The organism is Variovorax sp. GW531-E2 (assembly GCF_059423125.1).
The window spans coordinates 1-56909 of record NZ_JBWKXQ010000037.1; the positions used below are offsets into that span (position 1 = coordinate 1).

The 56909-nt window shown below is 67.6% G+C and carries 48 protein-coding genes (1 of these 48 running past the window's edge); 17 read left to right on the forward strand and 31 right to left on the reverse strand.

Annotation, left to right across the window (positions count from 1 at the left end):
• Nucleotides 1–23 precede the first annotated feature (23 nt).
• The 14 genes from AC07XP_RS20495 to AC07XP_RS20560 form a co-directional block, all read right to left on the reverse strand.
• Nucleotides 24–1877 carry an acyl-CoA dehydrogenase gene (locus AC07XP_RS20495; RefSeq protein WP_495265701.1) on the reverse strand — a complete coding sequence of 618 codons (1854 nt, stop codon included), beginning with the start codon at nt 1875–1877 and terminating at the stop codon, nt 24–26.
• An 18-nt stretch (nt 1878–1895) separates the two neighbouring features.
• Nucleotides 1896–2375 (reverse strand): PaaI family thioesterase, encoded by a 480-nt coding sequence (locus AC07XP_RS20500; RefSeq protein WP_095948561.1) that lies wholly within the window; start codon nt 2373–2375, stop codon nt 1896–1898.
• 2 nt (nt 2376–2377) lie between these two features.
• Complete coding sequence (locus AC07XP_RS20505) at nt 2378–3553, reverse strand: acetyl-CoA C-acyltransferase (RefSeq protein ID WP_495265702.1); 1176 nt, start codon at nt 3551–3553, stop codon at nt 2378–2380.
• A 49-nt stretch (nt 3554–3602) separates the two neighbouring features.
• Entirely contained in the window at nt 3603–5078 is a 1476-nt protein-coding gene (locus tag AC07XP_RS20510; RefSeq protein WP_492677070.1) for a M20 family peptidase, read from the reverse strand.
• Nucleotides 5079–5107: 29 nt separating this feature from the next.
• The gene (locus tag AC07XP_RS20515) at nt 5108–7210 is read right to left on the reverse strand and encodes a 3-hydroxyacyl-CoA dehydrogenase NAD-binding domain-containing protein (protein WP_495265703.1); all 2103 of its coding nucleotides are present in this window, start codon (nt 7208–7210) and stop codon (nt 5108–5110) included.
• 237 nt (nt 7211–7447) lie between these two features.
• Nucleotides 7448–8143, reverse strand: coding sequence for an ABC transporter ATP-binding protein (locus AC07XP_RS20520; protein WP_495265704.1), 696 nt, complete (start codon nt 8141–8143; stop codon nt 7448–7450).
• Nucleotide 8144: 1 nt separating this feature from the next.
• A complete protein-coding gene (locus AC07XP_RS20525) occupies nt 8145–8921 on the reverse strand; it encodes an ABC transporter ATP-binding protein (RefSeq protein WP_062471315.1) in 777 nt (258 codons plus the stop codon).
• A complete protein-coding gene (locus AC07XP_RS20530; protein ID WP_062471312.1) occupies nt 8922–10247 on the reverse strand; it encodes a branched-chain amino acid ABC transporter permease in 1326 nt (441 codons plus the stop codon).
• Nucleotides 10248–10251: 4 nt separating this feature from the next.
• Complete coding sequence (locus AC07XP_RS20535; protein ID WP_095745331.1) at nt 10252–11205, reverse strand: branched-chain amino acid ABC transporter permease; 954 nt, start codon at nt 11203–11205, stop codon at nt 10252–10254.
• Between the two features lie 83 nt (nt 11206–11288).
• On the reverse strand, nt 11289–12530 hold the full coding sequence (locus tag AC07XP_RS20540; RefSeq protein WP_062471306.1) for a branched-chain amino acid ABC transporter substrate-binding protein: 1242 nt from the start codon (nt 12528–12530) through the stop codon (nt 11289–11291).
• Between the two features lie 201 nt (nt 12531–12731).
• Nucleotides 12732–13961 carry a branched-chain amino acid ABC transporter substrate-binding protein gene (locus AC07XP_RS20545; RefSeq protein ID WP_062471303.1) on the reverse strand — a complete coding sequence of 410 codons (1230 nt, stop codon included), beginning with the start codon at nt 13959–13961 and terminating at the stop codon, nt 12732–12734.
• A 140-nt stretch (nt 13962–14101) separates the two neighbouring features.
• Nucleotides 14102–15745, reverse strand: a complete 1644-nt coding sequence (locus AC07XP_RS20550; RefSeq protein ID WP_070060678.1) for a 3-(methylthio)propionyl-CoA ligase — start codon at nt 15743–15745, stop codon at nt 14102–14104.
• A gap of 114 nt (nt 15746–15859) precedes the next feature.
• A complete protein-coding gene (locus AC07XP_RS20555; protein WP_495265705.1) occupies nt 15860–17734 on the reverse strand; it encodes a CocE/NonD family hydrolase in 1875 nt (624 codons plus the stop codon).
• A 91-nt stretch (nt 17735–17825) separates the two neighbouring features.
• On the reverse strand, nt 17826–19658 hold the full coding sequence (locus AC07XP_RS20560) for a carboxylesterase/lipase family protein (protein ID WP_495265706.1): 1833 nt from the start codon (nt 19656–19658) through the stop codon (nt 17826–17828).
• 149 nt (nt 19659–19807) lie between these two features.
• On the opposite strand from AC07XP_RS20560, the gene AC07XP_RS20565 reads away from it, so the two are divergent.
• The 6 genes from AC07XP_RS20565 (at nt 19808) to AC07XP_RS20590 (ending at nt 24590) form a co-directional block, all read left to right on the forward strand.
• Nucleotides 19808–20899, forward strand: coding sequence for an AraC family transcriptional regulator (locus tag AC07XP_RS20565; RefSeq protein WP_095747609.1), 1092 nt, complete (start codon nt 19808–19810; stop codon nt 20897–20899).
• Nucleotides 20900–20972: 73 nt separating this feature from the next.
• Entirely contained in the window at nt 20973–22454 is a 1482-nt protein-coding gene (locus tag AC07XP_RS20570) for a protein adenylyltransferase SelO (RefSeq protein ID WP_495265707.1), read from the forward strand.
• Entirely contained in the window at nt 22451–22864 is a 414-nt protein-coding gene (gene msrB, locus AC07XP_RS20575) for a peptide-methionine (R)-S-oxide reductase MsrB (RefSeq protein WP_070060682.1), read from the forward strand. Before AC07XP_RS20570 ends, msrB begins: the two co-directional genes overlap by 4 nt.
• Complete coding sequence (locus AC07XP_RS20580; RefSeq protein WP_062471286.1) at nt 22861–23400, forward strand: septation protein A; 540 nt, start codon at nt 22861–22863, stop codon at nt 23398–23400. Before msrB ends, AC07XP_RS20580 begins: the two co-directional genes overlap by 4 nt.
• Nucleotides 23397–23675: a BolA family protein gene (locus tag AC07XP_RS20585; protein ID WP_056580792.1), complete on the forward strand. Its 279-nt coding sequence runs from the start codon at nt 23397–23399 to the stop codon at nt 23673–23675. The genes AC07XP_RS20580 and AC07XP_RS20585 overlap by 4 nt, the downstream gene beginning before the upstream one ends.
• 129 nt (nt 23676–23804) lie before the next feature.
• Entirely contained in the window at nt 23805–24590 is a 786-nt protein-coding gene (locus AC07XP_RS20590) for a peptidylprolyl isomerase (protein WP_062471282.1), read from the forward strand.
• Nucleotides 24591–24639: 49 nt separating this feature from the next.
• Here the strand turns inward: AC07XP_RS20590 and AC07XP_RS20595 are convergent, their stop codons facing one another.
• Genes AC07XP_RS20595 through AC07XP_RS20605 form a run of 3 tightly spaced genes read right to left on the reverse strand, consistent with a single transcriptional unit; the run spans nt 24640 to nt 27725 of the window.
• Nucleotides 24640–25626, reverse strand: a complete 987-nt coding sequence (locus AC07XP_RS20595; protein ID WP_495265708.1) for a Bug family tripartite tricarboxylate transporter substrate binding protein — start codon at nt 25624–25626, stop codon at nt 24640–24642.
• Nucleotides 25627–25663: 37 nt separating this feature from the next.
• The gene (locus tag AC07XP_RS20600) at nt 25664–27022 is read right to left on the reverse strand and encodes an amidase (protein ID WP_495265709.1); all 1359 of its coding nucleotides are present in this window, start codon (nt 27020–27022) and stop codon (nt 25664–25666) included.
• A 16-nt stretch (nt 27023–27038) separates the two neighbouring features.
• Nucleotides 27039–27725 carry a DUF2848 domain-containing protein gene (locus tag AC07XP_RS20605; RefSeq protein ID WP_495265710.1) on the reverse strand — a complete coding sequence of 229 codons (687 nt, stop codon included), beginning with the start codon at nt 27723–27725 and terminating at the stop codon, nt 27039–27041.
• A 123-nt stretch (nt 27726–27848) separates the two neighbouring features.
• Here AC07XP_RS20605 and AC07XP_RS20610 point away from each other — a divergent pair, with 123 nt between their 5' ends.
• Nucleotides 27849–28532, forward strand: coding sequence for a GntR family transcriptional regulator (locus AC07XP_RS20610; RefSeq protein WP_095745340.1), 684 nt, complete (start codon nt 27849–27851; stop codon nt 28530–28532).
• 107 nt (nt 28533–28639) lie between these two features.
• On the opposite strand, the gene purL is transcribed toward AC07XP_RS20610, so the two are convergent.
• Entirely contained in the window at nt 28640–32608 is a 3969-nt protein-coding gene (gene purL / locus AC07XP_RS20615) for a phosphoribosylformylglycinamidine synthase (RefSeq protein WP_495265711.1), read from the reverse strand.
• 157 nt (nt 32609–32765) lie between these two features.
• Between purL and map the strand changes: the two genes are divergently transcribed.
• Both map and AC07XP_RS20625 read left to right on the forward strand, forming a co-directional pair.
• Nucleotides 32766–33590 (forward strand): type I methionyl aminopeptidase, encoded by an 825-nt coding sequence (gene map, locus AC07XP_RS20620; RefSeq protein ID WP_099789155.1) that lies wholly within the window; start codon nt 32766–32768, stop codon nt 33588–33590.
• Between the two features lie 22 nt (nt 33591–33612).
• Nucleotides 33613–36222 carry a [protein-PII] uridylyltransferase gene (locus AC07XP_RS20625; protein ID WP_495265712.1) on the forward strand — a complete coding sequence of 870 codons (2610 nt, stop codon included), beginning with the start codon at nt 33613–33615 and terminating at the stop codon, nt 36220–36222.
• Nucleotides 36223–36246: 24 nt separating this feature from the next.
• Here AC07XP_RS20625 and AC07XP_RS20630 read toward each other — a convergent pair whose 3' ends face one another.
• Together AC07XP_RS20630 and AC07XP_RS20635 are read right to left on the reverse strand one after the other, a co-directional pair.
• On the reverse strand, nt 36247–36591 hold the full coding sequence (locus tag AC07XP_RS20630; RefSeq protein WP_056580768.1) for a hypothetical protein: 345 nt from the start codon (nt 36589–36591) through the stop codon (nt 36247–36249).
• Between the two features lie 53 nt (nt 36592–36644).
• Complete coding sequence (locus AC07XP_RS20635) at nt 36645–37277, reverse strand: LuxR C-terminal-related transcriptional regulator (RefSeq protein ID WP_167395026.1); 633 nt, start codon at nt 37275–37277, stop codon at nt 36645–36647.
• Nucleotides 37278–37475: 198 nt separating this feature from the next.
• Between AC07XP_RS20635 and AC07XP_RS20640 the strand changes: the two genes are divergently transcribed.
• The 3 genes from AC07XP_RS20640 (at nt 37476) to AC07XP_RS20650 (ending at nt 39927) form a co-directional block, all read left to right on the forward strand.
• Nucleotides 37476–37718 carry a helix-turn-helix domain-containing protein gene (locus AC07XP_RS20640; protein WP_062471259.1) on the forward strand — a complete coding sequence of 81 codons (243 nt, stop codon included), beginning with the start codon at nt 37476–37478 and terminating at the stop codon, nt 37716–37718.
• A gap of 123 nt (nt 37719–37841) precedes the next feature.
• Entirely contained in the window at nt 37842–39497 is a 1656-nt protein-coding gene (gene pgm / locus AC07XP_RS20645) for a phosphoglucomutase (alpha-D-glucose-1,6-bisphosphate-dependent) (protein ID WP_495265713.1), read from the forward strand.
• 16 nt (nt 39498–39513) lie between these two features.
• The gene (locus AC07XP_RS20650) at nt 39514–39927 is read left to right on the forward strand and encodes a PPC domain-containing DNA-binding protein (protein ID WP_495265714.1); all 414 of its coding nucleotides are present in this window, start codon (nt 39514–39516) and stop codon (nt 39925–39927) included.
• On the opposite strand, the gene AC07XP_RS20655 is transcribed toward AC07XP_RS20650, so the two are convergent.
• From AC07XP_RS20655 to AC07XP_RS20665, 3 genes are read right to left on the reverse strand one after another with little or no spacing between them, the layout of a single operon-like run.
• Complete coding sequence (locus tag AC07XP_RS20655; RefSeq protein ID WP_492677050.1) at nt 39882–40940, reverse strand: amino acid ABC transporter permease; 1059 nt, start codon at nt 40938–40940, stop codon at nt 39882–39884. The two genes, AC07XP_RS20650 and AC07XP_RS20655, sit on opposite strands and share 46 nt — an antisense overlap.
• Complete coding sequence (locus AC07XP_RS20660; RefSeq protein ID WP_495265715.1) at nt 40937–41935, reverse strand: amino acid ABC transporter permease; 999 nt, start codon at nt 41933–41935, stop codon at nt 40937–40939. Before AC07XP_RS20660 ends, AC07XP_RS20655 begins: the two co-directional genes overlap by 4 nt.
• Complete coding sequence (locus AC07XP_RS20665) at nt 41932–42975, reverse strand: amino acid ABC transporter substrate-binding protein (RefSeq protein WP_495265726.1); 1044 nt, start codon at nt 42973–42975, stop codon at nt 41932–41934. Before AC07XP_RS20665 ends, AC07XP_RS20660 begins: the two co-directional genes overlap by 4 nt.
• Nucleotides 42976–43154: 179 nt before the next feature.
• Between AC07XP_RS20665 and AC07XP_RS20670 the strand changes: the two genes are divergently transcribed.
• Complete coding sequence (locus tag AC07XP_RS20670; RefSeq protein WP_062471245.1) at nt 43155–43544, forward strand: DoxX family protein; 390 nt, start codon at nt 43155–43157, stop codon at nt 43542–43544.
• A gap of 20 nt (nt 43545–43564) precedes the next feature.
• On the opposite strand, the gene def is transcribed toward AC07XP_RS20670, so the two are convergent.
• From def to smc, 5 genes are all read right to left on the reverse strand, one after another.
• Nucleotides 43565–44104, reverse strand: coding sequence for a peptide deformylase (gene def, locus AC07XP_RS20675; protein WP_495265716.1), 540 nt, complete (start codon nt 44102–44104; stop codon nt 43565–43567).
• Between the two features lie 46 nt (nt 44105–44150).
• On the reverse strand, nt 44151–44573 hold the full coding sequence (locus tag AC07XP_RS20680; RefSeq protein ID WP_223301316.1) for a hypothetical protein: 423 nt from the start codon (nt 44571–44573) through the stop codon (nt 44151–44153).
• Nucleotides 44574–44692: 119 nt separating this feature from the next.
• A complete protein-coding gene (ligA, locus tag AC07XP_RS20685; protein ID WP_495265717.1) occupies nt 44693–46789 on the reverse strand; it encodes an NAD-dependent DNA ligase LigA in 2097 nt (698 codons plus the stop codon).
• Between the two features lie 26 nt (nt 46790–46815).
• Complete coding sequence (locus AC07XP_RS20690) at nt 46816–47922, reverse strand: cell division protein ZipA C-terminal FtsZ-binding domain-containing protein (RefSeq protein ID WP_062471237.1); 1107 nt, start codon at nt 47920–47922, stop codon at nt 46816–46818.
• Between the two features lie 13 nt (nt 47923–47935).
• A complete protein-coding gene (gene smc / locus AC07XP_RS20695; RefSeq protein ID WP_495265718.1) occupies nt 47936–51451 on the reverse strand; it encodes a chromosome segregation protein SMC in 3516 nt (1171 codons plus the stop codon).
• Between the two features lie 113 nt (nt 51452–51564).
• On the opposite strand from smc, the gene AC07XP_RS20700 reads away from it, so the two are divergent.
• The 4 genes from AC07XP_RS20700 to AC07XP_RS20715 all read left to right on the forward strand — a co-directional run bounded on the left by AC07XP_RS20700 (nt 51565) and on the right by AC07XP_RS20715 (nt 54778).
• Nucleotides 51565–52335 (forward strand): hypothetical protein, encoded by a 771-nt coding sequence (locus AC07XP_RS20700; RefSeq protein WP_159276935.1) that lies wholly within the window; start codon nt 51565–51567, stop codon nt 52333–52335.
• A gap of 55 nt (nt 52336–52390) precedes the next feature.
• Nucleotides 52391–52711 (forward strand): helix-turn-helix domain-containing protein, encoded by a 321-nt coding sequence (locus AC07XP_RS20705; protein WP_070060699.1) that lies wholly within the window; start codon nt 52391–52393, stop codon nt 52709–52711.
• Complete coding sequence (locus tag AC07XP_RS20710) at nt 52708–54006, forward strand: type II toxin-antitoxin system HipA family toxin (RefSeq protein WP_495265719.1); 1299 nt, start codon at nt 52708–52710, stop codon at nt 54004–54006. Before AC07XP_RS20705 ends, AC07XP_RS20710 begins: the two co-directional genes overlap by 4 nt.
• A 79-nt stretch (nt 54007–54085) precedes the next feature.
• Complete coding sequence (locus AC07XP_RS20715; RefSeq protein WP_062471226.1) at nt 54086–54778, forward strand: P-loop NTPase family protein; 693 nt, start codon at nt 54086–54088, stop codon at nt 54776–54778.
• Between the two features lie 264 nt (nt 54779–55042).
• Here AC07XP_RS20715 and fabG read toward each other — a convergent pair whose 3' ends face one another.
• The 3 genes in view from fabG to AC07XP_RS20730 are tightly spaced (each overlapping or abutting the next) and all read right to left on the reverse strand, a layout consistent with a single transcriptional unit that may run on beyond the window.
• Nucleotides 55043–55774, reverse strand: coding sequence for a 3-oxoacyl-ACP reductase FabG (gene fabG / locus AC07XP_RS20720; RefSeq protein ID WP_062471225.1), 732 nt, complete (start codon nt 55772–55774; stop codon nt 55043–55045).
• Complete coding sequence (locus tag AC07XP_RS20725; protein WP_492696325.1) at nt 55771–56244, reverse strand: hotdog family protein; 474 nt, start codon at nt 56242–56244, stop codon at nt 55771–55773. The genes fabG and AC07XP_RS20725 overlap by 4 nt, the downstream gene beginning before the upstream one ends.
• Nucleotides 56241–56909, reverse strand: the 3' portion of a protein-coding gene (locus tag AC07XP_RS20730) for a class I SAM-dependent methyltransferase (RefSeq protein WP_495265720.1). The gene runs 102 nt beyond the window's last position; only the last 669 of its 771 coding nucleotides appear in the window; its start codon lies beyond the right edge, outside the window; its stop codon occupies nt 56241–56243. The genes AC07XP_RS20725 and AC07XP_RS20730 overlap by 4 nt, the downstream gene beginning before the upstream one ends.

Below are 56909 nucleotides of genomic sequence, written 5' to 3' on the forward strand. Positions count from 1 at the left end.
GTTCGGGGCGGCGTTGGCCATTGTCAGAAAGCGTCCTCGGGCAAAGCGGTACAGGTCGGGTCACGGGTTTCGACCACCTGGAGCCAGGCACCGATTTTCGGCAGCTCGTAGTGGAAGAAATAGTCCGTGGCGCCGATCTTGCCAGCTGTTACCGCCCTCGCCTTCTGTGCGTCGATTTCCAGCGCCCGCAGCGCCACGTCGAGCCAGAGCCAGGCCAGCACCGTGTGGCCGAAGGCCTGCATGTAGGGCACGGCGTTGGCCAGCGCGTCGGCCGGGTCGCCGGTGGACCAGGCGGCCTCCGTGGCGCTGCCGATGTGCTGCAGCGCGGCGCCCAGCGCCTTGGCGTGCGGCGCCAGCGCGGGCACCCTGGCGGCGCGGCCGATGGTCTCGGTGACGCGCCCGGCCAGCAGCTGCAGGCCGCGGCCCTTTTCCATCAGCACCTTGCGGCCCAGCAGGTCGGCCGCCTGGATGCCGTGCGTGCCCTCGTGGATCATGTTCAGGCGGTTGTCGCGCCAGTACTGCTCCACCGGGAAATCGCGCGTGTAGCCGTAGCCGCCGTGCACCTGGATCGCCAGCGAATTGGCCTCCAGGCACCACTCGCTGGGCCAGCTCTTGGCGATGGGCGTGAGCACCTCCAGCAGCAGGCGGGCGTCGTCGGCCTGCGCGGCGTCGCCGGTTTTTTGCGTGTCGACCAGGCGGGCGCAGTACAGCTCCAGCGCCAGCGCGCCCTCGCAGTACGCCTTCTGGGCAAGCAGCATGCGGCGCACGTCGGCGTGCTCGATGATGCGCACCTGCGGCGCGGTCGAGTCCTTGGCCACGGCGGCGCCGGCGGCTTCGGGCTTCTTCACCAGCCGGCCCTGCGGGCGGCTCTTGGCGTAGTCGAGCGAGGCGTAGTAGCCGGCCATGCCGAGCATGGTGGCGGCGGTGCCGACGCCGATGCGGGCCTCGTTCATCATGTGGAACATGCAGTGCAGGCCCTTGCCGGGCGCGCCGACCAGGTAGCCCACCGCGCCGGCCTTGCCGCCGACCGGGTACTTGCCCTCGCCGAAGTTCAGCAGCGTGTTGGTGGTGCCGCGCCAGCCGAGCTTGTGGTTCAGGCCGGCCAGTGCCACGTCGTTGCGCTCGCCCGTGAGTTCGCCCTGCGTGTCCACCATGCGCTTGGGCACGATGAACAGCGAAATACCGCGCGTGCCCGGAATGAGCTTGCCGTTCTCGTCGGGGATCTTGGCCAGCACGATGTGCACGATGTTCTCGGTCAACTCGTGGTCGCCGGCCGAGATCCACATCTTGTTGCCCGTGAGCCGGTAGCGCGGGCCCAGCGGGTCGTTTTGAAAGTCGGCGCCGTCGGGCACGGCGCGCGTGGCCACGTCGCTCAGCGACGAGCCGGCCTGGGGCTCCGACAGGCACATGGTGCCCGCCCAGCGGCCCGAAAATTCGTTCTTGGCAAACACCTCTTTCTGCTTCTCGGTGCCGTGCACCATGAGCAGGTTGGCGTTGCCGCTGGTGAGCATGTTCGAGCCGATGCTCACCGAGGCCATCGCGAAGAAGCTGTTGGCCGCGGCCTGCACCGTGTAGGGCAGCTGCATGCCGCCGATGTCGTAGTCCTGTGCGGCACTCAGCATGCCGGACTCGACGAAGGCCTTGTGCGCGTCGTGCGTGGCCTGCGGCAGGATGACCTTCTCGCCGTCGAAATGCGGCTCCTGCGTGTCGACGGTGCGGTTGAACGGCGCGTACTTTTCGCGCGCGATGCGCTCGCAGGTGTCGAGCACGGCGTCGAAGGTCTCGCGCGAGTGGTCGGCAAAACGCTCGCTCTGGTTGAGCTTCTCGGCGTCGAGCCAGTCGTAGAGCAGAAAGTCGAGGGTGGGACGCAGGCTCATGGTGATGTCTTCTTCAGGCTACGACTTCGCGGGCGACGAAGTCTTCTTCGGGGAATCGGGCAGCTTGGCGATGGTGCCCTGCGCCAGCGCGCAGAGCTTCTCGGTGCCGTCGTCGGCCACCGCCACCACCTCGCAGGTGCACACGGCCTGCGAGCTGCCGGTGTGCACGGCCCGGGCGCGCGCAATCAGCCGCTGGCCGATGGCGGGCCGCACGTAGTTGATCTTGAATTCGGAGGTCACGACCGGCACGCGCAAGGCACTGCCGCCGGCAAAGGTCAGCGCGTTGTCGGCCATGTAGCTCACGATGCCGCCATGGGCGAAACCGTGCTGCTGCTTCAGCTGCGCGCCGAGCGGCAGCTGCAGCTCGGCATGGCCCGGCGCGAGTGCATGCAGCTCGGCGCCGATCAGCACGCTGAAGGGCTGCGCGGCCAGCACGCTGCGGCCGTAGGCCAGGACGGCTTCGGGCGAGACCTCCTGGTCATTGCCCAAGCCGGACATGGTTACAGGACCTCGAACACGCCCGCAGCGCCCATGCCGCCGCCGATGCACATCGTGACCACGACCTTCTTGGCGCCGCGGCGCTTGCCTTCGATGAGCGCATGGCCCGTCAGGCGCTGGCCGCTCACGCCGTAAGGGTGGCCCACGGCGATGGCGCCGCCGTTGACATTCAGGCGGTCGCCCGGAATGCCCAGCTTGTCGCGGCAGTAGATGACCTGCACGGCGAAGGCTTCGTTCAGCTCCCACAGATCGATGTCGTTGACCGTGAGGCCCAGGCGCTTGAGCACCTTGGGGATGGCGAAGACCGGGCCGATGCCCATTTCGTCGGGTTCGCAGCCGGCCACGGCGAAGCCGAGGAAACGGCCGATGGGCGCCAGGCCCTTCTGCTGCGCGTACTTCTCGTCGACCAGCACGCAGGCGCCGCCGCCGTCGGAGAACTGGCTGGCGTTGCCGGCCGAGATCAGGCCGCCGGGCATGGCCGAGCGGATGCCGCTGATGCCTTCCTTGGTGGTGCCGGGGCGGATGCCTTCGTCGTTCTCGATCGTGACTTCCTTGGTGCGCAGGCCCATCACGGGGTCGGCCACGCCGGCCAGCACGGTGATGGGGGCGATCTCAGCCTTGAAGAGGCCGGCTTCGAGCGCGGCGGTGGCGCGCTGCTGGCTCTGTGCGCCGTACTCGTCCATGGCGTCGCGGCCGATGTTGTAGCGCTTGGCGACCTGCTCGGCGGTCTGCAGCATGTTCCAGTAGATCTCGGGCTTGTGCTTCACGAGCCAGGGGTCGGCCAGCATGTGCGTGTTGGCTTCGTTCTGCACGCACGAGATGCTCTCGACGCCGCCGGCCACGTACACGTCGCCCTCGCCCGCGATGATGCGCTGGGCGGCGGTGGCGATGGTCTGCAGGCCAGACGAGCAGAAGCGGTTGATGGTCATGCCCGAGGTGGTGACCGGCAGGCCGGCGCGCAGGGCGATCTGGCGCGCGATGTTGGAACCGGTGGCGCCTTCAGGCGTGGCGCAACCCATGATGACGTCGTCGACCGAGGCCGGGTCGATGCCGGCGCGCTGCACCGCGTGCTGCACGGCATGGCCGCCCAGCGTGGCGCCGTGCGTCATGTTGAAGGCACCCTTCCAGCTCTTCGCGAGCGGCGTGCGGGCGGTGGAAACGATGACGGCGCTGGTCATGGTGAGGTCCTTTGAAGATGGAAGGGAAAAGAGGGAGAAGACGGGGTCGTCATTGCGCCGGAGCAGCGTTGGTGTTGCTCAGGAGCTGGTGATAGAAGCCGATCATCTCGCCGTAGTTCGAGATGGCCAGGCGTTCGTTGTTGCCATGAAAGCGCGCCAGGTCTTCGCTCTTCACGCGGAACGGCGAGAAGCGAAAGACGGCGTCGCTCACGAGGCTGAAGTGGCGCGAATCGGTGGCGGCGGTCATGAGGCCGGGTGCCACCACGGCATCGGGGAAGCTCTGACGCACCGCCTGCTGGATCGCGCGGTAGCCGGTGCTGTCGGTGGGCGACACCGGCGACGGCTCCGAGTTGCCGGGGTACTGCTTGATCTTGATGTCGTCGTTGGCCAGCGTCTTGCGCAAGTGCGCCTCGACGCTCGCGATGCTGTCGCCCGGCAGGATGCGGAAGTTGACGGCCGCCTCGGCGCGGCCGGGCAGCACGTTGTCCTTGTTGCCGGCGCGCACGATGGTCAGCGCCGTGGTCGTGCGCAGCATGGCGTTGCTGCTCGGGCTCTTCTCGAGCTGGCCGCGCACCAGCGACTCGGTGAGCCACAGGTTGGACAGCATCACGCGGTTGACGCCGCTCATTTCGGGCGCGAGCGCGCCGAACATCTGGCCCGCCACGCCCTGGATGCCGCCGGGCATCGGGTTGGCTTCGAGCCGGGCCAATGCGGCGCTCATGCTGCCGATGGCGCTGTGTTGCGGCGGCATCGACGAATGGCCGGGGGCGGTGTCCAGCGACAGGAAGAAGGTGCCGTAGCCCTTCTCGGCCAGGCCGATGAGCGCCGCGGGCTTGCTTAGGCCGGGCAGCACGCCGTCGAGCACCAGCAGGCCTTCGTCGAGCACCCAGTCCAGGCGCACGTTGCGCGACTTGAGCAGCTCGGCGATGGGCAGCGCACCGCGCAGGCCGCTGACTTCTTCGTCGTCACCCATCACAAGGTAGACGGTCTGCTTCGGCTTGAAGCCGGCGCCGATGAGCAGCTCGATGGCTTCCATCTGCGCGAAAAGATTGCTCTTGTTGTCGAGCGTGCCGCGGCCCCAGACGAAACCGTCCTTGATCTCGCCGGCGAAGGGGTCGACCGTCCAGGCTTTTTCAGTGCCGGGGGCGATGGGCACCATGTCCTGGTGCGCCATCAGTGCGATGGGCTTGGCGGACGGGTCGGTGCCGGCCCATGTGTAGAGCAGTGCCTTGTTGCCCACGACTTCCTTCTTCAGGGTGGCGTGGACCTTGGGGTACTGCTGTTCGAGGTAAGCGTGGAGCTTGTCGAACTCGGCCGCGTTGGCGGCCGAGTCGTCCATGCTCGACACCGTGCGGAACGTGATCGCCGTAGACAGCCGTTTGGCGGCTGCCTGCAGATCGATGTCCAGCTTGGGTGCGGGCGCCACCGCGAGTTGCTGCGATGGCGTGGTCCAGGTCTTGACCGCCACGGCCGCCACCAGTGCCAGGAGCACCAGCAGCAGCCCGAGGAAGATGCGTTTCAACATGGGCGGTCTTGATCCTGGGTTCAGTCGTCTCAGCTGAAGGACTTGCCTTCGGCCACCAGCTTCTGGATCAGCGGTGCGGGCTGCCAGAACTCGGCGTCGTCGCGCGGGTTCTGCGCAAAGCGCTTCATCGTCTCGGCCACGTTGTACAGGCCGACCTGCGAGGCGTAGTGCATCGGGCCACCGCGGTAGATCGGGAAGCCGTAGCCGGTGAGGTACACCATGTCGATGTCGCCCGACTTGGAAGCAATGCCGTCTTCCAGGATGTGCGCGCCTTCGTTGACGAGGGCGAACACCAGGCGCTGCACGATTTCCGTGTCGGAGATCTTGCGCGGCGTGATGCCCAGTTCCTTGCGGTGGTCCTCGATCATCTTGTTGACGAGTTCCGACGGAATGGCGTCGCGCTTGCCGGCCTGGTAGTCGTACCACCCTGCCCCGGTCTTCTGGCCGAAGCGGCCCAGCTCGCACAGCTTGTCGGCCGTGCGGCTGTACTTCATGTCGGCGCGCTCGACGGCGCGACGCTTGCGGATCGCCCAGCCGATGTCGTTGCCGGCCAGGTCGCCCATGCGGAACGGGCCCATGGCAAAGCCGAACTTCTCGATGGCCTTGTCGACCTGCTGCGGCGTGGCGCCTTCGTCCAGCAGGAAGCCGGCCTGGCGGCTGTACTGTTCGATCATGCGGTTGCCGATGAAGCCGTCGCACACGCCCGACACGACGGAGGTCTTCTTGATCTTCTTGCCGATGGCCATCACGGTGGCCAGCACGTCCTTGGACGTGGCCTTGCCGCGCACCACTTCGAGCAGCTTCATCACATTGGCCGGGCTGAAGAAGTGCATGCCGACCACGTCCTGCGGACGGTCGGTGAACGAGGCGATCTTGTCGACGTCGAGCGTCGAGGTGTTGGAGGCCAGGATGGCGCCCTTCTTGGCGACGCGATCGAGTTCCTTGAAGACCTTTTCCTTGACGCCGATTTCTTCGAACACCGCTTCGATGATGAGGTCGGCGTCCTTCAGGTCGTCGTAGCTCAGCGTGGTGCTCAGAAGCGCCATGCGCTGCTCGTACTTGTCCTGCTTGAGCTTGCCCTTCTTGACCTGGGCTTCGTAGTTCTTCTTGATGGTGGCAATGCCGCGGTCGAGCGCCTCTTGCTTCATCTCGAGGATCTTCACGGGGATGCCCGCGTTCAGGAAGTTCATCGAGATGCCGCCGCCCATGGTGCCGGCGCCGATCACGCCCACGGCCTTGATGTCGCGCTTGGGCGTGTCTTCGGGCACGTCGGGAATCTTGCTCGCGGCGCGCTCGGCCATGAACAGGTGGCGCAGGGCCAGCGATTCGGGCGTGAACATCAGCGCGGTGAAGAGACGACGCTCTTCGGCCATGCCGTCGTCGAACTTCATCTTGGTCGCGGCCTGCACGGCGTCGACGCACTTCAGCGGCGCGGGGTAGTTCTTCGACATGCCGCCGACCATGTTCTTGGCGAACTGGAAGTAGGCATCGCCTTGCGGGTGCTTGCACGGCAGGTTGCGCACGAGCGGCAGCTCGCCGCCCTTGGCAGCAACCGACTTGGCGAACTCGACGGCTTCGTCGAACACCGACTCGGCCGAGGCGGCCAGCTTGTCGAACAGCTTCTGGCCCGGCAGGCTGGCGAGCAGCTCGCTCTTCACGGGCTCGCCGCTGACGATCATGTTCAGGGCGGTTTCCACGCCGAGCACGCGCGGCAGGCGCTGCGTGCCACCGGCGCCCGGCAGCAGGCCGAGCTTGACTTCAGGCAGTGCCACGCTGGTGCCGGGTGCGGCCACGCGGTAGTGGCAGCCCAGGGCCAGCTCCAGGCCGCCGCCCATGCACACGGAGTGGATGGCTGCGACGATGGGCTTGGGCGAGGCTTCGAGCGAGAGGATCACGCTCAGCAGGTTGGGCTCTTGCAGCGCCTTGGGCGTGCCGAATTCCTTGATGTCCGCACCGCCCGAGAACGCCTTGCCGGCGCCGGTGATGACGATGGCCTTGACGGCGCTGTCGGCATTGGCCTTGGACAGGCCGTCGGTGATGCCGATGCGTGTCGAGAAGCCGAGACCGTTGACCGGCGGGTTGGTCAGGGTGATCACGGCGACATCGCCGAGCACTTTGTATTCAGCCGTCATGCTGCGTTCCTTGGTGTGTGAAGAAAAAGAAGAAAAAGCACGAGTGTTCTTTTTCGAGGATTCTAGGCGTTTTGCGTGGCCGAACAATGGCACGCAGTCGCTGTCGGGACAAGGGCCTCAAGAGAGAGCCGGACTTTCCAGGAACACCGCGGAACCGGCTTTGCCGGGCCGCAGGTGTTGCCCCCTGCAAGGGGGTTGGCGCGCGCGACACGAAGTGCGCGAAGCCTGGGGGTTTGCTTAAACCTCCAGCCACTCCCTGCGGGTATTGCCGTCTGCGCGCAGGCTGTCAGGCGTCCCGTCGAACACGATGCTGCCGTGGCCCATGACGAGCGCGCGGTCGGAAATCTGCATCGCGATGGTGAGCTTCTGCTCGATGAGGAGCACCGAGATGCCCTTGTCCTTCAGCGTGCGCAGGTACTGCCCCACCAGCTCGACGATCTTGGGCGCGAGGCCCTCGGTGGGCTCGTCGATGATGATCAGGTCGGGGTCGCCCATGAGCGTGCGGCACAGCGTGAGCATCTGCTGCTCGCCGCCCGAGAGCACGCCGGCCTCGGTGTGCTGGCGCTCCTTCAGGCGCGGGAACATGCCGTACATGTCGTCGAAGGACCAGCGGCTGCCCTTGCCCGAGCCCTTCTGCCCCAGCAGCAGGTTCTGGTGCACCGTGAGCTTGGGGAAGATGTCGCGGTTCTCGGGCACGTAGCCGATGCCCATGTGCGCGATCTCGTAGGCCTTGCGACGCAGGATGTCGCCGCCCTTCCACTGCAGCGTGCCCTCGGCATGCACCAGGCCCATGATGGCCTTGGCCGTGGTCGAACGGCCCGAGCCGTTGCGACCCAGCAGGGCCACGATCTCGCCCGGGCGGACGTCGAAGGAAACGCCATGCAGCACATGGCTCTTGCCGTAGTAGGCGTGGATGTCGTGAAGCTTCAGCATGTCAGTGTCCCGCCCCTTGCGCGTCGGCAACCGACGAACCCAGATACGCCTCCTGCACGCGTGCATTGGCGCGCACGGCAGCCGGCGTGTCGAAGGCGATGACTTCGCCGTAGACCACCACGGCGATCTTGTCGGCCAGCCCGAAGACCACGCCCATGTCGTGCTCCACCGTCAACAGCGTCTTGCCGACGGTGACGTGCTTGATGAGCGAGATGAAGTGCGAGGTCTCGGTCTTGCTCATGCCGGCCGTGGGCTCGTCCAGCAGGATGACGCCAGCGCCGCCAGCAATCGTCACGCCGATCTCGAGCGCGCGCTGCTCGGCATAGGTGAGGTTCACCGCATGCACGTCGCGCTTGCGCTCCAGGCCGATCTGCTTGATGAGCTCTTCGGTGCGCGCGTTGGCGTCGTCCAGGTTCGAGAGAAAGCGCAGGAACGTGTACTTGTAGCCCAGGCTCCACAGCACGCCGCAGCGCAGGTTCTCGAAGACGCTGAGCTTCGGGAAGATGTTGGTGATCTGGAAGCTGCGCGACAGCCCCAGGCGGTTGATTTCATAGGGCTTCTTGCCGTCGATGCGCTGCCCGTTGAGCAGCACCTCGCCGCTGGTGGGCGTGAGCCGCCCGCTGATCAGGTTGAACAGCGTCGACTTGCCCGCGCCGTTCGGCCCGATCACGGCGATGCGTTCGCCGGCCTTCACCGCCAAGTCCACGCCGCGGATGATTTCGGTCTTGCCGAAATTCTTGCGCAGCGCCTTCAGTTCCAATGCGTATTGCGCGCTCATTTACGCCGCCTCCCGACGTTTGATTTCTGCTTCGATCTCTTCCTGCGCCTGGCCCCAGACCCGCACGAAGCGGCGCCGTGCCACCTCGAGCAGGCCCAGGCCCACGGCCAGGATCGCGATGGCGCCCAGCCAGCTGGTCACGCCCGCCGTGTTCAGCATGGTGCCGAAGAACTTCAGGTCCGGGCCCATCGCCGCGTTGAGCTGGATGTGATAGATCATCTCGATCAGCGCGGCAGCGCCCACCACCACTGGCACCAGGGCCACGGCAAGCGCGGCGTACAGGCCCCAGAAGCGGTTGAACTTGCCGAACTTGGCCACGCGCAGGTTCATCATGACCAGGCTGGCGATGCCGCCGGGGGCGAACATCACCATGAACACGAACACCAGGCCGAAGTACAGCTGCCAGGCCTTCGACAGTTCGGACAGCAGGATCGAGGCGAACACCAGCAGCACCGCGCCGATGATCGGGCCGAAGAAGAACACCGCGCCGCCCAGGAAGGTGAACAGCAGGTAGCCGCCCGAGCGGATGGCGTTCAGGCTGTCGGCCGCGTTCACGATCTCGAAGTTGATCGAGGCCAGGCCGCCGCCGATGCCGGCGAAGAAGCCCGCGATGATGAACGCGAAGTAGCGCACGCGCTGCGTGTTGTAGCCGATGAACTCCACGCGCTCCGGGTTGTCGCGCACCGCGTTCAGCATGCGGCCCAGCGGCGTGCCGGTGAAGGCATACATCAGGGCGGTGCACACGAAGCAGTACGCGGCGATCAGGTAGTACACCTGGATCTGCGGACCGAAGGTGAAGCCGAAGAAGCTCGGGCCGTACACGCGGTCGGTGGTGATGCCGCCCTCGCCGCCGAAGAAGCTGGGGAACATCAGCGCCATCGAGGCCACGAGCTCGCCGATGCCCATGGTGATCATGGCGAAGGTGGTGCCCGACTTCTTGGTGGTCACGAAGCCCAGCAGGATGGCGAAGAACATCCCCGCCAGCCCGCCGACAAGCGGAATGAGCACCAGCGGAATCGTCGGGCCGCCCTTGGTCGCCATGTTCATCGCATGGATGGCGATGAACGAGCCCAGGCCGGTGTACACGGCATGGCCGAAGCTCAGCATGCCGCCCTGCCCCAGCAGGATGTTGTAGCTCAGGCAGATGATGATCAGGTAGCCCATCTGCGAGAGCATCGTCAGCGCCAGGCTGCTCTTGAACAGCATCGGCGAGATGATCAGCACCAGGGCGAACAGCGCCCAGACCAGGTAGCGCCCGATGTTCCAGGGCTTGAAGCGGTAGTACCGCGTCGGGGTCGTCGGTGAAGTGGTGGTTGCGGTGGTCATGGTGTCAGTCCTCCCGGGTGCCCAGAAGACCCTTCGGGCGGAAGATGAGGATCAGCACGAGGAACAGGTACGGCAGGATCGGTGCGACCTGCGAGATGGTGAGCTTGAGCAGCTCGTAGCCGAAGGTCTGGTCGCTCACGGCCACGCCCAGGGCCTGCAGCGCGGTGGCCAGCGAGTGGTCCAGCGCCACGGCGAAGGTCTGGATGATGCCGATCAGCAGCGACGCCAGGAAGGCGCCGGCCAGCGAACCCATGCCGCCGACCACCACCACCACGAAGATGATGGTGCCGACCGAGCCGGCCATGGCCGGCTCGGTGACGTAAGTGTTGCCGCCGATCACGCCCGCCAGGCCGGCCAGCGCGGCACCGCCGCCAAACACCAGCATGAACACGCGCGGCACGTTGTGGCCCAGCGCCTCGACCATGTCGGGGTGCTTCAGCGCCGCCTGGATCACCAGGCCGATGCGCGTGCGCGTGAGCAGCAGCCACACGGACACCAGCATCAGCATCGCCACCAGCATGATGAACGAGCGCGACTTGGGAAACTGCGTGCCGTACAGCGAGAACAGCGGACCCTGCAGCGCCTCGGGCAGGCCGTAGGGCACCGTGGAGCGGCCCCAGACCAGCTGGACCAGCTCGAGGATGAGGTACGAAAGACCGAAGGTCACCAACAGCTCGGGCACGTGGCCGAACTTGTGGACCCGGCGCAGGCTGTAGCGCTCGAAGGCCGCACCCAGTGCCCCCACCAGCAGCGGCGAGAGAAAGAGCGCGGGCCAGAAGCCGACGATGCCTGACAGGGTGTAGGCGAAATAGGCGCCCAGCATGTAGAAGCTGGCGTGTGCAAAGTTGAGCACACCCATCATGCTGAAGATCAGCGTAAGGCCAGAGCTCAGCATGAACAACAGCAGGCCGTAGCTGACGCCGTTGAGCAGTGAGATGACGAAGAATTCGACGTTCATCGGTCTTCCGTGTCGGTTGAAAAAGAAAGAGGCCCGAGTGTTGAAGTCGGGCCTCGACCGGTCAGGGGGCGATCAGCGGGCGATCAGGAGGCGCCGCCGGGTCGCTTCATCTGGCACGAGGTGGGCGTGCTCGAGACGTAGGGCTCGTAGTACTTGACCGGTGCCAGCGTGTAGCCGGTGTTTTCCGGGCTGTACGGGCTCTTCGCGTCGGCCTTCTGCCAGCGCGTGATCCACAGGCCCTGCTGCAGCTGGTGGTCGGACTTGCGCATCTCGACGTCGCCGTTGAAGCTCTTGAACTTCATGCCTTCCATGGCGGCCGCCACCTTGACGGGGTCGGTCGACTTGGTGCGCACGAAGGCTTCGGCGAGCATCGCGTACACGGTGTACGGCGAGGTCGTGTACAGGTCTTCGTTGAAGCGCTTCTTGAACTCGTTCATCATCGGCGCGATCGGGCCCGGCGCGTTGTAGTGGCTGTAGCCCACCATGTAGACCTTGCCGTCCGAGGCCGCGCCCATGGCGGTCGGCGTGCCGTTGGTCACGGCGTAGTAGGTGTAGAACTTGACGTTCAGGCCTGCGTCGTTGGCCGACTTGATGAGCAGCGCGAGGTCGGAACCCCAGTTGCCGGTGATGACGGTGTCGGCGCCCGAGGCCTTGATCTTGGCGATGTAGGGCGCGAAGTCGCGCACCTGGGCCAGCGGATGAAGGTCGTCGCCGACGATCTGCACGTCGGGGCGCTTGGTCTTGAGGTTGTCCTTGGCGTACTTCGCGACCTGCTGGCCGTGCGAGTAGTTCTGGTTGATCAGGTACACCTTCTTGATGTCGGCCTGATCCTTCATGAAGGTGGTCAGGGCTTCCATCTTCATGGAGGTGTCGGCGTCGAGGCGGAAGTGCCAGTAGCTGCACTTGCTGTTGGTCAGGTCGGGATCAACGGCCGCGTAGTTGAAGTACACGACTTCCTTGCCCGGGTTGCGGGCGTTGTGCTTTTCGAGCGCGTCCATGATGGCCAGCGCCGGGCCGGAGCCGTTGCCCTGCACCACGTAGCGCGCGCCCTGGTCCATGGCCGAGCGCAGCGCGGCGGTGGTTTCCTGCGGGCTGAGCTTGTTGTCGATGCCGATGACCTCGAACTTCACGCCGGCCACGTTCTTCTTGTTGAATTCTTCGGCCAGGAACTGGAAGGTCTTGAGCTGGTTGGTACCGACGGCCGCCATCAGGCCCGACAGCGGGTCCAGCCACGCGATCTTGACGGTCTCACCCTTCTGGGCAAGGGCACCGGTGGCACTTGCCGCGAGCACGGCGGCGGTAGCGATCTTCAGAGCGAACTTCAATCTATATCTCCTAGTCAAACCGATATCAAAAACGCTGCACAAGCGTACAAGTCTTTGCCACCCCACCCCTCAGGGAATGCCCGTAAGGAAGGGGCTGCAAAGGCACGTATCTATCGCGCAGGCGACAGTGCATTTCCTTCTTTTGCTACCCGGCGGTAGGTATCTTCTACCGATGGGTAGGAAATGCGTTCACAAAGACGCCTAGGGGCGCTTCATCTGGCAGGTCGTGGGCGTGCTCGCCACATACGACTCGTAATACTTCACGGGGACGTTGGTGTAGCCGGTGTTCTCGGCGTCGTAGGGGTACTTGGCGCTGGCCTTCTCCCAGCGCGAGATGTACAGGCCCTGCTGCAGCTGGTGGTCGGCCTTGCGCATCTCGACCTCGCCGTTGAAGCTCTTGATCTTCATGCCTTCGAGCGCCGCGGCCACCTTGACGGGGTCGGTCGACTTGGTCTGCACGAAAGCGGCATCGAGCAATGCGAAGGTGTGATAGATCGAGGACTGCGTCAGGTCGTCGTTCATCTTCTTCTTGTAGCCGGTCAGCAGCCGCTGGATTTCGCCGCCCATGTTGTAGTGGGCATAGGCCACGGTGTAGACCTTGCCGGCCGAGGTGGCGCCCATGGCCGTGGGCGTGCCGGCGCCCGGTGCGTAGTACGTGAGGAACTTGACGTCCAGCCCCGAGTCGTTCGCTGCCTTGATGAGCAGCGAGAGGTCGGAACCCCAGTTGCCGGTGATGACCGTGTCGGCGCCCGAGGCCTTGATCTTGGCGATGTAGGGCGAGAAATCGCGCACCTGCGCGAGCGGGTGCAGGTCGTCGCCCACGATCTGGATGTCGGGGCGCTTGGTCTTGAGGTTGTCCTTGGCGAACTTGGACACCTGCTGGCCGTGGGAGTAGTTCTGGCCCAGGATGTAGACCTTCTTGATATCGGCCTGGTCCTTCATCCAGGTGGTCAGCGCTTCCATCTTCATGGAGGTGTCGGCATCGAGGCGGAAGTGCCAGTAGCTGCACTTGCTGTTGGTGAGGTCGGGATCGACCGCCGCGTAGTTCAGGTACAGCAGTTCCTTGCCGGGGTTGCGCGCGTTGTTCTTCTCGACGGCGTCGATGATCGCGAGCGCCGGGCCCGAGCCGTTGCCCTGGGTGATGTAGCGCGCGCCCTGGTCCTGCGCCGAGCGCAGCGCCGCGGTGGTCTCCTGCGGGCTCAGCTTGTTGTCGATCGCGATGATCTCGAACTTCACGCCCGACGCATTCTTCTTGTTGAACTCGTCAGCCAGGTACTGGGTCGTCTTGAGCTGGTTGGTGCCCACGGCCGCCATCAGACCCGACAGCGGGTCCAGCCAGGCGATCTTGACGGTTTCGCCCTTCTGGGCGAACGACGCTGAAACACTCACCAACATGGCGCAGGCGGCCACTGACTTGATACCGAAGTGCATGAAGAGTCTCCTGGTTGAAAGGCGGGACGCCAGCGTACAAGCGCCCTTTTCTTCGCCGCACAGGGAATGCCCGGAAGGAAAGCCGCCGGGGCGGCCTTCCTATCGCGTGCGCGACAGTGCGGGTGGGCTTTGGCCGTGCTTCAGAGGCCCGGCAGCTTGTAGTCCTTGAGCAGTTCGCGAAGCTTGGTCTTGAGGATCTTGCCGGTGGCGCCGATCGGGATGGCCTCCACGAACACCACGTCGTCGGGGATCTGCCACTTGGCGGTCTTGCCCTCGTAGAACTTCAGCAGCTCCTCGCGGGTGACTTCGGCGCCGGGCTTCTTCACGACGGCGATGATCGGGCGCTCGTCCCACTTGGGGTGGAACACGCCGATGCACGCCGCCATGGCGATGGCCGGGTGCGCGACGGCGATGTTCTCGATGTCGATGGAGCTGATCCACTCGCCGCCGGACTTGATCACGTCCTTGCTGCGGTCGGTGATCTGCAGGTAGCCCTCGGCATCGATGGTGGCCACGTCGCCGGTGGGAAACCAGCCCCGGCCTGCGGCGTCGGCGACCAGCGGGTTGCCGCCCTCGCCCTTGTAGTACTCCTTGACGACCCAGGGGCCCTTGACCAACAGGTCGCCGTAGGCCTTGCCGTCCCAGGGCAGCTCGTCGCCGTTGCCGTCGACGATCTTCATGTCGACGCCGAAGATGGCGCGGCCCTGCTTCATGCGGATCTGCAGCTGCGCATCGGCGGGCAGCGACAGGTGCTTGTTCTTCAGCGTGCACAGCGTGCCCAGCGGGCTCATCTCGGTCATGCCCCAGGCATGCAGCACCTCGACGTTGTAGTTCTCCTGGAACGCCGTGATCATGGCCGGCGGGCAGGCCGAGCCGCCGATGACGGTGCGGTTCAGCTTGCTGAACTTCAGGCCGTTGGTCTGCATGTGGCCCAGCATCATCTGCCACACGGTGGGCACGCCGGCCGCGAAGGTCACGCCTTCGGACTCGATGAGCTCGTACACCGACTTGCCGTCCAGCGACGGGCCCGGGAACACGAGCTTGCAGCCCACCAGCGCGGCCGAGTACGGAATGCCCCAGGCGTTGACGTGGAACATCGGCACCACCGGCAGCACCGAGTCTTGCGCCGAAATGCGCATGACATCGGGCAGCGCGGCAGCGTAGGCATGCAGCATGGTCGAGCGGTGGCTGTACAGCGCGGCCTTCGGGTTGCCCGTGGTGCCGCTCGTGTAGCACATGCTCGAGGCCGAGTTCTCGTCGAAGGTGGGCCAATCGTAGGTGGTGGACTGCGTGCCGATCCAGGCCTCATAGCTCACGAGGTTGGGCACGCCGCTGTCGGCCGGCAGCTTGTCGGCATCACACAGTGCAACCCATTTCCGGATCGTGGGACAACGCGCATGCACCGCCTGCACCAGCGGCAGGAAGCTCAGGTCGAAGCACAGGATCTGGTCTTCGGCATGGTTGGCGATCCACGCGATCTGGTCGGGGTGCAGGCGCGGGTTGATGGTGTGCAGCACGCGGCCGCTGCCGCTCACGCCGTAGTACAGCTCCAGGTGGCGGTAGCCGTTCCAGGCCAGGGTGGCGATGCGGTCGCTGAACAGCAGTTGCTCGCCATCCAGCGCATTGGCCACCTGCCTGGCGCGCGATGCGATGTCGCTCCAGGTGCAGCGGTGGATATCGCCCTCGACACGGCGCGAGACGATCTCGCCGTCACCGTTGTGGCGCTCGACGAACTCGATCAGCGACGAGATCAAAAGCGGTTGGTCTTGCATCAAACCCAGCATCTACGGACTCCTATGTGAAATGACTTCAAAAAGCGTTGCGAACGAGAGATTCACGCAAGCTTCGGCCACTTGCACAATGACACAAACCCGCACTGCATGATTGAACGAAGCGGCTCAAGTGGGCGCCTTCGGACCAGTGCCCGCAGGCACCGTCACCACGTTGGTGCGGCACGGCTGGCGCAGCGTCTTGCCGCACTCGGGCAGCGCGGCCGCATGCGGGTAGGCGACGTATCCCAGCACGATGCTCGACGCGTTCGCGCCCTGGTGCCACAGCGTGTTGGTCGAAGGCCTCGTGTCGTTGCCGAACAGCCAGAAGCCGGTCTGCGACGGCGAGTCCACCGTCACGCGGATGCTGGAGCCGGCGCGAAAGACATGGGCGAACTTCTGGATCTCGATGCGCACCAGGTTGGGCTGGCCGGCCTGCAGCGGCGCTTCCTTCGGCTGGGTGAAGTCGCCGAAGGGGCGCAGCTCGGTGGAGCGGCTGGCGTCGAGCGCCCGCTTGGAGGCGCGCAGCCAGCCGCGCTGCACGAACATTTCCTTGCCGTCGGGCCGCACTTCCGACACCGTGACCTGCAGGTCGGTGCTGTCGGCGGTGGCGCTCAGGTACAGGTCGGCCGAGCCTTCCCCGTAGAAGCTCAGGTCCTCGGGCAAGGCGGCGGTGGTGAAGGTGAGCTGGCCGTCCTTCTCGGCATCGGCCACGGCCTGCCAGCCTTCGGCGGCCGGGTTGTTCACCACCGGGCTCTTCGCCGGATACCGGTAGTCGGACGAGGCCGCGCCGGCGGTCGGCTTCGCGTCGCCGAGCCCGCCGCCCGGCTGCATCCACAAGCGCATCGGCTTGACCTTGACCGGCAGGCGGTCGAACTCGGCCACGCCCGTCTGCTTCAGCTTGGCAGCGCCGTTGATCGCCTTCTGGTCGGTCTGCTGCATTTCCTGCAGCAGGCGCACGTGCGGCTCCTTCTCGAAACCGTTGTCCTCGCCCTTCACGAAATGGGCGAGAAAGCGCTTCAGCGTGCCATCGATGTAGTCGGAGGTGACGTTGGTGTGGTGGTCGCCGTTGGAGCTGACGAGCCACATCTTCTCGGGCGCCATGGTGTCTTCGTAGTAGCCCGAGCGCGGGCCGATCTGCTCGTCCTGCCACGACTGGGTGCCCAGCGCGGGAATGTCGATCTTGCCGGTCTCGTAGAACGCACTGCGCTTCACGTAGAGGCCGTCGGCGTACGGGTTCTCGAGCCACTTGGTCAGGTCGAGATCGGGGCGCTTGAGCTTCTCGATGTTGTCGGCCACGGTCTTGGCGCACTCCGTGTCGCCGTCGAGCTTGGCGGCCAGCGCGGCCGCGCGGGTCCAGGTGGCCGGGAAGCCGCCCCACCACTGCGCGGGAAAACCGACGTTCTTGATGCCGCCCGGGTAGCCCACGTCGCGGTACGGATCGGTCACGTTCTTGCTGGGCGTGATCGCCAGCAGGCCTTTGGGCCGGTGCGCCGCCACCCACAGCTGGTTGTAGCCCGAGTACGAGTAGCCGATCATGCCGATCTTGCCGTTCGACCACGGCTGCTTGCCGGCCCATTCGAGGGCGAAGGCACCGGCCGCGCCGGTGCTGGCGTCGAAGACCTGGTCGTCGCCCGTCGAGCAGCCGGTGCCCGGCACGTTCAGGCCCATCACCGCATAGCCCTCGGCCAGCCAGCGCTGGCCGATGTTCGGGGCCGAGCCCGAGCTGTAGCCGTCGTACTCGACCAGCAGCGGATAGGTGGCGTTGCCTCCGCTGGGCAACAGCAGCGAATAGCGCATCCGGTTGCCGTCGGGCAGCGTGATGTAGCCCCACTTGCGGACCGGGCCCGTCTCGGGCGTGACCGGCGGCTGCGCGGGTGGCGTTTCGGCGGCGGGCGGAAAGAAGCTGAACCCGCTGCTGCCCGACGAACCGCCGCCGCAGGCCGCGAGGCCCGCCGCGATGGCAAGCAGCGACGCGGCAAGGCGCCATCGGCGGGGGTGCATGGAAATCCTCATGGTGTTGTCTCTGTGATCGTTCTGGTGGATGGCACGCGTTGCCCAGGCGCGTCTCGGGGCAGGACGGCGATCCCCTGTATCAGGGCGCCGCGGTGATCTTCGTGGCGGTGGGCGTGGCGTCGAGCAGCAACTGCGAGGGCCACGTTCCCCAGGTGGCACCGAGTTCGGGCGTGTTCGGATCGCCGTTGCGCATGAAGGCCCCGACGCTGGCCATGACGGCCTTCGACAGCGCCACGCGCCCCTTCTCGTTGGCCTTGCCGCCCATCACGTTGCTCAGCAGCGAACCCTCGAAGTTGCCGAACACGAACGGCAGGTCGAAGGCGTGCGATGCGCCGTACACGTCGTTCCACGGCGCGGCCTCCTGCGACCAGTCGAGGCGGTAGTGCCAGATGTTCGACTGGCGCGTCTTCATGGTGTTGAGCAGGTTGTCGCGGTTGGCCTCGAAGAGCCCCTTCGTGATGAGCGCGGTGGCCGCGTTGTAGCCGGTGCCGGCCTTGTCTACCGGAAGGTAGAACGGGTCGATGATGTGGTCCACCGTGAGCGTGGGCGCGGCATCGGGGTTGAAGTCGAACATCATCGAGAAGCGCGCGTCGTCCTTGACGATCCAGCCCGCCTTCGGGAAGCCGATGGTGCCCAGCAGCGACGCGAAGAGCTTGCCTTCGTCCCGCGTGTTGCCCGCGAGCATGGGCACCTTGACGTACTTGTCGGCTGCGATGGCGCCGATCGGGTCCGCCGGCAACACCGTGCCATCGGGAATGGGTGCCACGCTGCCCAGACCGGCTGCCGCGACCTGGGTCAGCAGCGCCCCACCCGCCTGCTCACGCATGTACTCGGCGATCTGCGTCGGCGTGCGCGTGCCGATGTAGACCTTGGCCGCCGCCGCATCGGCCACGGTGCCGTCGGCGACGAGCAACTTTTCGAGGATCGCCTGGCCCTGTGCCAGCGAGGCCGATGCCGGCTGCAACGAAGGCAGCGTGCCCGGCGGCAGGTTGGTCGCGAGCGAAATGCCGCCACTCATCTCGAAGGCCTTGTGGAACAGGCCCTTGGCCATCGGCGAAGTCATCACCGACAGCAGGTTGGTCGCGCCGGCCGATTCGCCCGACAGCGTGACGTTGCCCGGGTCGCCGCCGAAGTTGGCGACGTTGCCTTGAATGAAGCGCAGCGCCGCCATGTTGTCCAGCAGCGCGAAGTTGCCCGAGTCGTCGCCCGCGCTGCCGCCCGGCCGCAGCTGCGGCATGTTCAGGAAGCCCAGGATGCCCAGGCGGTAGCTGGCGGTGATGACCACCGCATTGGTGGCCTTGGCCAGCGCCGCGCCGTCGTACAGCGGATCGGCCGTGTAACCCGAAATGTTGCTACCGCCATGGATGAACAGCAGCACCGGCAGGTTCTTCTCGGTGGTGGCCGGACGCCAGATGTTGACGAACAGGCAGTCTTCGCTGCCGACCGGCTTGCCCAGGTTGGTGCCGATGGTGGCGTCGTAGGTGTTGCTGGTGCCGGGGCTGAAGATCCGGCCGATCTGCAGGCAGGCGTTGCCGAAGGTCTTGGCCGGGCGGATGCCGGTCCAGGCTTCGGGCTCGACCGGTGCGCGCCAGCGCAGTGCGCCCACCGGCGGCTGGGCGAACGGAACACCCTTCCAGGACCAGGTGCCATTCCTGGCGCTCTCGTCCGTGCCCTCGACCTTGCCGGCCGTGGTCTGGCGCACCATCGGGCCGTCGGCGGCGGGTGCCGGAGCGGGCGCGGGTGCCGGAGCCGGTGCAGGCGGCAACACGGGAAAGGCGGTCGCCCCGGACGAACCGCCACCGCAGGCTGCAAGCGCCGCCGCGGCGGCCAGCGTGGCCACGGTGGCGATGGCGCGCGCCATCGCCGTCTGTCCTGCCGCACCCTGGTCTTGTGCTGTTGTCGTTGTCTTCATGTTTTGTCTCCACACCGGGTTAATCGGAATTCCTGGCTTGGCGCGCGGCACCCATACTCCGGGCCGCCGTGCACTGGAAAAATTCTAGGAACCGGCCCCGTTTTCACCGCTATCGCAAGCGAGCCAATCGAATGACTTCAGAAGCCCCCCTGCCGCGCCATTCGCGCCGGCCGTCGCGCCGCCCCGGCTGTCCGCAGCCCGAGCTGCGCACCAGCTCGGCCGCATGGCTGGAGGGGGTGCTGTCGATGTTCGAGGCCGAGGGGCTGAACGTGCCCACGCTGCTGCGCGATGCCGGCTTCGACCCCGACTCGCTGCACCGCCAGAACGCGCGCATCCCGGTCGACGAGATCTCCGTGCTGTGGCAGGTGGCCGTAGCGCACGCCGGGCGCCCAACGCTGGGCCTGGACCGCGACCTGGCCGCCACGCACAGCAAGCTGGGCACCGTGGGCCACGCCATGGCCTGCAGCCCCACCCTGGGCGCGGCGCTCACGCGGCTCACGCGCTACATGGCCGTGATCTCCGACGCCACCGCGTTCTCGCTGCAGTCCGACGCGCGCGGCTGCTGGATGGTCATGGAGCACACCGGTGGCAGCCTGCCGATCCCGCGCCAGCGCGTCGAGTACGCCCTGCTGACCGTGCTCATGCAGTGCCAGTGGCTCACGCGGCGCGAGCTGCAGCCGCTGGCCATGGAGTTCGTCTACCCGCCGCCGGCCAACGACCGGCTGCACCGCGAGGCCTTCGGCTGCGAGATCCGCTTCAACGCGCCCGCCAACCGCGTGCTGCTGTCGTCGGCCGACATGACCATGCCGCTGCCCACCCACCACCCGGCGCTGGGCGAGATGCAGGAGCACCTGCTCGACGACCAGCTCAACCTGCTGGGCCAGACCACCACCGCCAGCCTGGTGTGCGCCGAGATCGCGCGCCGGCTGCAGCACGGCGAGCCGCGCCGCCAGGACGTGGCCTCGGGCCTCGGGCTGGCCGACCGCACGCTGCAGCGCCGCTTGCAGGAAGAGTCGGTGTCGTTCCAGGCGCTGCTCGACCGCACGCGCCGCGAACTCGCCAGGCAGTACCTGGCCGAACAGCGCCACACGCTCGCGGACGTGGCCGACCGGCTGGGCTTCGTGGACGTCAGCAACTTCTTTCGCGCCTGCAAGCGCTGGTTCGGCCTGCCGCCGGCCCAGTACCGCGCCAGCCTCGCGCTCGACGGCGCCGGGGCGCTGCGCGGCGCGCTGCTGAACTGAGCGGAGCCGCCCGCCCCACGCGCCCGATGGCCTCAACGGCCTGGGGTTTCGCGCGCTGCCGGACAATCCGGGCATGAGCTTGTTAGCCGAAGACACCCCGGTCGCCGACCTGGGCCTGCGCTGGAAGCCCGGCTTCTCGACGCTGGGCCCCGCCTTTTTCACCGAACTGCGCCCCACGCCGCTGCCCGATCCGTACTGGGTCGGCCACAGCGACGCCGTGGCGCGCGAGCTGGGCCTGCCGCCCGGCTGGCGCGACTCGGACACCACGCTCGCCGCGCTCACCGGCAGCCTGCCGGTCGTCGGCACGCGGCCTTTCGCCACGGTCTACAGCGGCCACCAGTTCGGCGTCTGGGCCGGGCAGCTGGGCGACGGGCGCGCGATCCTGCTCGGCGAGACCGAGGGCGGGCTCGAAGTGCAGCTCAAGGGCGCGGGGCGCACGCCCTACTCGCGCGGCGGCGACGGCCGCGCCGTGCTGCGTTCGAGCATCCGCGAGTTCCTGTGCAGCGAGGCCATGCACGGCCTGGGCATTCCGACCACGCGCGCGCTGTGCGTGACCGGCTCCGACGCGCCCATCTATCGCGAGACCCCCGAAAGCGCCGCCGTCGTGACCCGCGTGGCGCCCAGCTTCATCCGCTTCGGCCACTTCGAGCACTTCGCCGCCAACCAGCGCGAAGACGAGCTGCGCGCGCTGGCCGACTACGTCATCGACCGCTACTACCCCGAATGCCGCGCCACCGCGCGCTTCAACGGCAATGCCTACGCCGCCTTCCTCGAGGCCGTGAGCGAACGCACCGCCGCCCTGCTCGCCCAGTGGCAGGCCGTGGGCTTCTGCCACGGGGTGATGAACACCGACAACATGAGCATCCTCGGGCTCACCATCGACTACGGCCCGTTCCAGTTCCTCGACGGCTTCGACCCGCGCCACATCTGCAACCACAGCGACACCCAGGGCCGCTACGCCTTCAACCAGCAACCCAACGTCGCCTACTGGAACCTGTTCTGCCTGGCGCAGGCACTCTTGCCGCTGATCGGCGACCAGGAAATCGCCGTGGCCGCGCTGGAGTCGTACAAGACCGTGTTCCCCAACGCCTTCGAAGACCGCATGCGCGCCAAGCTGGGCCTCACGACGCCCGCCGAGGGCGACCGGGCGCTGATCGAGGGCGTGCTCAAGCTGATGGCGGCCGAGAAGGTCGACCACACCATCTTCTGGCGCCGCCTGTCGAATCACATGGCCGACGGCAACGTGGAGCCGGTGCGCGACCTGTTCCTCGACCGGGCCGGCTTCGATGCCTGGATGCTCTCTTTTTCGGAGCGCCATGCACAATCGCAGCGCGCCGAAGCGGCAAAATTGATGCTGCAGTCGAACCCCAAGTTCGTGCTGCGGAACCACCTGGGCCAACAGGCCATCGAAGCCAGTCAGCAAAAGGACCATGCGGGTGTGGCAACCTTGCTGACGCTGCTCCAAACCCCATGTGAAGAACACCCCGGTGCCGACGACTACGCCGGCTTCCCGCCCGACTGGGCCTCCACGATCGAAATCAGCTGCTCCTCATGACCACGCCCGTACAGAAAACCGACGCCGAATGGAAAGCCCTGCTCGCTGAGAAGGGTGCCGAACCCGCCGCCTTCGAGGTGACGCGCCACGCCGCCACCGAACGCCCCTTCACCGGCAAGTACGAAGCCCACTGGGACGACGGCACCTACCACTGCATCTGCTGCGGCGCCAAGCTGTTCGAAGCGGCCACCAAGTTCGACGCCGGCTGCGGCTGGCCCAGCTTCTCCGAAGAAGCCGTGCCGGGCGCCATCCGCAACATCGTCGACCGTTCGCACGGCATGGTGCGCACCGAGAACGTGTGCGCCAATTGCGGCGCCCACCTGGGCCACGTGTTCCCCGACGGCCCCACCGAAACCGGCCTGCGCTACTGCATGAACTCGGCCTCGCTCGACTTCCAGAAGAAGAAATGAAACTGCTCCTCGACTTCTTTCCGATCCTGCTGTTCTTCGGCGCCTACAAGTTCGCCGACATCTACACCGCCACCGGCGTGCTGATGGCCGCCACCGTGGTGCAGATGGCCGTCATCTACGCGATGGAACGCAAGCTGCAGGCAATGCAGAAGGCCACACTGGTGCTCATCCTGCTGTTCGGCACGCTCACGCTGGTGCTGCACGACGACCGCTTCATCAAGTGGAAGCCGACGGTGCTGTACGGCGCCATGGCCGTCGCGCTGGCGGTGGCGCTGTGGGCGCTGAAGAAGAACTTCCTGAAGATGCTGCTGGGCGCACAGCTCGAGCTGCCCGAGCGCATCTGGGGCCGGCTCAACGTGGCGTGGATCGGCTATTGCCTCTTCATGGCGCTCATCAACGGCTACGTGGCGGCCTACTTCACGACCGAGGCCTGGGTCAACTTCAAGCTCTGGGGCTACGTGTTCCCGATCGTCTTCCTGGTGGCGCAGGGCCTGTACATCGCGCCGCACCTCAAGGAAGACAAGCCGACCGCATGACCACCACCACCATCCCCCTGCCCACCGTGGCCGCACTCGAGGCGGCGCTGCGCGCATCGCTTTCGCCCACGCAGCTCGAAGTGATCGACGAAAGCGCCGCCCACGCGGGCCATGCGGGCGCCAACGCCGAGGGCTACGGCACGCATTTCCGGGTGCGCATCGCCTCCCCGCTGTTCGACGGAAAGCCCCGCGTGGCGCGGCATCGGCTTGTGTATGATGCCCTCCAAGTTTTTATCGCACAGGGTCTGCACGCCATCGCCATCGAGGTGCTCTGAGTCGTCCAATCGGTTGCTTGCCGCGTTCGCCGCGGCCGCCCACCCTCTCCTTCTTTTCTCCTGATTCCTGCTTTCTTTCCCGCGCCTTTTCCTACACGCGCATTTCCTCTCCAGCCTGATATTCATTTCATGAAAAAACACATCTTGCAGGCCGTTGCGGCCGCAGCGCTGATCGGTGCACTCCCCCTGTCGGCCCTGGCGCAGAACGCAGCCATCGTCAACGGCAAGCCGGTGCCCAAGGCCCGCATGGACGTCCTGGCCCAGCAGCTGGCTGCCGCGGGCCGCCCGGTGACGCCCGAGATGCAAAGTCAGCTGCGCGAGGAAATCGTGGCGCGCGAAGTGTTCATGCAGGAAGCGCAAAAGCAAGGCCTGGACGCCACCGAGGACTACAAGAACCAACTCGAACTCGCCCGCCAGGCCATCCTGATCCGCGCGCTGTTCGAGAACTACCGCAAGACCAACGCGGTGTCCGACGCCGACGTGAAGGCCGAGTACGACAAGTTCGTGGCAGCCAACGGCGGCAAGGAATTCAAGGCCCGCCACATCCTGGTCGAGACCGAAGACCAGGCCAAGAAGATCATGGCCGACCTGAAGAAGGGCGCCAAGTTCGAAGACATCGCCAAGAAGCAGAGCAAGGACCCGGGATCGGGCGCCAACGGCGGCGACCTCGACTGGGCCAACCCCGCCAGCTTCGTGCCCGAGTTCTCGGAAGCGATGATCAAGCTCAAGAAGGGCGAGACCACCCCTGCCCCGGTCAAGACCCAGTTCGGCTACCACATCATCCGCGTCGACGACATCCGCCAGGCCCAACTGCCGAAGCTGGAAGAAGTGAAGCCGCAGATCACGCAGCAGCTGCAGCAGCAGCGCCTGCAGAAGTACCAGGAAGACCTGCGCGCGAAGGCCAAGGTCGAGTAAGCCTGCGGCCCATCGCCCAAGAAAAAGCCCCGCAATCGCGGGGCTTTTTTCATTGCGGCGTGATGTTGAAGTCTTTCACGAAGCGGGCGTAGTCGTTCGACTCCTTGCGCACGAAACTTGTGAAGTCCGCCGTCGAGCCGCCGATGACTTCCAGGCTGAGGTCGGTGAACTGCTTTTGCGTGTCGGCGTTCTTGAGCAGCGCCTGCACCTGCTCGTTGAGCTTGGCGATGACCGGTGCCGGGGTTCCGGCCGGCGCCACCAGGCCGACCCAGCCCATGAAGCGGTAGCCCGGCACGCCGGACTCGGCCACCGTCGGCACGTCGGGCAAGGTCGACACGCGCTTGTCGCCCGTGACCGCCAGCGCCTTCAGCTTGCCGCTCTTGGCGTAGGGCACGGCGGTCGGCGAGGTCTCGAACATCATGTCGATCTGGCCGCCGACCAGGTCGGACAGCGCGGGCGCCCCGCCCTTGTAGGCCACGTTGAGCAGATCGGTGCCGGTCATCTGCATGAAGCGGCGTGCGGCCACGTCCTGCGGGCCGCCCACGCCCGAGGTGCCGACGCTGAGCTTGCCGGGGTTGGCCTTGGCATAGGCCACCAGCTCGCCGACGTTCTTGAACGTCCACTTGGGATTCATGATGAGCACGTTGGGCTGGTCGGCCACGCGGATCACGGGTGCCAGGTCCTTGATCGGGTCATAGGGCAGCTTTGCGAACATGTGCCCGTTAGAGGCCAGGCCGGTGTGCACCATCAACAGCGTGTAGCCGTCCTTCGGGGCCTTGGCGACGTAGTCCATGCCGATGTTGCCGCTGGCGCCGGGACGGTTGTCCACCAGCACGGGCTGGCCCAACGCCGTCGAGAGCTTCTGGCCGACCAGGCGCGCCGTCATGTCGATGCTGCCGCCCGGCGGGAACGGCACGACCATGCGGATCGGCTTGGACGGATAGGCATCTTGCGCATGGGCGGCGGGCACGATGCACGCCAGGCCGGCGGCAAGACAGACAAGCGAGGCGAGCGGGAAACGGAAGCGCTGGGTCATGAGGTTCTCCGGAGTTTCTTGAGGGTTGGCAGACGGGTCAATCGGCGGTGGCGCGCAGGGTGCGTTCGATGTCGGCGGCCCACGCGAGCAGCGCGGCGTCGCGCATCGGCAGGCCAGCAAGGCTCAGGCCCACGGGCGCTTCGCCGGCCGCGTGGCAGGGCAAGGAGATGGCGCAGCCGTCCATGAAGTTGACGATGGAGGGGTTGCGCAGCATCGCGGCGTTGACGGCGACGTACTGCGCCTCGTCGGCGTCGAGCGCCTCGATGCGCGGCGCCACCAGCGGCACGGTCGGCATGAGCCAGCCATCGAATTCGCCCAGGCGCGCGGCCACGCGAAGTTGCCAGTCGGCCCGCTGTGCCTGCAGCGCGAGGTAGGCGCGCGCCGTGAAGTCCTTGCCGCGCAGGATGCGGCTGAGCACGCGCGGGTCGTAGCCGCTGCCGCTGCGTTCGATCAGCTCGGCATGCCACGCCCATGACTCGGCCGCGCTGAAGCCGCCTGCGGCGTTGATGGCTGCGAGCTCGTCGAACTCGGGCACCGCCAGCTCGACCAGCTGCGCGCCAGCGGCCGAGAGGCGCTGCAGCGCGCGTTGGAAGGTTGCCGCGACGTGCGCGTCCATGCCGTCTTGCACCAGCGTGGTCGGCACCGCGAAGCGGGCCTGGCGCAGGTGCTGCGTTCGGGGCGCCTCTGACACGCCGGACAGCACCGCATCCATAGCCACGCAGCCGGCCACGTCGAGCGCCATCACGCCGACCGCATCGAGGCTGTGCGACAGCGGCACGAGCCCGGTGCCGGGCATGCGGCGCGCCGTCGGCTTGAAGCCGGTGATGCCGCACAGCGCCGCCGGAATGCGCGCCGAGCCGCCGGTGTCGCTGCCGACGCTCGCGACGCACATGCCGTCGGCCACCGCCACGGCTGCGCCCGAGGACGAGCCGCCGGGAATGCGTCGCTCGCCGCGCTGCCACGGATTGGCCGGCGTCCCGTAGTGCGGGTTGAGGCCGAGGCCGGAGTACGCGAACTCGGTCATGTTCGTCTTGCCGACCAGCACTGCGCCCGCCGCCAGCAGGCGCCGCACGGCCTCGGCGTCGTGCGCGGCGGGTGGCGCGTCGCGCAGCACGACGGAGCCGGCGGTCGTCGTTTCACCGGCCACGTCGAACAGGTCCTTGACGGAGACCGGCAGGCCTTCGAGTGGAGAACGCACGACGCCGGCTTCGCGCAGGCTGTCGGAGGCGCGCGCGAGGTGCCGGGCACGGTCTGCCAGCACGCGCGTGAAGGTGCGCGCGCCTTCGCCGGCGGGATCGGCGATGCGTTGCAGCGCCGAGGCGGTCAGCGCGGCGGAGGTGGTGCGGCCTGTGGCCAGTTCGGCGCGGGCGGCTTCGAGGGAGATCACGGCGGGCATGTGCGGTCCTCGTGCGTCAGGCGACGATCGGCAGCGAGACCGCGCGGTACTCGTGCGTGATGCGGCGGCCCGTGTGTTCGTCCACCAGCTCCATGCGAAAGCGCGCGGCCGAGCGGATGCCGCCAATGGCGCCGACCGTGCCGCAGGTCATCGCGAAGCCGTCTGCCGGTTCGCCGTCGGCCGCGGCGCAGCGCGCCAGCAGATCGGCCGGCGAGCGCAGCGCGGCCAGCGTGCCCTCCTGGTAGAGGCGCCATTCACCACCCTCCTCGATCCACGAACGCAGCACCAGCGTGTCCCAGCGCTCCTGCACGTCGGCCAGCCGCCAGGCGCTGCGCGCCACGGGCTTGACGCAGATCTGCTTGGACAGCGCCACGCTGTGCGCTTCCAGCGCGCGGTCGGTGTGGTCCGAGCCGATCGAGACGAAGAATTCGCCTCCATGCAGGAACAGCAGCGGCTCGACCTCGCCCGAGGTGTCGGCCCCCACCACCTGCACGACATCGGCCTGGCTCAGCTGCTGGGTGGCCACCCGGTAGAACAGCGGCACGGTGCTGGGCGCGGGCACGCCCAGCTCGGCGAGTTCCTCGATGTGGTGCTCGATGGCGGCGGTGTCGCGCCCGGTCCAGCCGGCGATCACGAGGTGCCGGGCCTCGAAACTCAGCGTTTGCGGGGTATTCCCCTCGGGAAGTTCGAAAGACAGTTTCATGGGTGGCAGCTCGATTGAAGTTTCAGTGAAATTTCACAACGATATTACAGTGAGTCCACAAAAACTTCAAAGGGATTTCCCGCAGGTACCATCGGGGAACTCCACCATGACCCTCCCGCCCCGATGAACGCAGCCACGCCCGCCCGCAAAGCCCCCGTCCGGCGGCCCGAAGCAGCCATCTCCCTCAACGAAACCGCTTACCTGCGCCTGAAGGAAGCCCTGGTGACCCTGGCCTACAAGCCCGGGGAATACCTCAACACCGCCCAGGTGATGGAGCGGCTGGGCGTGGGCCGCACGCCGGTGAACCAGGCGCTGCACCGCCTGTCGGCCGAGGGCCTGGTCCGCATCATTCCGCGCAAGGGCGCGATGGCGTCACCGCTGTCGATCAATGACGCGCTGGAGCTCATCGAGGTCCGGCTGGTGAACGAGGTGCTGTGCATGCGCCTGGCCGCAGCGGCCATCACCGAGGCCGAGCTGGCCGAGCTGCAGGCCATCGCCGAGCAGTTCGAAGCCGCGGCGCAGCGGCGCGATGCGATGTCGGTGATGAACCTGGACCGCCTCTTCCACGAAAAGATCGCGGCGGCGGCGCGCAACGCGATGCTGCAGGACATCCTGAGCGTGCTGCATGCGCGCTCGCAGCGCTTCTGGGCGATCTCACTGGCGGCCGAGGGGCACTTGGCGGAGGTGATCGAGGAGCACCGCACCATCGTCGCCACGCTGCAGCGGCACGACGCTGATGCAGCGGCCGAAGCGGCGAAGACGCATGTGCTGTCGTTCAAGGCGTCGATGCTGAACAGCCAGCGCTGATCGGACGCCTCAGGCGCGCCCAATGAAAAATGCCCTCCAGGCCAAAGCCTGGAGGGCATTTCTTGTTGACTGAGGTCAAGCCGCCTGCACAGCCTGACGATGTCCGATCAACCCACCCACTTGCGCGCGTTGCGCCAGATCTGCATCCACGGGCTCAGCTCGCTCTTGTCGCCCGAAGTCCAGCTCATCTGGATGTTGCGGAACACGCGCTCCGGGTGCGGCATCACGGCGGTGAAGCGGCCGTCCGGCGTGGTGACCGAGGTCAGGCCGCCTGCGCTGCCGTTCGGGTTGAACGGGTACTGCTCGGTCGGCTGGCCGTGGTTGTCCACGAAGCGCATCGCGCCGATGGCCTTGGCGGCGTCGCCGCGGTGCTTGAAGTTGGCATAGCCCTCGCCGTGCGCCACCGCGATCGGCAGGCGGCTGCCGGCCATGCCCGCGAAGAAAATGCTGGGCGACTCGAGCACCTCGACCATCGACAGGCGCGCCTCGAAACGCTCGCTCTGGTTGGTGGTGAAGCGCGGCCAGGCTTCGGCGCCCGGGATGATGTCGGCCAGCTCGGCGAACATCTGGCAGCCGTTGCACACGCCCAGGCCGAAGGTGTCGGCGCGGCCGAAGAAGGTCTTGAACTGCTCGGCCAGCTTCGGGTTGAAGGTGATGCTGCGCGCCCAGCCGATGCCGGCACCCAGCGTGTCGCCGTAGCTGAAGCCGCCGCAGGCGACCACGCCCTTGAACGCGGCCAGGTCCGCCCTGCCCGTCTGCAGGTCGGTCATGTGGACGTCGAAGGCCTCGAAGCCGGCTTCGGTGAAGGCATAGGCCATCTCGACGTGCGAGTTGACGCCCTGCTCGCGCAGGATCGCGACCTTGGGGCGCGACTGCAGGATGGCCGGTGCCACCGGGGCGTTCGGCAGGAACACATGCATGCCCGGGTCGTTCGGCACGCCGGCCGCAGCGTGCTCGGCGTCGGCGCAGGCCGGGTTGTCGCGCTCACGGGCGATCTTCCAGCTGACCGAATCCCACACCTGGTGCAGGTCGTGCAGCGAGGCGCTGAACACCGACTTGGCATCGCGCCAGACTTCGAGCTTGCCCTTGCCGGCGTCCATGGCCGAGCTGGTCGGTCGCGTCTTGCCGACGAAGTGGCTGTGCGTGCTCAGGCCGTGGGCGCGCAGCACCTGCATGACGTCGTTGCGCTCGGCGGTGCGCACCTGCAGCACCATGCCCAGCTCTTCGTTGAACAGCGCCTTGAGCGTGAGCTCTTCGCGGCGCGCGCTGACCTGCTGCGCCCAGTTCTTGGCGTCGCCGGTTTCCATGCGGCTGTCGGAAATGCCGTCGCCTTCGGTGACCAGCATGTCGACGTTCAGCGCCACGCCGACGTGGCCGGCAAAGGCCATTTCGCAGGCGGTGGCGAACAGGCCGCCGTCGCTGCGGTCGTGCATCGCGAGGATCTTGCCGTCGGCGCGCAGCGCGTTCACGGCATTGACCAGCGCGACCAGCTGTGCCGGGTCGTCGAGGTCGGGCACGGTGTCGCCGCTCTGGCCGAGCGTCTGCGACAGGATGCTGCCCGCCATGCGGTGCTGGCCACGGCCGAGGTCGATGAGCACGAGCGTGGTGTCGTCTTCGGTGGTGTCGAGCTGCGGCGTGAGCGTCCCGCGCACGTCGGCCAGCGAGGCGAAGGCGGTGACGATCAGGCTCACGGGCGAGGTGACCTTCTTGGCTTCGCCATCGTCCTTCCACTGCGTGCGCATCGACAGCGAATCCTTGCCGACCGGAATCGACACGCCCAGCGCCGGGCACAGCTCCAGGCCCACGGCCTTGACGGTCTCGTACAGCGCGGCGTCTTCGCCGGGTTCGCCGCAAGCGGCCATCCAGTTGGCCGACAGCTTGACGCGCGACAGCTCGATCGGCGCGGCCAGCAGGTTGGTGATGGCTTCGGCCACGGCCATGCGGCCTGAGGCCGGCGCGTCGAGCGCGGCCAGCGGCGTGCGCTCGCCCATGCTCATGGCTTCGCCGGCAAAGCCCTTGTAGTCGGCCAGCGTCACGGCGCAATCGGCCACGGGCACCTGCCACGGGCCGACCATCTGGTCGCGATGCGTCAGGCCGCCCACGCTGCGGTCGCCGATGGTGATGAGGAAGCGCTTCGAAGCCACGGTCGGGTGCGCGAGCACGTCGATGGCGGCCTTCTGCAGGTCGACGCCCGTGAGGTCGAGGGGCTTGAAGGTGCGCGCCACGGTCTTCACGTCACGGTGCATCTTGGGCGGCTTGCCCAGCAGCACGTCCATCGGCATGTCGACCGGCTGCACGGCCGCGCCTTCATCGGCCACCAGCAGCTGGCGCTCTTCGGTCGCCACGCCGACCACCGAGAACGGGCAGCGCTCGCGCTCGCAGAAGGCCTTGAACTGCTCGAGCGATTCCGGCGCGATGGCCAGCACGTAGCGCTCCTGGCTTTCGTTGCACCAGATTTCCTTGGGCGCCATGCCCGACTCTTCGAGCGGTACCGCGCGCAGGTCAAAGCGCGCGCCGCGGCCGGCGTCGTTGGTCAACTCGGGGAAGGCGTTGCTCAGGCCGCCGGCGCCCACGTCGTGGATCGCCAGGATCGGGTTGGCCGCGCCCTGCTGCCAGCAGTGGTTGATGACCTCCTGCGCACGGCGTTCGATTTCGGGGTTGCCGCGCTGCACCGAGTCGAAGTCGAGCTCGGCCGCATTCGCGCCGGTGGCCATCGAACTGGCAGCGCTGCCGCCCATGCCGATGCGCATGCCCGGGCCGCCGAGCTGGATCAGCAGCGAGCCGGCCGGGAACTGGATCTTCTTGGTCTGCGTGGCGTCGATGCTGCCCAGGCCGCCCGCGATCATGATGGGCTTGTGGTAGCCGCGCTGCACGGTGTCCAGGTCGCTCGTCACCGCCTGCTCGTATTCGCGGAAGTAGCCCAGCAGGTTGGGACGGCCGAATTCGTTGTTGAACGCGGCGCCGCCCAGCGGGCCCTCGGTCATGATCTGCAGCGGGCTGGCGATGTGCTCGGGCTTGCCGTAGTGGCCGTCTTCGGGCCAGAGCTTGGAGACCGTGAAGCCGGTCAGGCCGGCCTTGGGCTTGGAGCCGCGGCCGGTGGCGCCTTCGTCGCGGATCTCGCCGCCGGCACCGGTCGAGGCGCCGGGGAACGGGGAAATCGCGGTCGGGTGGTTGTGCGTCTCGACCTTCATCAGCACATGGCTCAGGGCGCTATCTTTTTGATAGCTCTGCGAGCCGTTCGCCGGAATGAAGCGCTCGATGGTCGCGCCTTCCATCACCGAGGCGTTGTCCGCATAGGCGATCACCGTGTGCTGCGGGTTCTGCTTCTCGGTGTGGCGGATCATCGAGAACAGGCTCTGGGGCTGGGCCACGCCGTCGATGGTGAAATTGGCGTTGAAGATCTTGTGGCGGCAGTGCTCGCTGTTGGCCTGCGCGAACATCATCAGTTCGACGTCGCTGGGGTTGCGGCCCAAGCGGGTGAAGGCTTCGACGAGGTAATCGATTTCGTCTTCCGCCAGCGCCAGGCCGAAGCCGGTATTGGCTGCCACCAGGGCGTCGCGCCCGCCCGTTTGCACGTCGACCTGCGCCATCGGCTGGGCCGGCAGCTCGCTGAACAGGCTGGCCGCCTGTTCGACGGCGGCGAGCACCGATTCGGTCATGCGGTCGTGCAGCGGGCCGGCCACGGCGGCGAGCGCGTCGCCTTCGAGCACGGGGGTCTTGCCGATCAGCGGCGCCTTCAGCTTCAGGTGGTACTGGGTGACGCGCTCCACACGGCGCAGCGCCAGGCCGCAGTTGTGGGCGATGTCGGTGGCCTTGGAGGCCCAGGGCGACACGGTGCCCAGGCGGGGCGTGACGACCACCGAGGCGCTCGCCTTGGCCGCCGGGGCCTCGAAGGGCTCGCCGTAGGTCAGGAGCGCGGTAAAGCGCTCGCGGTCGGCGTCGCCCAGCGACGCATCGGTGACCACCAGGTGCACGAAACGGGCCGAAATGCCCTCGATGCGCGGCTCGATGGCCTGCAGCTTCGGCAGCAGTTGCCGCGCACGGAAGTCGCTGAGTGCGCTGCCGCCCTCGAACATGGTTACGACAGGAAGGGCTTGAGGTGCGGGCTGCGTCACGGTCGATTGGGGGCCTCGGGGGCCGCGTTGGGAATCAGGAATCTGGGCGGATGGCCGCTGACTGGGGTCATCCGCGTTAACCCGGAATTTTAGCTTGCCGAATGGGATAATTCGGGGCATGAGCATTACCTACAAAGACGCCGCAGGCATCGAAGCCATGCGGGTCGCCTGCCGCCTCGGGTCCGAGGTGCTGGACTACCTCACGCCCTTCATCAAGCCCGGCATCACGACCAACGACGTGGATCGGCTGGCCGCCGAGTACATGGTCAAGCAGGGCACCACCTCGGCCACGGTGGGCTACATGGGCGCCAGCAGCGTTCCGTTCCCGAAGTCGCTGTGCACCTCGGTGAACCACGTGGTGTGCCACGGCATCCCCAATGACAAGCCCCTGAAGAAGGGCGACATCATGAACGTCGACGTCACCGTCATCAAGGACGGCTGGTTCGGCGACAACAGCCGCATGTTCGTGATCGGCGACGCCTCCATTGCCGCCAAGCGCCTGTGCAGCGTCACCTTCGAAGCCATGTGGCACGGCATCCTGCAGGTGCGCCCCGGCGCCCACCTGGGCGACGTGGGCCATGCGATCCAGAAGTTCGCCGAGGGCCAGGGCTTTTCGATCGTGCGCGAGTTCTGCGGCCACGGCGTGGGCCAGCGCTTCCACGAAGAGCCCCAGGTGCTGCACTACGGCCGCCCGGGCACCATGGAAGAGCTCAAGCCCGGCATGATCTTCACCATCGAGCCGATGATCAACGCCGGCAAGCGCGACGTGAAGGAAGACTTCAAGGGCGGCCAGTACGACGGCTGGACCATCGTCACGCGCGACCACTCGCTGTCGGCCCAGTGGGAGCACACGGTGCTCGTCACCGAGACCGGCTACGAGGTGCTGACGCTCTCCGAAGGCAGCCCGCCGCTGCCGGCCTTCGTCACCTCCACCAAAACCTGACGCGCCCCAGCGCGCCCCCGCCGTGATCGAAGCAGCCAAGATCGACGTGGCGACGCTGCGCGAAGCCTATCGCGCAAAAAAGCTCGCCCTTTTCGACACCCTGCGCTTCGCACGCGCGCCCACCCGCAGCGTCCACACGGTGCTGCGCCAGCTCTCGGCGCTGGCCGACCAGACGCTCACGGCGCTGTGGAACGAAGCCGGCTTCGGCGACGCCTTCGCGCTGGTCGCGGTGGGCGGCTACGGACGCGGCGAGCTGTTTCCGTACTCCGACGTCGACGTGCTGCTGCTGCTGCCGCCCGAGGGCCAGGACAGCAGCGTCGAGCCGGCCCGCATCGAGGCCTTCATCGGCCAGTGCTGGGACGCCGGCCTCGAGATCGGCTCCAGCGTGCGCACGCTCGAGGAGTGCCTGGACGAGGCCGCCAAGGACATCACGGTCCAGACCTCGCTGCTCGAATCGCGCCTGATCACGGGCGACAAGAAGCTCTTTGCGGCCTTCCGCCGCCGCTTCACCCAGGCGATCGACCCGCAGGCCTTCTTCGTGGCCAAGTCGCAGGAAATGCGGCACCGCCACCAGAAGTTCGACAACACGCCCTACGCGCTCGAACCCAACTGCAAGGAATCGCCCGGTGGCCTGCGCGACCTGCAGACCATCCTCTGGATGAGCAAGGCCGCCGGCTTCGGCAGCCGCTGGGACGACCTGGCCAAGAACGGCCTGGCCACGCCCTTCGAGGCGCAGCAGATCAAGCGCAACGAGGCCCTGCTCTCACTCATCCGCGCCCGCCTGCACGTGATTGCCAACCGGCGCGAAGACCGGCTGGTGTTCGACCTGCAGACCGCCGTGGCCGCGAGCTTCGGCTACGAGAGCGAGTCGCAACGCAAGTCGAGCGAGGCGCTGATGCGTCGCTACTACTGGGCCGCCAAGGCGGTGTCGCAGCTCAACCAGATCCTGCTGCTCAATATTTCCGAGCGGCTGCAGCCCATCGACGAGCAGCCCACGACGATCAACGAGCGCTTCTACGAGCGCGCCGGCCTGATCGAGATCGCCAGCGACGACCTGTACGAGCGCGAGCCGCACGCGGTGCTCGAGACCTTCCTGCTGTACCAGAAGACCATCGGCGTGAAGGGCCTGTCGGCGCGCACGCTGCGTGCGCTGTACAACGCGCGCCACGTGATGGACAGCAAGTTCCGCAACGACCCGGTCAACCACGTGACCTTCATGCGGATCCTGCAGCAGCCCTACGGCATCACGCATGCCTTCCGGCTCATGAACCAGACCTCAGTGCTGGGACGCTACCTGCGCGTGTTCCGCAGCATCGTGGGGCAAATGCAGCACGACCTGTTCCACGTGTACACGGTCGACCAGCACATCCTGATGGTGCTGCGCAACGTGCGCCGCTTCTTCATCGCCGAGCATGCGCACGAGTACCCGGGCTGCTCGCAGCTCGCGGCCGGCTGGGACAAGCCCTGGATTCTTTACGTCGCCGCCCTCTTCCACGACATCGCCAAGGGCCGCGGCGGCGACCACTCCACGCTCGGCGCGCGCGACGTGCAGCGCTTCTGCAAGCAGCACGGCATCGCCCGCGAAGACGCCAAGCTCATCGAATTCCTCGTGGCCGAGCACCTGGTGATGAGCCAGGTCGCACAAAAGCAGGACCTGGGCGACCCGGAGGTGATCGGTGCCTTCGCCAAGCGCGTGGGCAACGAGCGCTACCTCACGGCGCTTTACCTGCTGACGGTGGCCGACATCCGCGGCACCTCGCCGCGCGTGTGGAATGCCTGGAAGGGCAAGCTGCTCGAAGACCTGTACCGCTTCACCCTGCGCGCCCTGGGCGGACGCATGCCCGACCCGGACGCCGAGGTCGAGGCCCGCAAGCGCGAGGCGCTGGTGCTGCTGGCCCTGCACGCCCAGCGCTTCGAGGCGCACAAGGCGCTGTGGGACACGCTCGACGTCGGCTACTTCATGCGCCACGACGCCACCGAGATCGCCTGGCACGCCAAGCAGCTGTCGCGCTTCGTGCCGCCGAAGAACGTGCCCATCGACCCGAAGGCCCTGCCCATCGTGCGCGCGCACCTGTCGCCGGTGGGCGAAGGGCTGCAGGTGGTGGTCTACACGCCCGACCAGTCCGACCTGTTCGCGCGCATCTGCGGCTATTTCGACCAGGCCTCGTTCAGCATCCTCGACGCCAAGGTCCACACCACGAGCAACGGCTATGCGCTCGACACCTTCCAGGTGGTGACGACTTTCCAGCCCGACCACTACCGCGACCTGATCAGCATGGTCGAGACCGGCCTGGCGCAAACGCTCACCGAGGCCGGCGCGCTGCCCGCGCCGAGCATGGGGCGCGTGTCACGCCGGGTGCGCAGCTTTCCGATCAAGCCACGCATCAGCCTCGTGCCCGACGACAAGGCGCAGCGCTGGCTGCTCAGCATCTCGGCCAGCGATCGTGCGGGCCTGTTGTATTCGGTGGCGCGCGTGCTCGCGCGGCATCACCTGAACCTGCAGCTGGCGAAGGTGACGACCCTGGGCGAACGGGTGGAAGACACCTTCCTGATCAGCGGGCCGGAACTGCAAGGCCAGAAGACGCAGCTGGCCATCGAGACCGACCTGATGGAGGCACTGGCCTCCCAGTGAGGCCGCGGACTTGGCGGGTGCGGCTCAGCCGCAGTACGCGCCGAGGATGCGACCCGTGGGATCGACCTGCGCATTCAGGCGCGTCGCGTCCTGAGCCGGGTCGGCCGGTGCCGTGGCCGGTACGGTGCGGGCGGTTTTCGCGCCGGCGCGCTGGCGCATTTCTTCCAGCAAGGGGCGCGTCGCCTGCATACCGAGCGCAAAGCGCACTTCCGGCGCCTGGCAACTTTCGGGCGGGGGCGCGAAGCTCGGCGGCGCCGGCACTTCGGAGGTGAGCGGCCGGTCCTTGGGCGGGGCCTCGCAGCCCGCGAGCACCGCAGCCAGGGCCGCAGCCGTCAGAAGAAACCCGTGCCGGCCAAACGTCATGCGCATCTTGTCTTGCTCCTTGAAACCAGCCTGAAGCTTAGCCGCCCGCGGTGGCCCGCTCATGACCCCTTGCGCTGCAGCGGCGACAACAGCCCCAGGCGGATGCCCGTGATCACGGCCTCGGTGCGATTGTGCACACCCAGTGCCTGGAACAAGGTGCCGATGTACTCCTTCACCGTGTGCTCGGACAGGCCGAGCTCGCGCGCGATCGACTTGGTCGGCAGCCCGCGCGCCAGGCCGTGCAGCGTGTCGGCCTGGCGCGGGCTGAGTGTCGGCCTGGCGGTGCTCTTCGACCCCAGGTGCAGGATTTCCTGCGGCAGGTAGACCTCCCCCGCCAGCACGGTCTCGAAGGCCCGCTTCAGGAAGTCGGCCGGCATGCTCTTGGGCACGAAGCTCATGGCGCCCGCCTCCAGGCAGCCACGGATGATGTCGACATCGGTCGAGGCCGACACCACCACGGCCGCGATGTCGGGCGCGGCCGCCTTCAGGCGCACCAGCGCATCCAGGCCGTACTCGCCGCGCAGTTCGAGATCGAGCAGGCAGATCGCCAGGTCGGGATGGCGCAGCGCCAGGGCGCAGGCCTCGTCGACCGTGGCGGCTTCGAAGATTTCGGCACTGCGCTCCATGCTCTCCAGCAGCATGCGTAGGCCCGCGCGAAACAACGCGTGGTCGTCCAGCGTCATCACTTTCATGGCACACCCCCTTCGGCCTTTCTGGCCGATATGCACCCTCATTCTGACGCTGGCGCACACGGGTGCAGCCGCCGCGCGTCGGAACTAGATCACCCTCCATGCAAAAAACTACCAGCCCCTGCGAAGGAGGGGTTGGGTGCCTGGCGCGTTTCGAGGAAATTCAGAGCCGACCGCTGTTGTCGCCAAAGGGGGCCGACCATGAACGCCAGTTTTCAAGACCGACTGATCTCGCTTGTCGCGGGGTCGCAGCCCCAATGGAAATCCGAGCTCGCCCGACAGTGCGGCGTCAGCGCCCCCACCGTGATCCGCTGGCTCACCGACCGCCACAGCTGCGCAGGCACCTTGCACCTGCATGCGATCGCCGCGTACTTCGAGGTGCCGGCCCGGTGGCTGGCCACGGGCGACGGCCCGGAGCGGGTCCGCACGCGGCGCTCACATTGAAAGGGTTGTAAGCGGACCTCTGTGAACGGGCGCGCAAGCGGCAAGCCGGCCGCGCCCATGGCGTATGCTGAAAGGCCGCGCACGGCACCGTCGGCGCGCTCCCTTTCATCACCCGCGTTCGACATGAGCACCTCTTCCCATCCCCTCGCGGGCCAGCCGGCCCCGTCTGATCTGCTGGTGGACGTGCCGCGCCTCGTCTCGGCCTACTACACCGGCCGCCCCGATCCGGCCGTGCCCAGCCAGCGCGTGGCCTTCGGCACCTCGGGCCATCGCGGCTCCTCGTTCGACGATGCGTTCAACGAATGGCACGTGCTGGCGATCAGCCAGGCCATCTGCGACTACCGCAAGCAGCAAGGCATCGACGGCCCGCTGTTCCTGGGCATCGACACGCACGCGCTGTCCACGCCCGCCTTCGCGAGCGCGGTCGAGGTGCTGGCGGCCAACGGCGTCGAGCTGATGCTGTCGAAGGGCGACGAGTACACGCCCACGCCGGCCGTGTCCCACGCCATCCTGGTCTACAACCGCGGACGCACCAGCGGACTGGCCGACGGCATCGTGATCACGCCCTCGCACAACCCGCCCGAAAGCGGCGGCTTCAAATACAACCCGCCCAACGGCGGCCCCGCGGGCACCGACATCACCTCCGCCGTCGAAGCCGCCGCCAACAGGATGCTGGCGAACAAGCTCGATGGCGTGAAGCGCATGCCGCTGGCGCAAGCGCTGAAGGCGTCCACCACGCACCGCCACGACTACCTCAACACCTACGTCGAAGACCTGGCCCAGGTGCTCGACATGGACTCGATCCGCGGCGGCACCATCGACCTGGGCGTCGATCCGCTGGGCGGTGCCGGCGTGCACTACTGGCCGGCCATCGCCGCGCGCTACAAGCTCCAGCGCCTGAACGTGCTGAGCCAGGCGGTCGACCCGACCTTCCGCTTCATGTCGCTCGACTGGGACGGCCGCATCCGCATGGACCCGTCGTCGCCCGACGCGATGCACGGGCTGGTCGCGCTGAAAGACCGCTTCGGCATCGCCTTTGCCTGCGACACCGACCACGACCGCCACGGCGTGGTCACGCGCAGCGCGGGCTTAATGCAGCCGAACAACTACCTCGCGGTGATGGTCGACTACCTCTTCACGCACCGCCCGCACTGGCCGGCGCAGGCGGCCGTCGGCAAGACGGTGGTCAGCAGCCGCATGATCGACCGCGTGGCGGCGCGGCTGGGCCGCCCGCTGTACGAAGTGCCGGTGGGCTTCAAGTGGTTCGTCGACGGGCTGGTCGACGGCTCGCTGGGCTTCGGCGGCGAGGAAAGCGCGGGCGCCACCTTCCTGCGCCACGACGGCAGCGCCTGGACCACCGACAAGGACGGCATCGTGCCCGCCCTGCTCTCGGCCGAGATCGCCGCGCGCACCGGGCGCGACCCCGGCGAGCGCTTCACCGAGCTGACGCAGGCGCTGGGGCGCCCCGTGTCCGACCGCGTGGACGCGCCCGCCACGCCGGAGCAGAAAAAACGCCTGTCGGCCCTGTCGCCGCAGCAGATCACCTCGACCACGCTGGCGGGCGAGAAGGTCGAGAACGTGCTGAGCCACGCCCCGGGCAACGGCGCGGCCATCGGCGGCGTGAAGGTCGTCACCGAGAACGGCTGGTTCGCCGCACGACCGTCGGGCACGGAGAACATCTACAAGATCTACGGCGAGAGCTTCCTCGGCGACGACCACCTTGCGCGCATCCTCGGCGAGGCGCAGCAGGTGGTCGACAAGGCGCTGTCGGCGAGCTGACGCGAGGCAACAGCGCGTGGACACGCTGGTGCTGCGTCTGCAACCGGGCGACGACCTGCGCGCGGCGCTCGACGCCGTGCTGAAGCAAGCCGGCATCGGCGACGCGGCCTTCGTGGTCTCGGGCATCGGCAGCCTGCGCGGCGCGAGCATTCGTTTCGCGGGCGCCGAGACGGTGACGCGGATCGAAGGCGACCTTGAAATCCTCACGCTCGCCGGCACGCTGTCACCCGATGGCTCGCACCTGCATCTCAGCGTGTCGGACGGCGCGGGCCGGGTGTCGGGCGGCCATGCCGCGCCGGGCTGCGTGGTGCGCACCACGGCCGAGATCCTCGTCGCGGTGCTGCCCGCGTGGCGCTTCTCGCGCGAACCCGATGCGCAGACCGGCTACGCCGAGCTGGTGCCCAGGCGCCGCTCCAGCCAGACGCTGTAGCGCGACAGCCCGAAGCACAGCAGCCAGTAGACGGCCGCCACGAACAGGTAGCCCTCGAGGTAGAACGGCCGCCAGACCGGGTCGCCACCCAGCGCCAGCCCGAGTGCGCCGGTCAGCTCGAACAGCCCGACCACGGTGACCAGCGAGGTGTCCTTCAGCGTGCCGACCACGCTGTTGGTCAACGCGGGCACCACGAGGCGCAGCGCCTGCGGCAGCACGATGTCGCGCTGCACCGGCCAGCGGCCGAAGCCCAGCGCCATCGCCACCTCGGTCTGCCCGCGCGGCACGGCCTGCAGGCCGCCGCGGATGATCTCCGCAAGATAAGCAGCGACGAACAGCGTGAGGCCCATGAGCACGCGCACCAGCACATCGGGCTGCCAACCCGCGGGCCACAGCAGCGGCAGCAGGAACGAGGCCATGAACAGCACCGAGATCAGCGGCACGCCGCGCACCAGCTCGATGTAGCTCGCGCTCAGCGTGCGCACCACGGGCCATTCGGAGCGCCGCCCCATCGCGAGCAGCAGTGCCAACGGAAAGGCCAGCGCCAGCCCGACCACGGCCAGCCCGATGGTGAGCGGCAGGCCGCCCCAGCGACTGGTCGGCACGGTGCTGAGCCCGGCCACGCCGCCGTGCATCAGCCCGACGAACAATAGCAGTGCCACTCCCCACAACGGCGCCAGCCACCAGCGCCAGCTCCGCGGCCACGCGCTGAGCACGGTCACCGCGGACAGCACGACCACCGCGATGGCCGGACGCCACTGCTCTTCATACGGAAAGCGACCGAACAGCATCGGCCGCCACTTCTCGGCCACCACGCCCCAGCAGGCGCCGTGCTGCACCGCGCGGCAGGCCTCGGCGTCGGGGCGGAACACGGCGTGCACCACGCCCCATTCGAACGCGTGGAAGCCGGCCCAGGCCAGCAGGCCCAGCAGAAGCACCGTGGCCAGCGCGCGCAGCGGCGAACCCCACAGCTCGCTGCGCCATGCGATGGGGCCTTGCGCGACGTTTCTCATCGCCAGCCTCGCAGCGCGACGCGCGCGTTGTAGCGGTTCATGCCGAAGGAGATCACGAGCGACAGCAGCAGGTACACCGCCATGATGATCGCGATGCACTCGAAGGCGCGCCCGTTCGAGCCGATGGTCGTGTTGGCCACCGACACCAGCTCCGGATAGCCCACGGCCACGGCGAGCGACGAGTTCTTGGTGAGGCTCAGCAGCTGGTTGGTGAGCGAGGGCACGATCACGCGCAGCGCCTGCGGCAGGATCACGATGCGCAGCTGCTGCACCGACGACAGGCCCAGCGCCTGCCCCGCCAGCACCTGCCCCTGCGACACCGAGAGGATGCCCGCGCGTACGATCTCGGCGACGAAGGCCGCCGAGTACAGCGACAGCCCGGCGACGATGGTCACGTACTCCGGGCTCAGCGCGGCGCCGCCGCTCACGCCGAAGTCTCCGCGCTCGGGCCATTCGAAATGCGTGGGCCACCCACCGCCCTCGCCCGCCACGGGCCAGGGCACGCTGAGCCCGCCCTTGCTGAGCCACACGCCCGGCAGCAGGTGCACGGGCTCGGTCGGGTCGGGCAGCAGGTTGGCCATCGCGAACGCCAGCATCAGCAGCTGCACCAGCAGCGGCACGTTGCGCAGCAGCTCCACGTACGCGGTGCAGATGCCGCGCAGCAGCACGTGCGGCGCGAGTCGGCCGATGCCGATCAGCGTGCCGAGCACCACCGCGAAGATGGCCGCGGGCACGGCCGCGCGCACGGTGTTGATCAGGCCCGCGAGGAACGCGCGCCATGAAGGCTGGTTGGCGTCGAAGTCGAGCCAGCCCTCGCTGATCGAGAAGCCCGCAGGCTCGGTGAGAAAGTCGAAGCCCGAACGCACGCCGCGTGCGCGCAGCACCTCGAGCGCATGGTTCACCACCCAGAAGGCACCTGCCACGACGGCCAGCACCAGGAGGGCCTGCACGAGCCAGGCCAGCCAGGCGCCGCGGCGCGAGGCCTGCCGACTCATCGAACCGGTGGTGCGTAGATCAGGCCGCCCTTGCTCCACAGATTGTTGGAGCCGCGCGGCAGCTTGAGCACCGACTTCGGACCGACGTTGCGCTCGAACATCTCGCCGTAGTTGCCCACGGCCTTGATGGCGCGGTACGACCAGTCCTTGTCGAGACCCAGCAGCTTGCCGAGGTCTTCGCCGGCGCCGAGCAGGCGCTGCTGGGCCGGGTCCTTGCTCCCGGCCTTGAGCTGGTCGGCATTGGCCTGCGTGACGCCGAACTCTTCGGCCTCGATGAGCGCGTTGGGCACCCACTTGGCGATGGCGAACCACTCGTCGTCGCCGCGGCGCACCAGCGGCGCGAGCGGCTCCTTGGAGATCAGCTCGGGCAGGATGAGGTAGTCGTCGGGGTTGGGCGCTTCCTTGTTGCGCAGGCCGGCCAGCGCCGAGGCGTCGGTGGTGAAGGCCTGGCAGCGGCCCGAGAAGAAGGCCTTGAACGAGGCCTCGAAGCTCTCGAACACGACGGTCTTCACCGGGATGTTCTGCGCGCGGAAGTAGTCCGACACGTTCTTCTCGTTGGTGGTGCCCGACTGCGTGCAGATGGTGGCGTTCTTGAGCTGCTTGGCGCTCGTCACCTTGAGCTTCTTGGGCACCAGGAAGCCCTGGCCGTCGTAGTAGGTGATGGTGGTGAAGTTGAAGCCCAGCGACGCGTCGCGCGTGAGCGTCCAGGTGGTGTTGCGCGCGAGGATGTCGATCTCGCCGGCCTGCAGCGCCGAGAAGCGCTGCTGCGAATTCAGCGGCACGAAGTCGACCTTCTTGGGATCGCCCAGCACGGCCGCGGCGATGGCGCGGCAGGTGTCGACGTCCAGGCCCGACCAGTTGCCCTGCGTGTCGGGGGCCGAGAAACCGGCCACGCCGTTGGTCACGCCGCACTTGACGGTGCCGCGCTGCTTGACCGCGTCGAGCGTCTTGCCGGCAAAGGCCGGGGCCGCGGTGGCCAGCGCGAGAACGGAAGCGGCGGCGAGCAGTGCCGGGCGGAATCGGGTGCTTGTCTTCTTCATCATCATTGGTGTGTGCTCCTCAACAGTAGGCAAAAGGCAGTGTACGGGGCGATGCAGGCCGACGACAAAGAACCCTGCGTTGGATACATATGTCGATCCGCTCGCGGGCGATCGGTTGGCGGCGCGGCCAGTTTCACTACCATACGGCCCTTTCATCACTCCCGAACAGGAATCACACCATGGTCAAGTCCGACGACACCGGCAAGCTCATCCTGCGCGTTGCGCTGGGCATCCTCATCCTGCTGCATGGCATTGCGAAGGTCGGCAAGGGCGTCGACGGCATCGGCGGCATGCTCGCGTCGCACGGCGTGCCAGCGGTGCTGGCCTACCTGGTCTACGTGGGCGAGATCCTGGCGCCGGTGCTGCTGATCGTCGGCCTGTTCACGCGGCCCGCCGCGCTGGTCGTGGCCATCAACATGGTGGTGGCAATCTGGCTGGCCCACCGCAAGGACCTCGGCGCGCTGAACGGGCAAGGCGGCTGGGCGCTGGAACTGCAGGGCATGTTCCTGTTCGCGGCGATCTCGCTCGCGCTCACGGGCGGCGGCCGCTTCGGGCTCAACAACAAGTAAGCGAAGAGGCGACTGGCGAATCAGTCGTCGTCGGCCGCATCGAGGCCTGGGAACAGGACCTCGGTGTAGCCGAAGCGCGAGAAATCGCGCACCCGCATCGGGTACAGCTTGCCGAACAGGTGATCGACCTCGTGCTGCACCACGCGCGCATGGAAGCCGTCGGCGGTGCGGTCGATCGGGTCGCCGTACAGGTCGAAGCCCGTGTAGCGGATGTGGGCGAAGCGCGGCACCACGCCGCGCAGGCCGGGCACCGACAGACAGCCTTCCCAGCCCTCTTCCTCTTCATCGCCCAGCGGCGTGATGACGGGGTTGAGCAGCACGGTGCGCGGCACCGGCGGCGCGTCGGGGTAACGGGGATTGACGGCGTCGGTGCCGAAAATCACCAGTTGCAGGTCGACGCCAATCTGCGGCGCCGCGAGGCCGGCGCCATTGACCGCCTGCATGGTCTCGAACATGTCGCGCACCAGCAGGTGCAGTTCGTCGGTGTCGAAAGCGGCGACCGGCTGCGCGGTGCGCAGCAGCCGGGGGTCGCCCATCTTGAGGATTTTGCGGAAGGCCATGGAAGGATTATGGCCAGCGCGCCGCGCCCTCGCAGGGGGCGCTTGCTCAGGGCTTGTCGGCCAGCGCCGGCGCATCACGCCACGGCACACCCGGCGGCGGGCGCATCGCATTGCTCGGGTAGTTGGGCGACACACCCGGATGCGCAGGCGAGACAGCCGGTGGACGCTGCCAACCTGGTGGACGCCCGGCCGGATAGGTCGGCCGCACGGCTGGGTAGCTGGGACGCACCGCGGGATAACCGGGACGGCCATAGTAAGGACGGCGGTCGTAGTACGGGCGACGGTTGTCGTAGTAGCCGCCACCCTGGATGTAGACCGGCGCCGGCACTACCACGGGACCCGGGTCGGAGTAGTACGGTTCGGAATAGCCGCCGGAGTAGTACGGATCGCCAGGGACGGCCACGCAGCCGCTCAGCAGCGCGATGCCGCCGAGTGCGAGGCTGGTAGCGAGAACACGAATTTTTTGCATGAGGGACTCCTTGTCGGCCTTCTGTAGTCGTTCAACGCCCGCTTGTAGACCCTGTTGACTGCGCTGGTGTGAAGTCGCGTAACGGCCGGTAAAGGCCTGGATCCCGGGCGCCGGGCGACTCAGGCGTCGGGTGCCGGCGGAACACCGCTGGCGAGGATCTCCAGCATACGCGCCTCGTCGATCACCGTGACGCCGAGGTCGCGCGCCTTGTCCAGCTTGCTGCCGGCCTCGTCCCCGGCCACGAGGTAGTGGGTCTTCTTGCTGACGGAGCCGGCCACCTTGGCGCCGGCTGCCTCCAATTTATCCTTCGCTTCGTCGCGGCCCAGCGTAGGAAGGGTACCGGTGATCACGAAGGTCAGTCCCGCCAAAGGCTTGGGGGCGCGGGCCTCGGGCTCGAACTCGTCCCAGGTCAGGCCGCAGGCGCGCAGCTGCTCGACCACTTCGCGGTTGTGCGGCTGGTCGAAGAAGGTGCGCAGGCTCTGCGCCACCACCGGGCCGACGTCGTTGACCTCGAGCAGCTGCTCCTCGGTCGCGTCCATGATGGCGTCGAGCTTGCCGAAATGCTTGGCGAGGTCTTTCGCCGTGCTCTCGCCGACGTGGCGGATGCCCAGGCCGAACAAAAAGCGCGGCAGCGTGGTCTTCTTCGAGGCCTCAAGCGCATCGACGAGGTTCTGGGCCGACTTCTCTGCCATGCGGTCCAGGCCCGCCAGCGTGACGAAACCGAGCTTGTAGAGGTCGGGCAAGGTGCGGATCAGGTTGGCATCGACCAGCTGTTCGACCAGCTTGTCGCCCAGCCCGTCGACGTCGACCGCGCGACGTGCCGCGAAATGCAGGATGGCCTCCTTGCGCTGCGCCGCGCAGAACAGGCCGCCGGTGCAGCGGTAGTCGACCTCGCCCTCCTCCCGCACCGCCTCGGAATCGCACACGGGGCACTTGTGCGGCATGGTGAAGACCGCGCCGCGCTGGTCGTCCGGCTTGGCCAGGCTGCCGGGCGCCACGCCCACCACTTCGGGAATCACGTCGCCGGCGCGCCGCACGATCACCGTGTCGCCCACGCGCACATCCTTGCGGCGGGCTTCGTCTTCGTTGTGCAACGTGGCGTTGGTCACGGTCACGCCGCCGACGAACACCGGCGCCAGCTTGGCGACCGGCGTGAGCTTGCCGGTGCGGCCCACCTGGATCTCGATGCCGACCACCTCGGTCAGCTGCTCCTGCGCCGGGTACTTGTGGGCCACGGCCCAGCGCGGTTCGCGCGAAACAAAGCCCAGCTGGCGCTGCAGCTCCAGGCTGTCGACCTTGTAGACCACGCCGTCGATGTCGTACGGCAGCGCATCGCGCTGGCGGCCGATGGTTTCGTGGAACGCTATCAGTTCAATAGCGCCGGTCGCCCGCGCGGTCTGCGTGGCCACCGGAAAGCCCCAGGCGTGGAACTGCTGCAGCCAGTCGAACTGGGTCGCGATGTCGGGGCCGCCTTCGGTCGCGGGCGAAACCTCGCCCAGGCCGTAGGCAAAGAAGCTCAGCGGGCGCTCTGCCGCGATCGCCGGGTCGTGCTGGCGCACCGCGCCGGCCGCCGCGTTGCGCGGGTTGACGAACACCTTCTCGTTCTTCTGCCCGGCGGCGATCTTCTGGCGCTGGCGCTCGTTGAGGGCATCGAAATCGGCGCGCTTCATGTAGACCTCGCCACGCACCTCGACCACGGGCGGGGCGGCGCCCTTGAGCTTGAGCGGAATCTCGCGCACGGTGCGGATGTTCTGCGTGACGTCCTCGCCCACCTCGCCGTCGCCGCGCGTGGCGGCCTGCACCAGCACGCCGTGCTCGTAGCGCAGGCTCATGGCCAGCCCGTCGAACTTGAGTTCGCAGACATAGCCGATCTGCGGCGCGTCTTCGGCCAGGCCCAGTTCGCGGCGCACCCGCGCATCGAAGGCGCTGGCGCCGGCGGGCGTGATGTCGGTCTCGGTGCGGATCGACAGCATCGGCACCCGGTGGCGCACCTTGGCCAGGCTGTCGAGCACCGTGCCGCCCACGCGCTGCGTCGGCGAATCGGGCGTGCGCAGTTCGGGAAACTCGGTCTCCAGCACCTGCAGGCGCTGGAACATCTTGTCGTACTCGGCGTCGGGCAGCTCGGGGGCGTCGAGCACGTAGTACAGATGGGCGTGGCGATGCAGCTGCTCGCTCAGTGCGGCGGCTTCGCGTGCCGCTTCGTCGCGCGTTGTCATGGGGTGTCCCTCGGGAAAAAGACGGGTCAGCTGAAGAGGCGTCGCGCCAGCGGCGAACCCGCGGCGAGGTCGCGTGCGTCGAGCGTGTCGTACAGCTGCTCGAGGTCGGTGCCGATCACGTCCATGGTTTCGTCGCGCAGCAACTGGCCGTCGCTGTCGGTCACCACGCCGTCCATCTCGCGGGCGAGCGTGGCGGCGGCTTCGCGCATGCGTCGGAACGGCTCTTCGCCGCGATCGACCTGCGGCACGTCCAGGCTCAGGCTGAGCTCGCGAATCGCCGATTGCGCCGGATCGTCGGCCAGCGCGGCCTGGGTGTCGAACGAGAGCCCGAGGATCGGCGGCAGGCCGGCCTCGCTGGTCGGCAGCACCATGCGGCCCGGAATGATCCCGGCCACGAAGCCCAGCCGCGCGGCGTTCTGCTGCACGTAGCCCGGACTCCAGGCGGCGTGCAGCGCGCGCAGCACGAAGCCCAGTTGCGCGTCGTGCGCGCTGGCGAACTGGTCGAGCTCGCGGGCGCGCGCCACTTCGTCGAGCATCTCGGGAAACTCGGGCGCGCCGTTCACGGCGTCGGCAAAGGCCTGCGCCTTGACCACGAACTCGGAGTACTCGATCTCGTTGAGCGCCCCGGTGCGGTTGGCCAGCTGCACGCCGACCTGGAACGCGCGGTAGCGCTGCCCGGGCGCCGGCGGCTCCCATTGGCTGGTGAGGTCGTTCAGGCCTTCGATGGCCACCGGCTTGCTGCCGGCGCGGCGCGTCGACGGCATGGACGCGAGCGCGGCATCGCCCGAGGCCAGGCCTTCGAGCGAAATGGGCGCGATCACGTCGATCAGCGGATCGAGCCCGCCACGGCGCTCGCCGGTGGGCACGGGCACGCCGCTGGGCGCGGGCAGATCGGGGTCGAACAGCGGCTCGTGGCGGTCGCTGCCGGCCACCTGGCTCGGGTCGGCATGGAGCATCGGCTCCACGCCGCCGTCGCTGCCGCCGGCCAGCGCGCGCTCGGCTTCGGCCAGGGCGACATCGACCGCATCGGGCTGGCGCGGCGCATTGCGGCGCGACATCAGGGTGTTGTAGGCCACGACGGCCGCGAGAACGAGGCCGCCGAGGATCGCCAGGGCGAGGGTGAGATTGCTCATGCGCGCGCCTGCCTTATGCCGCTTCGACCATCGAGACCGCCGACTCCATGTCGACCGCAACGATGCGCGACACGCCCTGCTCCTGCATGGTCACGCCGATCAGCTGTTCGGCCATTTCCATGGCGATCTTGTTGTGGCTGATGAAAAGGAACTGGGTTTCACGGCTCATGGCGGAGACGAGTTTGGCATAGCGTTCGGTGTTGGCGTCATCCAGCGGCGCGTCCACTTCGTCCAGCAGACAGAAAGGCGCCGGGTTCAGCTGGAAGATGGCGAACACGAGCGCAATGGCCGTGAGCGCCTTCTCACCGCCCGAGAGCAGGTGGATGGTCTGGTTCTTCTTGCCGGGCGGCTGGGCCATGACCTGCACGCCGGAATCGAGGATTTCGTCGCCCGTCATCATCAGCTTGGCGTTGCCGCCGCCGAACAGCTCCGGGAACATGCGGCTGAAGTGCTCGTTGACGATCTTGAAGGTGCCGCCGAGCAGGTCGCGCGTTTCGGCGTCGATCTTGCGGATGGCGTCTTCGAGCGTGCCGATGGCTTCGTTCAGGTCGGCCGACTGGGCGTCCAGGAAGATCTTGCGCTCGCTCGCAATCGCGAGTTCGTCGAGCGCGGCGAGGTTGACGGCGCCGAGCGCGACCACTTCGCGGTTCAGGCGGTCGATTTCGCTTTGCAGGCCGGTCAGGCGCACCTTCTCGGTCTCGATCGATTGCGCGACCGCCTCGAGGTCGGCACCGGCGTCATCCAGCAGCTGCTGGTACTGCTCGACGCCCAGGCGCGCGGCCTGCTCCTTGAGCTGGAACTCGGTGATGCGCTGGCGCAGCGGATCGAGTTCGCGCTCCAGTTGCAAACGACGCTCGTCGCTGGCGCGCAGCTTGAGCGTGAGGTCGTCGTACTGGCTGCGGGCCGCGCCCAGGGCGGTCTCTCGCTCCAGCTTGAGCGACAGTGCGTCCTGCAGGCCGGCTTGCGCGGCAGCATCCGACAGGCGGCTCAGCTCGGCGCGGGCGCGCTCGTCTTCGTCGGTCAGCGCCACGGTCTGCTGCGAAGCGGTTTCGATGCTGCGGTTCAGTTCGCCGCGGCGCGCTTCGAGCGTGCGCTGCGAAAAGGTGGCTTCCTGCGCCTGTCGTTCGAGGCTGCGGTGCTGTTCGCGGCTGGCCGTGAGCGCGCGGCCGGCTTCGATCACGCGCTCGTCGAGCTGCGCATGGCGCTCCTGGCTGTCGGCCAGCTGCATGTCGAGCTCTTCGAAGCGGCCTTCGGCGGCGATGCGCTTTTCTTGCAGTTCCTCGAGCTGGGCATCGACCTCGCCGAGGTCGGCGGCCAGCTGCTGGCTGCGCGCGCGGGTCTGTTCGGCGAGCTGCGTCATGCGCAGCGTCTCGACCTGCAGCTCATGGGCGCGCGACTGCGTTTCGGCGGCTTCGCGGCGGGCCGTGACGAGGCGCTGCGCGGCATCGCCGTAGGCGGCTTCGGCGCGGACCAGCGCGGTGCGCGCCTCTTCGTTGATGAGCGTCTGGGCCTTGAGCTGGCGCTCGAGGTTTTCCATTTCCTGCTGGCGGGCCAGGAGGCCGGCCTGCTCGGAATCGGGCGCGTAGAAGTTCACGCTGTGCGACGACACGGCATGGCCGCTGCGCACGTAGATCACCTCGCCGGGCTGCAGCGTGGCGCGCTGGGCCAGCGCCTCTTCGAAAGTCTCGGCCGTGAAGCAGCCGTGCAGCCAGTCGTTCAGCAGCGCCTGCTGGCCGGCGTCGTTCAGGCGCAGCAGACTCGACAGCTTGGGCAGCGCGCCGGCGCCCTGCGGCACGCCAGCGGCGGGCGGGCTGTAGAAGGCCAGCTTGGCGGGCGGTGCGTCGTTGCCGAAGGCACGCACCATGTCGAGCCGGCTGACTTCGAGCGCGCCGAGGCGCTCGCGCAGTGCGGATTCGAGCGCGTTCTCCCAGCCCTGCTCGATGTGGATGCGGCTCCACAGGCCCTGCAGGCCGTCGAGGCCGTGCTTGGCGAGCCAGGGGGCGAGCTTGCCGTCGGTCTTGACCTTCTCCTGCAGCGCACGCAGCGCTTCGAGGCGGGCCGAGTACTCGGCATGTCGGGCACCCTCGGTGTTGACGGCCTGCTGCTTGGCGCGGCGGTCTTCGTCAAGCTGTGGCACGGCCTCCTGCAGTTCCTGCAGGCGGGCGTCGGATTCGCTGGCGGTTTCCTGCGCCGCGGCCAGCTGCTCCTGCATCTCGGTCAGCCGGTCTTCGTCGGGCGCGGCCAGTGCGTTCTGATCGGCGCGCAGGCGTTCGCTGCGCAGCGTGAGCTGGCGGCTCTGGTCTTCGATGTTGCGCTGGTCGGCGGCCAGCACCTGGATCTGCTGCTGCACCTGCGACACCGTCGCGCGCTGGGTGTTGGCTTCGTTCTGCGCACGCTGCACGGCCTCTTCGAGGTCCGGCAGGCGCGCGTCGTGCTCTTCGAGCTGCGCGGCCAGCAGAATGGCCTGCTCTTCGGCATCGACTCCGGCACCGGCCAACGTCTCGATCTCAGCTTCGGCCTCTTCGCGGCGACGGCCCCACTGGCCCATCTGTTCGCGCAACTGCACGAGGCGTTGCTCGACGCGCTGGCGGCCTTCGACCACGAAGCGGATCTCGCCTTCGAGCCGGCCGACTTCGGCGCTGGCTTCGTACAGCTTGCCTTGTGCCTGGTTCACCAGGTCGCCAGCGCCGTAGTGGGCCTGGCGCACGGTTTCGAGTTCGGACTCGATGCGGCGCAGGTCGGCGGTGCGCGATTCGAGGTCGTTGATGGCCTTTTCCGAATCGGCCTTGATCTTGGCCTGGTCGGCATCGCTTTCGCCGCGCTTGAGGAACCACAGCTGGTGCTGCTTCTTCGTGGCGTCGCCCTGCAGCGCGTTGTAGCGCGCCGCCACCTCGGCCTGCTTCTCGAGCTTCTCGAGGTTGGCGTTGAGTTCGCGCAGGATGTCTTCGACGCGCGTGAGGTTCTCGCGCGTGTCGCCCAGGCGGTTCTCGGTTTCGCGGCGGCGCTCCTTGTACTTGGAGACACCGGCAGCTTCTTCGAGGAACAGGCGCAGTTCTTCGGGCTTGGATTCGATGATCCGGCTGATCGTGCCCTGGCCGATGATGGCGTAGGCGCGCGGGCCCAGGCCGGTGCCCAGGAACACGTCCTGCACGTCGCGGCGGCGCACCGGCTGGTTGTTGATGTAGTAGCTGCTGGTGCCGTCGCGCGTGAGCACGCGACGCACGGCGATTTCGGTGAACTGGTTCCACTGGCCGCCGGCGCGGTGGTCGGCGTTGTCGAACACCAGTTCGACGCTCGAACGGCTGGCCTGCTTGCGGGTGGTCGTGCCGTTGAAGATCACGTCCTGCATCGACTCGCCGCGCAGTTCCGACGCACGCGACTCGCCGAGCACCCAGCGCACGGCATCCATGATGTTCGACTTGCCGCAGCCGTTCGGCCCCACCACCCCGACCAGTTGGCCCGGCAGCAGGAAGTTGGTGGGTTCGGCGAACGACTTGAAGCCCGAGAGCTTGATGGAGTTAAGACGCACGACTTGTCGCCCTGCCTTGGCATAGCGCCAAGGTATTGATTTGTAAGGAAAATTGCACGGGCCCGCAGCTTGAAGCGGGCCGCCGCCCCAGCCGTGGATGATAACGTCAGGGCATGAGCGATTCCCTGGCTTCTCCCCTCGCGGCGCGACGCACCTGCCTGTTGGCGGGCACCGCGGCCGCCCTGCTCGCGCCGCTGGCGCTGACGGGCTGTTCCTCCTTCCGTTCCACCGAGCGCGCCGAGCCCTACGGCAACCAGGAATGGCTGCAATCGGGCACCAACCGCATCGCCAACCTGTCGCTGCGCGACAACCTGCAATCGGTGCGCCGCGTGCAGACCACCTTGTACCGGCGCAACCCGCGCGAATGGCGCAAGTCGGCTGCCAGCATGGAAGAAGCCACGCAGCGCACCTGGGACGCGGTCCTGCAGGGCACGCCGCTGCCCGAGTTGCGCGGCGCCACCGGCATCGACGCCATCCGCCTGGCCTTCGAAACCGGTCCGCAGGCCTACCAGGGCGACCGCGTGGCGGCGCTGGTCGTCGGGTGGGCCTCGATGCTCAAGCAGGCCAACGGCAACACCTGGGACCAGACCATGATCGACGGGGTCGACGCCGAGAACAGCTACCGCACGGCGCGCAACTTCGAGATTTCGCTCTGGCTCATTTCTTCCAAGACCGGTCCCGACGGCCAGCCGCTGCTGCTGGCCACCGAGATCAGCGAGCGCGGGCGCAACCTCGTGGCCGACCGCGAGCTGTCGAAGGTGGTGGCACGGCTCGACCTGCTGGCCGCGCAGGCCGACGAGAAGTACCGCCGGGCGGCCCTCGACTTCGGCCAGAACTGGGTGATGGGCGTGGTCATGCCGCTCTTCACGCTGATACCCAAGTAGGTTCTTCGCATCGGAAATATGGTTCCCAAATAGGCATTTGCGGTAATATCTTTCCGTGGACAAGCAGGAACTCATCACCGCCCTCACGGCGCGTCGCGGGGCCACCGGCCTCACGAACGCCGAGATCGCCCTGCGTTCGGGGCTCACCGAGCGCTCGGTGCGCAATGCCCTGAGCCTGAAGGGCAATCCGCAGCTGTCGTCGCTGCTTGCGCTGGTCGATGCGCTGGGGCTCGAACTGCAGCTCGCGCCCAAGGGCTTCGGCGAAGGCACGGCCGTCGATCCCGGCTACCGCCCGGTCGCCACGCGCGTCGGCCGGGCGCTGGCCGAAGCGCCTGCCGCGCCGCCCTACGTGCGGGGCCGCCGCTCGCCGCCATGAACGTCAAGATCCTCGAGATTTCGCTCGGCGCGCACCGCCTCGGCAAGCTGTTCCAGTACGCAGACCTGTGCCGTTTCGTGGCGGAACCCGAACTGATCGCCAACCCGCCGCCCGGCGTGCTTTCGCTGTCGATGGTCGCGAGCGACCCGACGGCCCAGGCCGCGTTGTGGAGCGACGTGAAGAACCCGCTGTTCAACGCCCAGGGCGGCCAGTTGCCTGGCTTCTTCCAGAACCTGCTGCCTGAAGGCGTGCTGCGCAGCCACATCGCGCAGTTGCGCGGTTGCCGCGAGAACGACCACTTCGAATTGCTGGCGGCCTGCGGCGGCGACCTGCCCGGCGCCGTGGCCGCGCGCCCGGTGTCGGTGGACCGCGGCACGCTGCAACGGCTCATCACGCAGGACCAGGACGCGCTCGAGATGTCGGTGGTCGAGCTGCCGATGCCGCAGGGCATCTCGGTCTCGGGCGTGCAGCCCAAGCTGGGCCTGCGCCGCCAGGGCGGGCGCTACGTGGCGCGCGTGCGCGCCGGCGCCAGCACGCGCGTGATAGCCAAGCTGCCGGTGGCCGGCCGGCCGCACATGCCGCAACTCGAGATGCTTTCGCTGCAGATGGCCGGCGTGGCGGGCGTCGAGGTGTGCCACGCCGAACTCGCACCGCTGTCGGCCATTGCGGCGGAGCACAGCTATGCGCTGCCGGACGAGCCCGAGTTCCTGGCCGTCACGCGCTTCGACCGCGATGGCGCGCGCCGCATCCACTTCGAAGATTTCGCGCAGGTGCTCGCGGTCGACCCGATGCACAAGTACAGCGGGAGCTACCTCGACATGGCGCTCGCGATGCGCGCCTTTCCGTCGCTGGGCGAAGACGCCGTGCTCGAACTGGTGCGCCGGCTCGTGGTCAACGACCTGCTGGGCAACCCGGATGCCCACCTGAAGAACTTCGGCGTGCTGTACCCCGACGGCATCGCACCACGGTTGGCGCCGGCCTATGACATCGTGGCCTATGCGGCGCTGCAGGGCGTCGAGGGCCATGCACTGCCTCTGCTGCCGGCCCCAGTGAGCGCCACCGCGGCCCGTCGCACCGCGATGTTTACGCCGGCCAATGTGCGCGCGTTCTGTTTCTCGGCTGGCTTGCACGAGCCGCGCATGCGACGCGTGGTGGCCGACACGGCCCGCCTCGCGCGCGACCAGTGGCCCGCGATGATCGACGCGTCGGCACTGCCGGCCCCGTGGAAGAAACGGCTGCAGCAGCGCCTGCAGGCACATCCCTTGCTGCAGGGCATGAGCAAGCGGGGTCGCTAGCCACAGTGGTGCGACAGGCGACCCCTAGAATGAATCCGCCCTCCTCCACCCCTCAACCCATTCGAGGCAGCAACCACTCATGAGCTCCATCAACTTCATCGGCGGCGAAAAAGGCGGTGTCGGCAAATCGGTCACGGCCCGCGTGCTGGCCCAGTACTTCATCGATCGCAGCCGACCTTTCACCGGCTTCGACACCGACCGTTCGCACAGCTCCTTCACGCGCTTCTACGAGGGCTTTGCCTCGCCCGTGGTGGTCGACAGCTTCGAAGGCCTGGACACAGTGGTGAACGGCTTCGAGACCAACCCGAAGCAGAGCGTGATCGTCGACCTTGCAGCGCAAACGCTGGCGCCGCTGTCGCGCTGGATCAAGGAATCCGACCTGTTCGATGTGTTCGAGGAGATCGACGTCACGGTCAACTTCTGGCACGTGCTGGACGACGGCAAGGACTCCACCGACCTGCTCGGCACGCTGATCGACACCTTCGGCAACCGGCCCAACTACATCGTGGTGCAGAACTACGGGCGCGGCAGCGACTTCGGAATGCTGCTGGCGTCGCAATCGCTGTCGAAGGCCAATGCGAATGGCGCGCGCGTGATTGCCTTGCCGCGCCTGCATGAGGCCAGCATGCGCAAGATCGATGCGCAGAACACGAGTTTCTGGAAGGCGGTGAACGACCGCGAAGGGCCACATGCGCTTGGATTGCTGGAACGGCAGCGCGTGAAGTCTTGGCTGGCTACGGCTTACGCTGCGTTCGATACGCTGCCTCTCTAGGCCTTTTGGGAGCGCCCGACAGGCGGTACGGCGTGGTCGGCCCCACTGTACCGGCCGCTTCGCGGCTCCCCTGCGGTGCTCGCGTTTCGCGGGGTCTCGCAGAACTCGCTCCACTGCGTTGCGCTCAAACAGCTGCGAGCCCTGATCCGCGAAACGCTGCGCTCCTCGGCGGCACAGAGGGGCCGCCCACCCCGCACCGCCAGCCTGGCTCAGGGGTGAAGTGGATGCCGCGCCCTTCGCAGGGAAGAACGAGCCGGCAGGGTCTCAGATCATTCCGCCGTTGATCGAGATCACCTGACCCGTGATGTACGCGGCTTCATCGCCTGCCAGGAACGCCGCCAGCGCCGCCACTTCCTGCGGCGTTCCGGCGCGCTTCACGGGCACCATCTGGTTGATGAGCGCGGGGTCGAACACCGCATCGGCCATCGGCGACGCGATGATCCCCGGCGCGATCGCATTCACGGTCACGCCGCGCGACGCCACTTCGAGCGACAGCGCCTTGGTCGCGCTGTTCAGCGCGCCCTTGGCCGCAGCGTAGTTCACCTGCCCCTTGTTCCCCGCAATGGCGGCGACGGACGAGATGTTCAGCACGCGACCCCAGCGGGTGCGCATCATCGGCAGCAGCAGCGGCTGGGTCACGCGGAAGAAGCCGTTGAGCGACACGTCGATCACCTTGTGCCATTGCTCCGCGCGCATGCCGGGCAGCACGGCGTCGTCGTGCACGCCGGCGTTGTTGACGAGGATCTGCACCGCGCCGCCTTCGAGGATGCGTGCGCAGCCGGCTGCGCAGGCCTCGTCGCTGCGCAGGTCGAACACGTGGCATTCCGCCTTGCCGCCGGCGGCGGTGATCGATGCGGCCAGTTGCTCGATCGCCTCGGGCCGCGAGTTGGCATGCAGCAGCACGGTGGCACCGTCGCGTGCAAAGCGCTCCGCCATGGCCGCGCCGAGCGCGCCGCTGGCGCCGGTGATCAGTGTGCGTTTTCCTTCGAAACTCATGACGGTGTGCTTCCCATGTCCGCCAGCGGCGTATTCAAGACCACCACGGCCCGGCCTTCGGCCAGCAGGCGGCCGTCGTCGGCCGCCACCGTGAATTCATACAAGACCTGCCGGTCGTCGCCGGACAGGCGCTTCGCGCGCACCTGCAACGCCCCGGCGATGTCGTCCAGCCGCGCCACCCCCAGCTTCACGTTGCGCGCACTGGCCAGGAAGCCGGCCGACGGCGTGCTGCCCTCGGCGGCCAGCAGGCCGCCGTGCAGCGCCATGGCCTGCGCCGCGTATTCGATGGCGTTCGGCGCGAGCAGGCCGCTTTCGGTGCGCAGCGGGTTGTCCGCCTGGCTGTGCGTCGTGGTGCTGCAATGGATCGATTCGGCGTCCCAGCCCTCGAGGCGTTCCAGCAGGCACATGCTGCCGCTGTGCGGAATGCGCGCGGCAATGCCCGCGCGGTCGAGCGTCTGCGGTGCCGTCAAGCGGCAGTCTCCAGGTCGGCCACCAGCAGCACGTTGGCAAACGGCGTGCCTTCGCTCATCGGCATGCTTTGCACGCGGAAACCCAGGCGCTGCAGCAGCGCAGTCCATTCAGTCAGTGGCCGGCCCCAGGTCGGCGAGACCTTGTGGCCGCGAATACGCGTCACGGTGCGATCGACCCACTGGCTGATCGCGAAACCGCGCGTGCTCGACGCGTCGCCCACGCGCAGCAGCAGGCGCGCCTTCGGGTTGCCGCCACGGCGCAGCGCGTCGCGCACGCGGGTCAAAACACCCTCTTGCGCGGCGAGGTCCACGTAGTGCAGCACGTCGAGGATCACGACCAGGTCGCAGTCGGGCAAGGCGGCCGAGCACATGTCGGCGCACACCAGCCGCGGCGTCGGCTTCAGGTGGCCGACCGATGCCTCGGCGCGCGCCACGTCCTTGGGCATCAGCTCGATGCCCGTGTAGTCCGCGGCGGCCGGCGTGGCGGCCCATGAGGCCGGCCAGCGTCCTTGCTGCTGCATCGTGCTCATCGAGGCCAGCAGGCTCACGAAGAGGCCCTGCCCGCAGCCGATGTCGACCACGCGCCGGTGCTGCGCGTCGATCAGGCCGCGTTCGAGCAGCCCGCGGAACACCGGGTCGCGTCCGAGCTTGCCGCGCGCGAACTG

Bases quoted from the DNA above. Each gene is read 5' to 3' on its own strand.
- AC07XP_RS20635 (WP_167395026.1), bottom strand. From the start codon at position 37,277: ATGAAAGTGATGACGCTGGACGACCACGCGTTGTTTCGCGCGGGCCTA.
- msrB (WP_070060682.1), top strand. From the start codon at position 22,451: ATGACCACGCCCGTACAGAAAACCGACGCCGAATGGAAAGCCCTGCTC.
- AC07XP_RS20670 (WP_062471245.1), top strand. From the start codon at position 43,155: ATGGTCAAGTCCGACGACACCGGCAAGCTCATCCTGCGCGTTGCGCTG.
- def (WP_495265716.1), bottom strand. From the start codon at position 44,104: ATGGCCTTCCGCAAAATCCTCAAGATGGGCGACCCCCGGCTGCTGCGC.
- AC07XP_RS20630 (WP_056580768.1), bottom strand. From the start codon at position 36,591: ATGCGCATGACGTTTGGCCGGCACGGGTTTCTTCTGACGGCTGCGGCC.
- AC07XP_RS20495 (WP_495265701.1), bottom strand. From the start codon at position 1,877: ATGAGCCTGCGTCCCACCCTCGACTTTCTGCTCTACGACTGGCTCGAC.
- AC07XP_RS20525 (WP_062471315.1), bottom strand. From the start codon at position 8,921: ATGAGCGCGCAATACGCATTGGAACTGAAGGCGCTGCGCAAGAATTTC.
- AC07XP_RS20535 (WP_095745331.1), bottom strand. From the start codon at position 11,205: ATGAACGTCGAATTCTTCGTCATCTCACTGCTCAACGGCGTCAGCTAC.
- AC07XP_RS20505 (WP_495265702.1), bottom strand. From the start codon at position 3,553: ATGACCAGCGCCGTCATCGTTTCCACCGCCCGCACGCCGCTCGCGAAG.
- AC07XP_RS20640 (WP_062471259.1), top strand. From the start codon at position 37,476: ATGAACGCCAGTTTTCAAGACCGACTGATCTCGCTTGTCGCGGGGTCG.
- AC07XP_RS20585 (WP_056580792.1), top strand. From the start codon at position 23,397: ATGACCACCACCACCATCCCCCTGCCCACCGTGGCCGCACTCGAGGCG.
- AC07XP_RS20610 (WP_095745340.1), top strand. From the start codon at position 27,849: ATGAACGCAGCCACGCCCGCCCGCAAAGCCCCCGTCCGGCGGCCCGAA.
- ligA (WP_495265717.1), bottom strand. From the start codon at position 46,789: ATGACAACGCGCGACGAAGCGGCACGCGAAGCCGCCGCACTGAGCGAG.
- AC07XP_RS20550 (WP_070060678.1), bottom strand. From the start codon at position 15,745: ATGCTGGGTTTGATGCAAGACCAACCGCTTTTGATCTCGTCGCTGATC.
- AC07XP_RS20580 (WP_062471286.1), top strand. From the start codon at position 22,861: ATGAAACTGCTCCTCGACTTCTTTCCGATCCTGCTGTTCTTCGGCGCC.
- AC07XP_RS20655 (WP_492677050.1), bottom strand. From the start codon at position 40,940: ATGAGAAACGTCGCGCAAGGCCCCATCGCATGGCGCAGCGAGCTGTGG.
- map (WP_099789155.1), top strand. From the start codon at position 32,766: ATGAGCATTACCTACAAAGACGCCGCAGGCATCGAAGCCATGCGGGTC.
- AC07XP_RS20690 (WP_062471237.1), bottom strand. From the start codon at position 47,922: ATGAGCAATCTCACCCTCGCCCTGGCGATCCTCGGCGGCCTCGTTCTC.
- AC07XP_RS20680 (WP_223301316.1), bottom strand. From the start codon at position 44,573: ATGCAAAAAATTCGTGTTCTCGCTACCAGCCTCGCACTCGGCGGCATC.
- AC07XP_RS20665 (WP_495265726.1), bottom strand. From the start codon at position 42,975: ATGAAGAAGACAAGCACCCGATTCCGCCCGGCACTGCTCGCCGCCGCT.
- AC07XP_RS20605 (WP_495265710.1), bottom strand. From the start codon at position 27,725: ATGAAACTGTCTTTCGAACTTCCCGAGGGGAATACCCCGCAAACGCTG.
- fabG (WP_062471225.1), bottom strand. From the start codon at position 55,774: ATGAGTTTCGAAGGAAAACGCACACTGATCACCGGCGCCAGCGGCGCG.
- pgm (WP_495265713.1), top strand. From the start codon at position 37,842: ATGAGCACCTCTTCCCATCCCCTCGCGGGCCAGCCGGCCCCGTCTGAT.
- AC07XP_RS20500 (WP_095948561.1), bottom strand. From the start codon at position 2,375: ATGTCCGGCTTGGGCAATGACCAGGAGGTCTCGCCCGAAGCCGTCCTG.
- AC07XP_RS20660 (WP_495265715.1), bottom strand. From the start codon at position 41,935: ATGAGTCGGCAGGCCTCGCGCCGCGGCGCCTGGCTGGCCTGGCTCGTG.
- AC07XP_RS20715 (WP_062471226.1), top strand. From the start codon at position 54,086: ATGAGCTCCATCAACTTCATCGGCGGCGAAAAAGGCGGTGTCGGCAAA.
- AC07XP_RS20515 (WP_495265703.1), bottom strand. From the start codon at position 7,210: ATGACGGCTGAATACAAAGTGCTCGGCGATGTCGCCGTGATCACCCTG.
- AC07XP_RS20555 (WP_495265705.1), bottom strand. From the start codon at position 17,734: ATGCACCCCCGCCGATGGCGCCTTGCCGCGTCGCTGCTTGCCATCGCG.
- AC07XP_RS20590 (WP_062471282.1), top strand. From the start codon at position 23,805: ATGAAAAAACACATCTTGCAGGCCGTTGCGGCCGCAGCGCTGATCGGT.
- AC07XP_RS20570 (WP_495265707.1), top strand. From the start codon at position 20,973: ATGAGCTTGTTAGCCGAAGACACCCCGGTCGCCGACCTGGGCCTGCGC.
- AC07XP_RS20600 (WP_495265709.1), bottom strand. From the start codon at position 27,022: ATGCCCGCCGTGATCTCCCTCGAAGCCGCCCGCGCCGAACTGGCCACA.
- AC07XP_RS20700 (WP_159276935.1), top strand. From the start codon at position 51,565: ATGAGCGATTCCCTGGCTTCTCCCCTCGCGGCGCGACGCACCTGCCTG.
- AC07XP_RS20710 (WP_495265719.1), top strand. From the start codon at position 52,708: ATGAACGTCAAGATCCTCGAGATTTCGCTCGGCGCGCACCGCCTCGGC.
- AC07XP_RS20545 (WP_062471303.1), bottom strand. From the start codon at position 13,961: ATGCACTTCGGTATCAAGTCAGTGGCCGCCTGCGCCATGTTGGTGAGT.
- AC07XP_RS20560 (WP_495265706.1), bottom strand. From the start codon at position 19,658: ATGAAGACAACGACAACAGCACAAGACCAGGGTGCGGCAGGACAGACG.
- AC07XP_RS20595 (WP_495265708.1), bottom strand. From the start codon at position 25,626: ATGACCCAGCGCTTCCGTTTCCCGCTCGCCTCGCTTGTCTGTCTTGCC.
- AC07XP_RS20530 (WP_062471312.1), bottom strand. From the start codon at position 10,247: ATGACCACCGCAACCACCACTTCACCGACGACCCCGACGCGGTACTAC.
- AC07XP_RS20510 (WP_492677070.1), bottom strand. From the start codon at position 5,078: ATGTTGAAACGCATCTTCCTCGGGCTGCTGCTGGTGCTCCTGGCACTG.
- purL (WP_495265711.1), bottom strand. From the start codon at position 32,608: ATGTTCGAGGGCGGCAGCGCACTCAGCGACTTCCGTGCGCGGCAACTG.
- AC07XP_RS20520 (WP_495265704.1), bottom strand. From the start codon at position 8,143: ATGCTGAAGCTTCACGACATCCACGCCTACTACGGCAAGAGCCATGTG.